The sequence below is a fragment of the Massilia agri genome (assembly GCF_024753255.1).
GTDB lineage: Bacteria > Pseudomonadota > Gammaproteobacteria > Burkholderiales > Burkholderiaceae_D > Telluria > Telluria agri.
Map to the genome: position 1 here is coordinate 171679 of NZ_JANUHA010000007.1, position 57671 is coordinate 229349.

Genomic DNA, 57671 nt, shown 5'->3' on the forward strand with positions numbered 1-57671 from the left:
CATTGCGGTGCAACATGCCCGCGAATGATGCAAGCGAGCGCACCGCTTCAGGCCGTGCTCCCGAATGAGGCGAGGTAGGCCGCGGCGTCGCTACCGTCCCACACGCGGCCGTCGAGCAGGGTCGAGCTGCGCATGTCGGCAGCCGGGACGTCGACACCCGCCTGGCTGGCGGCATCGCGGTAGAGGTCGATGCGGTTGAGCTCCGCGGCCACCGCGCGCCAGTGCGGATCGGTGCGCAGCAGGCCCCAGCGCCGCTGCTGGGTCAGGAACCACATGCTGTCGGACAGCCAGGGAAAAGTGGCCTCGCCGCCGCCGAAGAAGCGCAGGCCGTTGTGGCCGCGGATCTTCACGGGGTTACTTCCGCGTCCCGCCAGGCAGACCTGGAGCAGCTCGCGGTCCGCGTTCACGTAGCCGGGACTGGACAGCACCTCGGCCGCCGCTTCGCGGTTCAGGCGCGACGCATCCAGCCAGCGCACCGTGTCCAGCAGGGCCGCGATCATCGCGCGGCAGGTGTGCGGATGCGCGGCCGCGAAATCCGCGCTCGTGCCGAGCACCTTGCCCGGATGGTCCGGCCAGATGGCGTCGCTGGAGGCCGCCAGCGCGCCCAGGCCCTCGCGCACGGCGCGCTGACCCCAGGGTTCGCCCGCGCAGAAGCCGTCGATGTGGCCCGCCGCCAGGCTGGCCGCCATTTGGCCTGGGGGCACCGTCACCATGTCGCAGTCCGCCAGCGGGTCGATGCCCTGCGCCGCCAGCCAGTAATACAGGAACATCGCATGGTTCCCCGTGGGGAAGGTATGGGCGAAGCGCAGGCGCCGCTCCTGACGCTTCAAGCCCTGCTGGGAAAGCAGGCGCGAGAGCGTGATGCCCTGTCCGTTCTGGTTCAGGTTCATCAGGACCGCCATCCGGCGCTGCCGGGTGCCGATCCCCATCTGCAGTCCGACAAGCAGGCCAAGCAGCACGTGGGCCGCATCGAGCTCTCCCGCGAGCAGGCGGTCGCGCATGCCGGTCCAGGACAGTTCGCGGCTGAGTTGAAAGCGCAAGCCGTGCTTCTCGTCGAAGCCGAGCACCGACGCCATCACCAGGGGCGCGCAGTCCGCGAGCGGCATGAAGCCGATCCGCACCTCGCGAACTTCCGGTTTGTCCGAGCCGGCGATCCATGCGCCGCTGTCCTGAAAGACTGCCATAGTGATCCTTTATACGTCCGCCGGCGCTAGCCGAGCAGGTCTTCCACGTCGATCAGCCGCTGCGCGATCTCGGCCAGCTTCATGTTCTTGTTCATCGCCATGCTGCGCAGGCGTTGGTAGGCCTGGTCTTCGCTCAGCCGGTAGCGCGTCATCAGGAGTCCCTTGGCGCGGTCGACCAGCTTGCGATCAAGCAGCTTCTGGCGCGTGCCCTCCAGTTCCTCCAGCAGCTTCTGCTCGCGCCGGAAGCGCGCCAGCGCCACGTCGAGCACGGGCTTGACCCGCTCGGCCTGCAGGCCGGCCACGATATACGCCGAGACGCCGGCATCCAGGGCCGCGTCCATGCTGCTTGGCGCGTCGTCTTCGGTGAACAGCACGATCGGGCGGCGCGCATCCATGGTCGCGATGACGATGTGCTCGAGGATGTCGCGGGCGCTGGAGGCGCTGTCGACGATGATCATGTCCGGCTGCAGCTGGCCGATGCGCTCCGCGAGCCAGGCGTCGGCCGGCAGCGAGGCCACCAGGTCGTAGCCGCATTCAAGGAGGCCGATGCGCAGGGCGGCGCTGCGGCGCGCCTGTTCGGCGCCGGCGCCGTCCTGCTCCCCCGTCACGAGCGCGGGATTGACGACAACGATGCGTAAGGAGGGTGAGGCACTGCCTGGCGAGTTCATGACGGAAGAACATGCAAGATTCGCACCACCCTGAACACTGGCCTTTCCTGCCAGCCCTTTTCATTCACAGTGGCGGCAATGAGACATTCGCGTCGTAAATATCTGGGATCGAGAGAAGTCGACAATTATTCGCCGCATCTATCGCGGAGATCACAAACCGAAAGTTTATTTATGACGCGGATGTTCTTATACTGCAACGCAACATCGCATCACCTCTTACCGTATTCAAGGAGAACACCATGGCCGCATCCACCCGCCGTCTTGTCGCCAGCGCCATCGCCGCCGTGCGCAGCTTTTCGATCGAACTCTACGCCGCCCACGGCGGCTGGGCGCCGGCCGTCCGCGGCTGATACGACGCCCGCACGCTGCGCCGCAGCAGTGCCCCATATATGCATGCGCCGCCTGTACGTACGTACGGCGGCGCTGTTTTTTTGGGCGTTTTTCAGGCCTGTTTCGCTTCACCGCAACATTGTCTGCTGAGCTAGAATGCAAGCGCGTTTTTCTGGCAAGAAAGTCCCATCCACTCAGCTCTTTATGACAATGCGCACACCTTCCCTGTCCCTCTTCGCGGCGGCTCTCGCCCTGGCGCTGCCGGCGGCGGCATCCACGCCCATCACCCTCGACCAGGCCATGTCCCACCCTGACTGGATCGGCACCCCGGTGGAGACCGCCTGGTTCAGCTGGGACGGCAAGCAGGTGTACTACAAGCAGAAGCGCACCGGTTCGCCGATCCGCGACACCTGGGTGGTCACCCAGGGCGCCAAGCCGAAGCAGGTGGCGGATGCCGACCTGGCGAAGATCGACGGCGCCGACGTCGTCTACAACCGTGACCACAGCCGCGCCCTGATGCTGCGTAACGGCGACCTGTTCGAACGCGACCTCAAGAGCGGCGCCCTGCTGCAGATCACGCGCGGCGCCAGCAAGCTGGACGCCATGCAGTTCACCGCCGACGAGCGGGGCGTGCACTACCGCATCGGCAACGACTGGTATCTGTGGGAGCGCTCCAGCAAGATCGTCGGCCCGGCCGCCCTGCCGCGCGCGGCGAAGGACCCGGCAGCCGCCGAAGACGACCCGCTGCGCGAGCAGCAACTGCAACTGAGCGCGCACCTGAAGCGCCAGAAGGACGATCGCGACGCCATGCGCGAGCGCATGAACGAGCAGCGTCGCAGCGACCCGACCCTGCCCCCGAGCCCGGTCTACTTGGGCGACAAGGTGAGCATCGAGAGCACCGTGCTGTCGCCCGACGGCCGCTGGCTGCTGGTGGTGACCGAGCCGAAGGGCGCGGACAAGGGGAAGGCCGGCAAGATGCCGCGCTACGTGACGGAATCGGGCTACGAGGAATTCGAGGACGTGCGCACCCGCGTCGGCCGCGCCATGCCGCCGGCGCATGCCCTGAAACTGGTCGACCTGCGCACCAACCGGGTGCAGGACCTGTCCTTCGACGTGCTGCCGGGCGTCGCCACCGACCCGCTGGCCGAGCTGCGCGCCGCCGCCAAGAAAGATCCGCTGAAAGGCAACCGCGCGGTGCGCGTGATCGACGGCGCCGACGCCATCGAATGGACCGCGAACGGCGCCAGCGCCGCCGTGATGCTGCGCGCGGTCGACAACAAGGACCGCTGGATCGCCACCGTCGACCTGCAGGCCGCCAGACTCAAGCCGGTACACCGCCTCACCGACGGGGCCTGGATCAACTACGACAACAACGAATTCGGCTGGCTGCCGGACAACCGCACCCTGTGGTACCTGTCCGAGGAAAGCGGCTATTCGCACCTGTACACCCAGGATGCCAATGGTGGAGCGCCACGCGCCCTCACCAGCGGCAAGTGGGAAGCCTCGGACGTGCGCTGGTCGCAGGACGGCAGCATGGCCTGGGTGATGTGCAACCGCGCCAACCCGGGCGACTACGAGGTCTGCGCCGTCGGCGCCAAAGGTGGCGTGAAGGAAGTCACCAGCCTGGACGGCGTCGAGCGCTTCCGCCTGTCGCCGGACGAGCGCAAGCTGCTGGTCCACTACTCCGCCAGCTACACCCCGGTGCAGGTGGCCACCGTACCCGCCAATGGCGGCGCGGCCGTGAAGCTGACCGATACCCGCAGCGAGGCCTACAAGGCGCGCAGCTGGATCGAGCCGCAGTACGTGGCGGTGCCTTCGAGCGCCGGCGGCGACCCGGTCTGGGCCAAGCTGTATCGCCCGGCCCAGCTCGATCCGGGCAAGAAGTACCCGGTGGTGACGTTCGTGCACGGTGCCGGCTACCTGCAGAACGTCAGCAAGCGCTATCCGAACTACTTCCGCGAGCAGATGTTCCACAACCTGCTGGTCCAGAACGGCTACATCGTGCTCGACATGGACTACCGCGCCTCCAAGGGTTATGGCGCCAAGTGGCGCACCGCGATCTACCGCCAGATGGGCCACCCGGAACTGGTCGACTACATCGACGGCGTGAACTACATGGTCGCGCAGCACCAGGGCGATGCGAAGAACGTGGGCGTCTACGGCGGCAGCTACGGCGGCTTCATGACTTTCATGGCCCTGCTGCGCGCGCCGGAAACCTTCAAGGCCGGCGCCGCCCTGCGTCCGGTGACCGACTGGGTGACCTACAACCACGAGTACACGGCCAACATCCTGAATACGCCGGACATCGACCCGGTGGCCTATAAAATCTCGTCGCCGATCGAGTACGCCGACAAGCTGCAAGGCCATCTCCTGATCGCCCACGGCATGATCGACGATAACGTGTTCTACCAGGACTCCGTGCGCATGGCCCAGCGCTTGATCGAGCTCAAAAAGGACCACTGGGAGCTGGCCAGCTATCCGCTGGAGCGCCACGGCTACGTACAGCCGGAAGCCTGGTACGACCAGTACCGCCGCATTTGGCAGTTGTTCGAGCGCACGCTCAAGCCGGCGAAGTGATCGCAGAATAAGGTGTAACATGCCGGGCGCCCCAGGGCGCCTCGGCTTGCCCTTTTTCATTAGACGGTTTTCTTCCCCCTCATGCTGATCTCCCGCCTGATTCTCTTCCTCCTGTCCGCTGTCCTCGTGTGCGAGGCCCATGCCCAGTCCTCGACCGACACGCCCAGGGGCCTGCCGGCCGGCGGGGGCCTCGATGCCGGGCGCGTGATCGAACTGCGTTACGGGACCACACCAGCAGCGAAACCGGACAAGCCGCGTACGTCCGATCGTCCCCCGCCCGCGCCGCCGGCGGCGATCCCCGGCGCGCTGGCCACGCTCTCCTTCGAGAACAACGGCAAGCGCGACCAGGCCGATGTTCCGGTCACCTTCGGACAGGTCTTCGGCGTCGGCGAGTTCAGGCCGGGCCAGCAGCTGCAGGCGAAGCTCGCCGACGGCAGCATCCTGCCGGTGCAAACCGACGTCAAGGCGCACCATCCCGACGGCTCGGTGCGGCATGCCGTCGTCTCGCTGGTGCTCGAACGCCTGGCGCCTGCGCGTCCCGTCGTCATTGGGCTGGTGACTGGGGCTTCGAAGGGCGCGATGGCCGGTAGCGCGCTGCCCGCCAAGGAGCTGGACGCCAGGGTCGAGGCGCGTTTCAAGGGCAAGGCCTGGACCGCCACCCTGCGCCCGCTGCTGGAACAGAACAAGGCCGCCCTCTGGCTCGACGGCCCGCTGGTGCGCGAATGGCTGGTGTCCACGCCCCTGCTCGACGCCGGCGGCCGCCCCCATCCGCACCTGGCCGCGCGCTTCGCCCTGCGCTGGTATCCGCAGGCCGGCCGGGCGCGCATCGACGTCACCGTGGAGAACAACTGGGCCTGGGAGCCGGCTCCGCAGAACTTCGTCTACGACGCCCGCATCACCGTCGGCAAGGACGAGGTCTACCGCCGGGAGGGGCTGAACCACTACCACCACGCGCGCTGGCGCAAGCAGTTCTGGTGGGGCGGCGACGCCGACGTCCACGTGCGCCACGACACCCGCCAGCTGATCGCCTCGCGGGCCCTGCCGAATTATGACCAGTCGGTGCGCATCGATGAAAGCAAGATGGCCGGCGCATTCGCGTCCTGGCATGGTCCGAAGACCGAACCGATGGGCGTTGGCGCGGCCTTGCGCGCGATGCCGACCACGGGAGGCCGCGGCGACATTGGACTGCTGCCGGCCTGGGCTGCGTCCTACCTGCTGGGGATGGGCCCGGAGGCCCGTGCGATCACGCTCGGCACCGCCGATCTTGCCGGCAGCTGGTCGATACACTACCGCGACGAAGGCACCGGCCTTCCCGTCAGTTTGCTCGACTATCCCTACATGACCGTCGTCGGCAACGCGAGCGATACGCTCAACCCCGCGACCGGCAGGCGCGAGCAGTTTCCCGCCTGCGCCGCCAGGGGGGCCTGCGCCACGCCGAACCAGCATGACGTCTCGCACCAACCGGCCTTCGCCTACCTTCCCTACCTGCTCACGGGCGACCATTACTACCTTGAAGAACTGCAGTTCTGGGCCATGTACAATGTGTTCGCATCAAATCCGGGCTACCGCGAAAACCGGAAGGGGCTGCTCGTGCCGGAACAGGTGCGCGGCCAGGCCTGGGGCTTGCGCACGCTCGGCGAGGCGGCCTACATCACGCCGGACGCACATCCGCTCAAGCGCCATTTCCTGGAAATCCTCGAAAGCAACCTGGACTGGTACAACGCCAATTACACGCACAATCGGAAAGCGAATGCCCTTGGCGTGCTCGTCAACGGTTATGCCATCGTCTATGCGGGCAAGCGCGGCCTCGCTCCGTGGCAAGACGATTTCTTCACGTCCGCCGTCGGCCATGTCGCCGAACTCGGCTTCGGCAAGGCGCGCGAACTCTTGCGCTGGAAAGCGACATTCCCTGTACAGCGCATGATCGGCGACGGCGCCTGCTGGCTCGATGCGGCGATGTACAGCATGATGGTGCGGGACAGCGCCACTTCCCCCCTCTACGCCACCATCGGACAGGCATTCCGCGCCAGCCTGCCGGAAGAAGCGCGCAACCTGCCCTGCGACAGTCCCTGGATGGCCGCGGCGCTCAAGGTGAAGCCCGGCCAGATGACCGGCTATTCGGACGCCCCTACCGGCTATCCCTCGAACATGCAGCCAGCGCTTGCCTATGCCGCCGACGTGCTGGGCGAACCAGGCAGGAAAGCCTGGCGCCAGTTCATGGCGCGCAGCGTCAAGCCGGATTACAGCGGCGCGCCGCAGTTCGCCATCGTCCCGCGTGGGGACTCAGGCGGGAGCGAGGAAGTCGAGCAGCGTTAGCGCCACCACCTTGGTGGCCTTGCGCAGGTCCTCGAGCTCCAGGCGCTCGTCGGCCTTCTTGGCGTTCGCCTCCAGCACCGTACGCGGGCCGGCGCCGTACAGCACCGCCGGGATGCCGTGCTCGCCGTAGAGGCGCGCATCCGCATACAGCGGCGTGCCCTGGGCCGGGATTTCCTCCCCCAGGATCGCACGGCCGTGGCGCTGCAGGCACTCCACCAGGCGTTCCGCCCCTTGCAGCGGCCGCAGCGCATGCGAGAGCAGCAGGCGCCGGATCTCGAGGCGGATGCCGGGCATCCCGGCCACCGCCTCCTCGATCAGCCTGCACACCTGCGCCTCCACCGCCACCGGATCTTCCTCGGGAATCATGCGGCGGTCCAGCTTCATGACCACCTTGCCCGGCACCACATTGGTATTGGTGCCGCCGTCGATGCGACCGACCAGCATGGTGGGGGAATCGATGCCCGCCACCGTCGACTTGATCTTCTTCAGTTCCGGCAGCTGGCCGTAGATGGCGTTCAGGATGCGGGTCGCGGCCTGCAGCGCATCGACCGCCGTCTCGGGCATGGCGCCATGGCCGGCCTTGCCGTGCACCGTGATCTCCAGCTGCAGGCAGGCGTTGTGGGCGGTGACGATCTGATAGCTGAAGCCGGCCGCGATCACGTAGTCGGGCCGGGTCAGCTTCTGTTCCAGCAGCCAGCCCGGGCCGAGCAGGCCTCCGAACTCCTCGTCGTAGGTGAAGTGCAGCTCGAGCGCGCCCCTGAGCGGCACGCCGAGGTTTTCCAAGGCCCGCGCCGCGAACACATAGGTGGCGAAGTCGCTCTTCGAGACGGCGGCCGCGCGGCCGTACATGGCGCCCTCAATGATCTCGGCGCCGTAGGGTGCTTTGGTCCAGCCCTCGCCCGGCGGCACCACGTCGCCATGGGCATTGAGCGCGACGGTCGGCCCGCCCGCGCCGTAGGGCCGGCGCACGATCAGGTTGGTGATGCTTTCCATGCCGTAGTCGCGCACCGCCTGGGCAGGCACGGCGTGCCGCTCGGCCGTCCAGCCGTATTGCTCCAGCATGCCTGCCACGGCCTCGGCATGCGGCGCATTGTTCCCCGGCGGGGTGTCGGTCGGGATCCGGATGACCTGCTGCAGGAAGCCGACCTCCTCGTCGAAGTGGGCGTCGATCCAGGCCAGCAGGCGTTCTTGCGGTGAGGTGTTCATTCACTGTTTTCCTGTTTTTGCGCCGGCTTCGAACCAGGCGCCGACCTGCGCCCGTTCGGCATCGGTCATGTTGGTGAGGTTCGCCAGCGGCATCGCCTTCATCTGCACGGTCTGCTGGTAGATGCGCGCGGCGTTCTGGCTCACGTGTTCCGCCGTGTCCAGCATCACGCCCGCGGGCGCCGTGGCGAAGCCGGGCTGGGTCGGGTGGGCGGCATGGCAGGACACGCAGCGCTGCTCGATGATGGTGCGCACCCGGGCGAAGCGCGCCGTCTCGTCGACGCCGGGCGCCGCCGCCGCGATCGAAGCAGGCGCTTTTGGTGCGATCGCCACCGCGACACAAGCCAGGATCGCCACGCCGGCAAGCGGATAGCGCCACTCGACGCGGCCCTTGTGGCGCAGATTGAAGAAGTGGCGGATCAGCACGCCCGCCGCCATGATCGCACCCAGCACCGCCCAGGAATATGGGTGGCGGTAGGTCATCGCATAGTGGTTGCTGATCATGATGAACAGCACCGGCAGGGTGAAGTAGTTGTTGTGGACGCTGCGCTGCTTGGCCTTGATGCCGTGGACGGGATCGGGCTTCTCGCCCGCCAGCATGGCGTTCACCATCTTGCGCTGGCCCGGGATGATCAGCATGGCGACGTTCGCCACCATCATGGTGCCGATCATCGCGCCCACGTGCAGGAAGGCGGCGCGGCCGCTGAGCAGGTGGGTGAGCACATAGCTGCTCGCGACCAGGAAGGCGAAGATCGTGAGCCCGAAGGCCAGGTCGTGCCGGCCCAGGGGCGAGCGGCACAGCAGGTCGTAGACGATCCAGCCGGCCACCAGGCTGCCCAGGCCGATGCCGATCGCCTGCCAGCTGCTCAAGTCCGCGACGCCGCGGTCGACCATCATGGCCTGGGCGTTCAGGTAGTAGACGATGACGAGCAGCGCGAAGCCCGACAGCCAGGTCGAATAGGCTTCCCACTTGAACCAGTGGAGTTCCGTGGGCAGCTCGGCGGGCGCCACCAGGTATTTCTGCGGGTTGTAGAAGCCTCCCCCGTGCACCGCCCACAGCTCGCCCGACACGCCCTTCTTCGCCAGCTCCGAGCCCGGCGCGGGCGGGCGGATGGTGTTGTCGAGCCAGACGAAATAGAAGGAAGCGCCGATCCAGGCGATGCCGGTGATGATGTGCAGCCAGCGTACGAGCAGGTTGAACCATTCGAGGGCATAGGGGCCCAGGTATCCAAGGTTGACAACGGCGTCCATAAGGCTTCCTTGATGGGTATCCCTCGACGATAACGTGATTTCAATTTCTGCAACATGAAAACTAGCGTATATTCGACATAACCAGATTGATATACGCAAAGCGAAGCCAGCACGATGTCCAGCCTGCCCCAGCACCTCGACCTGCACCTGATCCGCATTCTCTACCTGCTGCTGGTGGAGAAGAACGTTTCGCGCGTCGCGCTCAAGCTGAACCAGCCGCAGCCCTCGATCTCGGCTTCGCTGAGAAAACTGCGTGAACTGACCGGCGACCCGCTGCTGGTGCGCGGTGCGCGCGGCATGGTGCCGACCCAGCACGGCGAGACCCTCCTGAAACCGGCCAAGCGCATCCTCGACGAGGCCGAGGGCCTGTTCGTGAAGAAGTCGCCCTTCGTGCCGGAGGAGGCGACGCGCACCTTCCACATCGCCGCGCCCGACTACCTCGACACCCAGTTCCTGCCGAACGTCGTCGCGGCGCTGCGCCGCGGCTCGCCCGGCAGCAAGGTCGTGTTCCACAGCCTGGGGCCGGGCCTGGACTACCTGCGCATGCTGTCCGACGGCGAGATGGACCTCGTGATCGCCAACTGGGACGAACCGCCGGCCCACCTGCACATGTCCAAGCTCTTCGAGGACCCGATCATCTGCACCATGCGCGCCGACAGCCCCTACGCGCGACGGACGGCCGTCGATGCCATGACGGTCGAGGACTATCTCTCGCTGCCGCACGTGGCGCCGTCGCAGATGCTGCCGGGCTACCACGGCGTGATCGACGCCTGGCTGGACCGCCAGGGAATGCAGCGCAAGGTGGCCGTGGAGTCGCCCTACTTCGGGGTGATTCCCTATATGCTGACCCAGAGCGACCTGGTACTCACCACCGGGCGCCAGTTCATCCGCTTCTACGAACGCACCCTGCCCCTGAAAAGCTTCACGGTGCCGATCAAGTTCCCGCCGATGCGCTTCTACCAGCTGTGGCACCAGCGCGTGCACCAGTCGTCCGAGCACAAATGGCTGCGCGACCAGGTGAGCAGCGCCGCGCGCGCCCTGGTGGCCAAGTAGGCGCAATACCCGCTATGCGCACCAGCGTATAAGCTGGGAGGGTTGCAGGATCTATCATCCCCGGACGCCACGGAGGCAATCTTGAACACGACCACCCTGCCGGACCTGAACAGCTGCCCGCCCGCCGCCTTTATCGACGCCCTGCGCGGCATCTACGAGCACTCGCCCTGGATCGCCGAGCGCGCGGCCGCTCATCGCCCCTTCCCCAGCCTCGCCGCCCTCAAGCAAGCCTTGCAGGCCGTGGTGGCGCACGCCTCGCATGACGAGCAGCTGGCGCTGCTGCGCGCCCACCCGGAACTGGCCGGCAAGGCCGCCATCGCGGGCCAACTCACGGCGGAGTCGACCGGCGAGCAGGCGGCGTCGGGACTGGACCGCTGCAGTCCCGAGGAATATGCGCGGCTGCAGGAACTGAACGCGCAGTATGGAGAGAAGTTCGGCTTTCCCTTCATCCTCGCGGTCAAGGGGCCGACCGGGCGCGGCCTGTCCCGCGCCGCCATCATCGCCACTTTCGCGCGGCGCCTGGAAAACGGGATCGAGGACGAAATGCAGGAATGCCTGCGCCAGGTGCACCGCATCGCCGAGATCCGCCTGAACGCCCTGCTCGCCGTGCAACTGCGCTTCGGTCCGCAGGTGATGGACCGGGCCGAAGCCCTGGGCGCCATCAGCGACGCCGACGAGGGCCTGACCTGCGCCTACATGACACCGGCGCACCAGCGCACCGCCATCCAATTGGCCGAGTGGATGCGCGCGGCCGGCATGGACACCCATATCGACGCGGTGGGCAACGTGGTCGGGCGCTACGCGGCGGCGCAGGCCGACGCCAGGGTCCTGATGACCGGTTCGCACTACGACACCGTGCGCAACGGCGGCAAGTACGACGGCCGGCTCGGCATCCTGCTGCCGATCGCGCTGGTGCAGTACCTCAACGAACGCGGCGAGCGCCTGCCCTTCCACCTGGAAGTCGTCGGCTTCGCGGAAGAGGAAGGGGTGCGGTATCGCGGCACCTTCCTGGGCAGCAGCGCCATCACCGGGCATTTTGACGCCGCCCTGCTGGAGCAGCGCGACGCCGACGGCGTGTCGATGCGCGATGCACTCACGGCCGCCGGCCACGATCCATCCGCGATTTCCGCCATTGCCCGCTCCCCGGATTCCCTCCTCGGCTTCGTCGAACTCCACATCGAGCAGGGACCGGTGCTGCTGCAGCGCGGCCTGCCGGTCGGCGTGGTCACGGCGATCGCGGGCAGCTCGCGCTACCTGGTCGAGTTGGGCGGCGTCGCCAGCCATGCCGGCACCACGCCCATGGACATGCGGCGCGACGCGGCGGCCGCCGCCGCCGAAATCGTGCTGCTGGTGGAACAGCGCTGCAGCGGACGCGGGTCGCTCGTCGGCACGGTGGGCCAGCTCGAGGTGCCTTCCGGTTCGGTCAACGTGATTCCCGGACAGTGCCGGCTGTCGCTCGACATCCGCGCGGCCAGCGACGAAGAACGTCTCGCCGCGGTGGATGACATCTTGGCCGGCATCTCCGCCATCTGCGCGCGCCGTGGCATTGGAGAAAAGCTGTGGAAGCTGGTGGAGGCGGACGCCGCCCCCTGCTCGCCGCGCCTGATGGACATGCTGGGCGCCGCCATCGAAGACAGCGGGCTGCCGCGCTTCGACCTGCTGTCCGGCGCCGGCCACGACGCGATGGAGATGGCGAAGATCACCGAAGTGGCCATGCTGTTCACCCGCTGCGGGAATGGCGGCATCAGCCACAATCCGCTGGAGACGATGACGGCGGACGACGCCGAGGTGGCGGGCGAGGTGCTGCTCGGCTTTCTCCGACACCTTGACGACTCCCGAGGGAAATAAGTAACTGTCGGTAGATCTTACATACCAACACGGTTTCGGAAAATTACTGCGCAAATTCAATTAGTTGCAATTTGGCACGGTAATTGCTTCTTAACATCGTGCTCATCTGCCGGTACAGGTGCGCCGGCGTCGTGCATTCCATCGCGTCGAACCCACCAGACCAACGCGGTATGCTCAAGATATTGACTTTCTCCACCCTCTTCCCGAACATGGTCGAGCCGCAGCATGGCATCTTCACCGAAACCAGCCTGCGCCATCAGTTGGCCGGCAGAACGATGGAGTCAGTCGTGATCGCGCCGGTTCCTTGGTTCCCGTTCACCGCCGGGTATTTCGGGCGCTATGGCCGCTATGCACGCGTGCCGCGCGAGGAGACCCGAAATGGAGTGCGCGTGCTGCACCCACGTTATCTGCAGCTGCCACGCATCGGCATGCACGCTGCGCCGTTTGCGCTGGCTAAAGCCGCGCGGTCCGTCATTGAAGAGCTGATCGCAGACGGCTACGACTTCGACCTCATTGATGCTCATTACTTCTACCCCGACGGCGTGGCCGCTGCGCTGCTGGGCCGGCACTTCGACAAGCCGGTCGTGATCAGCGCGCTGGGGAGCGACATCAATGTACTGCCAGACTACGCTTGGCCGCGCTGGCTGATCCGCTGGGCCGCAAACCGTGCAGCTGCCGTGATCAGCGTAAGCGCGGCCTTGAAGGCACGACTGATGGCACTAGGCATCGCCGCGGATCGCATCCACGTATTGCGCAACGGCGTCGATCTCAGCCTGTTCCATCCTTCGTCGCGCGATACCGCTCGCGCCGCGCTGGGGATCGACGGCTACACGCTGCTCTCAGTGGGTCACCTGATCGCCAGCAAGGGCCATCACCGGGTTATCGGCGCACTCGCCGAGCTTCCCGACGTGCAGCTGATCATCGTAGGTGGTGGTCCGGAGCGAACACGCCTGGCGCAGCTGGCGCTCAGCTTGGGGGTGGAAACCCGGGTTCGCTTTGCCGGTGTCCTTAGCCAGGATGCACTGCGCGGCTACTATGCGGCCGCCGATGCCCTCGTCCTCGCCTCAGACCGAGAAGGCTGGGCCAATGTACTGCTCGAATCGATGGCCTGCGGCACCCCGGTGCTGGCTAGCGCGGTTGGCGGTACACCCGAGTTCATTACCAAGCATGCGGCGGGCCGGCTGCTACCGTCCTTGTGCGCGCGCGGCGTTGCCGAGGCCGTCCGTGCCTTGCGCGCGCACCCGCCGCTACGCACCGACACCCGGGCCTATGCCGAGCAATTCTCATGGACCGACACCACCAGGGCGCAACTGGGATTGTTTGCCCAGGCTACCTACGACCACACCATCCAGAGCCAACCCTATGTACACTGCCGATGAGCTGCTCGACCTGAAGCTTCAATATGACACTCAGGGCTTCGTTCACCTGAAAAATCTCCTCCCGCGTGCGATAGTGGCACACGTCAGCGCCGCTTTCGATGCCGCCGCCAGGCGCGCGGGGCTCAACGCAGATGCGGAGCCTGCGCAGGGCAAGCGCTACGTCGATTTGCCCGCCATCCTCGACGCAGACCCGGTGTTCATCGAGTTGGCCGACCTTCCCTCGCTGTTTCCCCTGTTGCGCGCGGTGGTCGGCGAAGACATCGCACTGAACCAAACCGCGGCGCGCCTGTTCTACCCAGGTCCCACATTTACCAGTCCTTTCCACTCGGACGTCGCCGACGTGGTAGGCGTAGATCCTTCGCATGCGCCGACTTTCCTCGCCAAGGTCCACTTCTACTTCGAGGATCTCAGCCCAGAACAGGGCTGTCTCGCCTTCATCCCGGGGAGTCAGCACTTTCCGCAGAAGCACGTCAATCCACACCGCGCCACGCTGGCCGGCTCGTCCGCAGTCGTTCGCGTCGTGCCGCGCGCGGGTGATGTCGTCTTGTTCAACACACATGTCCTACACATGGCGGAAGCAAACCGAACCAACAGAGTGCGCAAGTCGATCATTTATACCTATGGGCACTTCTGGATGAAGGCCTATCCCAGTGCCAGCCCGGCCGATCTTGCGCAGTTCAACACCAACCCACAGCGCCAGCAACTCTTCGGAGTACCACTAACCGGCGTGGCCCACTTCGCACGCCGCCTCGACCGGCTGGCGCCTCCAACCGCTGCGCAACGGCTGACGGCGGGTTGCGTACAAGTTGTGCACCGGCTGCTGCCGCTGCATAGCCTGCCGCCGCGGGCCTGACGACGCCACGGCCTGCGTAGCGACCGACCATGACGAATGGCACATGCGGCGGACGCGCCGCACGCCGACAATCCAGGTACACGCTGCATCTCGGTGACGCAGCGGACAACCTGAATCGGAAAGCCAACCATGCTCAAACACGTCATCGCAAGCTCGCTTGCACTATCCGCCCTTGCAGTTCCTGCCGTCCACGCTGCTGAAAACGACACCTCCCCGCGCTTCTATGTTGGCGCAGCGACGGGCCAGTCGAAATCGACGCTGGAAAACAGCGCCGGTGAGCGTTTCAGCAGCAAGAATCATCCCCTACCCGTCAAACTCTACGGCGGCATCGACCTGAACGACTACTTCGCGGTGGAAGCCGGCTTCTCCGGAACGACCGGCAAGCATGAATTCGACAAGCGCCTGTACGGCACCGCCACCGAACCGCGCCTGCAAGCGCGGGCGCTTTACCTGGCTGCGAAAGGCACGGTGGCGGTGAGCGACAGGGTCGACCTGCACGCCAAGCTGGGCGTGGCGCACAGCCGCTTCGAGATATCAAACGCCGGCATTCACGACCGCAAGATCGACGGCACCAAGCCGATGTTCGGCATCGGCGCGGCGTACAAGTTCACCGAGCAGCTCGCGGGGACGCTCGAATTCGAGCATTACGGCACCGTACGCGAGGAGGGCTACAAGCTGCGCCGGCAGCAGCTGCAGGCCGGCCTGAAATTGAGCTTCTGATTGCCGTCGGCCGGGCCGCGCCCGGCCTTCCGCTAGAATGCGACACCCCCACGATCCGCGACGCCCATGACGCACGAACCGACCGCCAGCAAACTGTCCGCCATCCCGCCCTGGATGTTCGCCGTCGCGGCAGCGCTGCTGTTCGGCGGGCTCGATGTCGCGGCGGCGCTCGGCGGTCGCATCTCCCTGCACAATCCGCTCGGCCTCCTGTCGGTTGCCATGACCGGCGACTGGCGCGGGAGCCTCGATCCGCGCGACGTGCCGCAAGCCGTCCAGCTCTTCGCGGCATGCAAGGCTGTGGGGTGCTGCGTGTTTGCGCTGGTATCAAGCATGGCCTGCCTGGCGAAGACGCTGGAGCGCCGCACCGTCCTGCTGGCGCTGCTGGTCGCCTGCGCGGTGGTGCTCGACTCGCTGCCGCTGCACGTGCTCGCCAGCGCCCACCTGGGCATGCTGCTGCCCTGGCGCCGTGGCTTGTGGATGCTGGCGCTGCAATACCTGGCCGGTGTGGCCGTGGACACCCTGCTGGTACTGGACCTCGTCACGCGCCTGAACCAGCCGCCGCGCTGGTCGCTGCTCGCCTACGTGTCGGCCGAGCGGCTGATCAAGGCGACCGGTTTCATCGCCGGCCGCCTGGTCCTGCGCGAGCACCGGATGCGGCAATCGCTCGCCACGGCGCACGCGCAGATGCTCGCCACCCAGTCGCTGCTGGCCGAGACGGTGCGCGGCGCCGAGCGCCTGCGCATCGCGCGCGACCTGCACGACGCCGTCGGCCACCACCTCACGGCGCTCAACCTGCACCTCGACCTGGCGCTGCGCCAGGCCAGGGACGCCACGCCGCCCGCCCTGCATACGGCGCGCGACGCCAGCGGCGCGCTGCTGGCGCAGGTGCGCAACGTCGTCTCCAGCACCCGGCAGGACCAGACCATCGACCTGGCCGAGGCCATCCGCCTGCTGGGTGACGGTATCCCGGGCATCTCTGTCAGCGTGCGCATCGACCCGGCCGCCAGCCGCTACCCCGCGCCGGTGGCGCACGTCCTGTTCCGCTGCATCCAGGAAGGGATCACCAATGCCCTGCGCCATGCGCATGCGCGCCGCCTGGATATCGTGCTGCAAGAGGCAGATGGCATGACGGTCGCGCGGGTGCTCGACGACGGCTGCGGCGAGTCCGGCCTCGTCGAAGGCAATGGCCTGCGCGGCATCCGTGAACGGCTGGCCGAACTGGACGGCGAGCTGCGCTACGGGGCGCAGCCAGGGGGCGGCTTCGCACTGGAACTGCGCCTCCCGCAGCAGGCGGTGCCGGCATGATCCGCGTCGCCCTGGTCGACGACCAGACCCTGGTGCGCAGCGGCATCCGCGGCCTGCTCGACCTGACCGAGGACATCCGCGTGGTGGCGGAAGCCGCCGACGGCATCGAGGCGCGGCGCGTGCTGGCCCAGGCCAGCGTGGACGTCCTGCTCCTTGACGTGCGCATGCCAGGTTCAAGCGGCATCGACCTGCTGCGCGATTCGGGCGGGCCACTGCCGCCAACGATCATGCTCACCACTTTCGACGACGAGGATGCGCTGCTGGAGGCCATGCGTTTAGGGGCGCGCGGCTTCGTGCTCAAGGATATCTCGCTGGAGCGGCTGGCCGAGGGCATCCGGGCGGTGGCCGGCGGCGCCACCCTGTTCCGCCCCGCGCTGACGGAGCGCATCCGCGAATCGTTCGAGCGCAGTCACGCGGCTCCCGGTAACGTGCTCACGGAGCGCGAAACCGAGGTGCTGGCGCTCGTGGCGGCAGGCCTGAGCAACGGCGAAATCGCCGCCCACCTTGGCGCGAGCGAAGGCACGGTGAAGAACCACGTTTCCAGCATCCTGTCGAAGCTGGGCGTGCGCGACCGGGTACGCGCGGTCCTGCGCGGAATCGAGCTGGCGCTGATCTAGGCGCCGGCGGGATTCACTTCTTTGTTTCGAGCCGCAGGATCGCCAGGATCGCCAGCGCGAACAGGGCGCTGAGCACCGCCGTCGCCTCGCGTCCCATGCCGGCCGCGATGCCGATCGCCGCAGTCAGCCACACGCTCGCGGCCGTGGTGACACCCTTGATGTCGTCCTTCTGGGTATGCTTGAGGATGGCGCCGGCGCCGATGAAGCCGATGCCTGCGGTGACGCCCTGCAGCACGCGCGAGAGGTCGCCGATCTCCATCCCCGCCTGCAGGGGAATGAGGACGAAGAGGGCCGAGCCGAGCGAGACCAGCATGTGGGTGCGCAGGCCGGCCGAGGCGCCGACCGATTCGCGTTCATAGCCAAGCATGCCGCCCAGCGCTACCGCCACCAGCAGGCGCAGCACGATGCGGGTGATGTCCTCGACACTGCCCACGTCGGCAAATTCCTGCTGTATCGTCAACCAGCTCCTCTCGATCCACACCTTTCGCACCCTCCCGATGGTTTTTCGGGATGATGCCATTTCGACAGGATTGGCGTCGCCACGCTCGACAGTTCAGGCTACGATACCTGGCCGCTCCAGCATCGCATGCAGCAGCACGTTGCAGCCGGCCTCCAGGTGATCCGGCCGCGCGTCCTCGATCTCGTTGTGGCTGATGCCGTCCTTGCAGGGCACGAAGATCATGCCCGCAGGGGCAACACGCGCCGCGTAGATGGCGTCGTGGCCGGCGCCGGACACCACGTCCATGCTCGAATAGCCCAGCTTCTCGGTGGCGGCGCGCACCGCGTTCACGCAGTCCGGATGGAAGGGGCAAGGCGGGTAGTAGGACACGCGCTCCACCTCGATGGCCAGGCCGCTTTTCTCACGCGCCTGCGCGACGAAGGCCAGCATCTCTTCGTGCATCGTGTTCAGGAGCGCGTCGCTCACATTGCGCAGGTCGATGCTGAACTTGACCTGGCCCGGGATCACGTTGCGGCTGTTCGGGAACACCTGCACCATGCCCACCGTCCCGCGCCCGTAAGGCGGGTAACGGTTCGCGATCCGGACGACTTCCTGCATGATGGTGGTGGCCACCTGCAGCGCATCGCGGCGCAGGCCCATCGGGGTCGGGCCGGCATGCGCTTCCATGCCGCTGACGACGCAGTCGTACCAGGACAGGCCCATCACGGCCGGCACCACGCCGATCACCTTGTCCGCATCTTCCAGCACCGGGCCCTGCTCGATGTGGGTTTCGAAGTAGGCGCCGATCGGGTGGCGGCCCGGCACCTCGTCGCCGAGGTAGCCGATGCGTTCCAGTTCCTCGCGCACGCTCTTGCCCTCGACGTCGCGGGCATCGTAGGCCGTCTCCAGGCTGAAGGCGCCGCAGAACACGCCGGAGCCCATCATCACCGGCACGAAGCGCGAACCCTCTTCATTGGTCCAGAAAGCGACCTCGATCGGCGCCTCGGTCTGGATGCCCCTGTCGTTCAGTGTCCGAATCACCTCCAGGCCGGCCAGCACACCGTAGTTGCCGTCGAACTTGCCGCCGGTCGGCTGGGTGTCGACGTGGCTGCCGGTGACGATGGGGAACAAGTCCGGGTTCCGCCCCTCGCGGCGCATGAAGACGTTGCCGATCTGGTCGACCGTGACCTCCAGCCCCGCCTCGCGTCCCCAGCGCACCACCAGGTCACGGCCCTGGCGGTCGAGGTCCGTCAGGGCCAGGCGCTTGACGCCGCCCTTCTCGGTGGCGCCGATGGCAGCCAGGTCCATCAGCGACTTCCACAGGCGTTCGCCATTGATACGCAGGTCGTTCATGCTCGCTCTCCTCAGGCAACGGTGGCGGTGAAGGCGGGACGCTCGACGTAGCGCCCTGCCCCGGCTTCGGCGCGCAGCTCGCCGCGTTCGAACACCAGCTTGCCGGCGGCGACCGTATGGGTCGGGATGCCCCGCACGGTGCGTCCCTCGAAGACGTTGAAGCCCCCCTTCGAGAACTGGGTCTTGGCGGAGATGGTGCGGCTGCCGCTCGGATCCCAGACCACGAGGTCGGCGTCCGCCCCCACCGCGACGATTCCCTTGCGCGGGTAGATGTTGAAGATCTGCGCCGCATTGGTCGAGGTGACGCGCACAAATTCCGAGGGCGTGAGCAGGCCCGTGTTCACGCCGGCGTCCCAGACCACCGCCATGCGCTCTTCCACGCCGCCGCAGCCGTTCGGGATCTTCGTGAAATCGTCCTTGCCGGCCGCTTTCTGCTCGGCGCAGAAGGTGCAGTGGTCGGTGGCCGTGGTGTGCAGGTTTCCGCCCTGCAGGCCCTGCCACAGCGCCTGCTGGTGGTGGCTGCTGCGAAACGGCGGGCTCATGACGTGGCCGCGCGCGAAATCCGGGTCCGGGTGGCGGTAGACGCTGTCGTCGATGACGAGGTGGCCGGCCAGCGCCTCGCCGTACACGCGCTGGCCCTTGGCGCGCGCGCGCGTGATGGCCTCGAGCGACTCGGCGCAGGACACGTGCACGATGTAGACCGGGGTGCCCAGCACGTTGGCAATTGCAATCGCGCGGTTGGCCGCTTCCGCCTCGACCTCCGGCGGGCGCGAGAGCGGATGCGCCTCGGCGCCGCGGATGCCCTTCCTCAGGAGTTCCTGCTGCAGCTGGTAAACCAGCTCCCCGTTCTCCGCGTGCACGGTCGGGATGGCGCCCAGTTCGAGCGCGCGGCGGAAACTCTTCACCAGCGTCTCGTCGTCGGCCATGATGGCGTTTTTATAGGCCATGAAGTGCTTGAAGCTGTTGACGCCGTGTTCGCGCACCAGCACGCCCATCTCCTCGTGCACCGAAGGGTCCCACCAGGTGACCGCGACGTGGAAGGTGTAGTCGCTGGCGGACTTCTTCGCCCAGCCGCGCCAGGTGTGGAAAGCATCCAGCAGCGACTGTTTCGGGTCGGGGATGACGAAGTCCATGATGGTGGTGGTGCCGCCCGCCAGGCCGGCCGCCGTTCCGGTGTAGAAGTCGTCCATCGTGACCGTGCCCATGAAGGGCAGCTGCATGTGGGTGTGGGTGTCGATCCCGCCCGGCATCACATACTGCCCGCCCGCATCGATGATCGTGGCGTTGGCGGGGGCGTCGAGATTTTCCCCGACCGCCACCACCTTGTCGCCGAAGCAGAGGACGTCGGCGCGAAATGCTCGGTCGGCGTTCACCACGGTGCCGCCACGGATCATCGTTGTCATGGACACTCCTTCAGGTTGAGTAGTGGTTTGCTGTCTGCAGCGCCGGCGCCGTGCGGCCCTTCATCATCAGGCCGTACACGATGGCGGCGATCACCACGCCGACGAACCAGGCGTAGGTATAGATGGTCTTGAAAGCCTCGCCGACGTCCGGGAACGCGTTCGGCAAGGCTGCGTTGAGGAAGCCCGGCAGGTTCGGCAGCACGCCGGCCGCGAAGGCCACGATGGCGGCGATGTTCCAGCCGCCCTTGTACGAGTACTCCCCGCCCTCGCGGTAGAGCTGTTCGACGTCGAGCCGCGTCTTCCGCACGAAGTAGTAGTCGACGATCATGATCCCGGCGATCGGCCCGAGCAGCGCCGAGTAGCCGGTCAGCCAGATGAAGATGTAGTTCTGGGTGCTCTCCAGGATCTTCCAGGGCATCATGGCCAGCGCGATGCCGGCCGTGATGTAGCCGCCGACGCGGTAGCTGATGCGCTTGGGCGAGAGCGCGGAAAAGTCATAGGCCGGGCCCACCAGGTTGGCGGCCAGGTTGACGCTGGCGGTGTCGATCAGGAGGATCAGGAGGGCCACCAGCACCGCCACGCCGGTCATGCGGCTGGCCACGTCGACCGGGTCCCACAGGGCCTTGCCATACAGGACGATGGTGGCCGAGGTGACGGTGACGGCCAGTGCCGCGAGCAGGCCCATGGGCAGCGGCAGGCCCAGGGTCTGGCCCACCACCTGGTCGCGCTGGGTGGTGGCGAAACGGGTGAAGTCGGGGATGTTGAGCGCCAGCGTGGCCCAGTAGCCGATCATGGCGGTGAGCGAAGGCCAGAACACGGCCCAGAACAGGCCGGCCTTGGGTCCGCCTTCGACGAAGGCGGAGGGCTGCCCGAGCAGCGGACCGAAGCCGCCGACCTTGTCGTACACCCACCAGAGCAGCAGGAAGCAGATCGCGATTTTCAACGGTGCGGTATAGGTCTCCAGCTTCCGGATCGATTCCATGCCATGCACGATGAAGTACATCTGGATCGCCCAGAAGCCCAGGAAGCAGGCCAGCTGGCCGAGATTGATGCCCAGGCCCGGCAACTTGTCGCCGCCGATCGGAGCCCCGAGCAGGACGCCCAGCAGCGTGTAGATCATGCTGCCGCCGAACCAGGTCTGGATGCCGTACCAGCCGCAGGCGACGACGGCGCGCATCAGGGCGGGCAGCCGCGCGCCGCGGGTGCCGAAGGAAGCGCGCGCCAGCACCGCGTAGGGAATGCCGTACTTGGTGCCCGCGTGGCCGATCAGGAGCATGGGCAGCAGCACGATCACGTTCGCCAGGAACACCGTGAGCACCGCCTGCCAGGCCGACATCCCGCTCTCGATCAGGCTGGCCGCCAGCATGTAGGCGGGAATGCTGATCACCATGCCGACCCAGAGGGCGGCGAAGTGGTACCAGCGCCAGGTGCGCTGCGCGGCCGTGGTCGGGGCCAGGTCGTGGTTCCAGAGTTCAGGGCTGGCGTTGTTATTGGTGGTCACGGTCGGACTCTCCTCGTCGGTGGCAAGATGTGCGACCGAGTGTAGCGCAATCGTATGGACAAATGTGCCCGCCTCAAGCGCCGGCCTGTTCGACCACGGCCGCCGCCGGAGCCGGCTCGGCCCGCGGATTGCGCGGATCCTGTGTCCAGTTCATGTAGGGCTTGCCGCTCTCCTGCGGCACCATGGTGATGCAGCTATCGACCGGACAGGTGATCTCGCACAGGTTGCAGCCCACGCATTCCTCGCGGATCACCTCGAAGCGCCGGGTTCCCGCCTCGTCGACGGCGCGCGCGATCGCCTGGTGGGAGGTATCTTCGCAGGCCACGTAGCACTTGCCGCATTTGATGCACTTGTCCTGGTCGATGTGGGCAATCACCTGGTAATTCATGTCCAGGTACTTCCAGTCGGTGGTGTTGCGCACGGCCTTGCGGGAAAAGGCGGCGATATCGGCGTAACCCTGCGTGTCCATCCAGCGCGACAGGCCGTCCTTCATCTCTTCGACAATGCGGAAGCCATGCAGCATGGCGGCCGTGCACACCTGCACGCAGCCGGCGCCCAGCGCGATGAACTCGGCCGCGTCGCGCCAGTTGCCAATGCCGCCGATGCCGGAGATCGGCAGACTGGCCGTCATGGGATCGCGCGCGATCTCGGCCACCATGTTCAGGGCGATCGGCTTGACCGCCGAGCCGCAGTAGCCGCCGTGGGTGCTGGCCTCTCCCACGATGGGATAGGCCACCATGCGGTCCAGGTCCAGGTGGGTGATCGAGTTCACCGTGTTGATGAGCGAGACCGCGTCCGCCCCGCCGGCGAGCGCGGCGCGGGCCGGGTGGCGCACATCGGTGATGTTCGGGGTCAGCTTGACGATGACAGGCAATCTGGTGTGCTTCTTGCACCAGGCGGTCACCATCTGCACGTACTCCGGCACCTGCCCCACCGCAGCCCCCATGCCGCGCTCGGGCATGCCGTGCGGGCAGCCGAAATTCAGTTCGATACCGTCGGCGCCAGTGGCCTCGACCAGCGGCAGGATCGCCGCCCAGGGCGCTTCTTCGCAGGGCAGCATCAGGGACACGATCATGGCGCGGTCCGGCCAGTCCTTCTTGACCTGGGTGATCTCGCGCAGGTTGATCTCGAGGCTGCGGTCGGTGATCAGCTCGATGTTGTTGAAACCGATGACCTCGCGGTTCTTGCCGTAGTGGGCCGAGTAGCGCGAGGAGACGTTCACCGCCGGGGGGTCTTCGCCCAGGGTCTTCCACACCACCCCGCCCCACCCCGCCTCGAAGGCGCGCACCACGTTATAGGCCTTGTCGGTCGGCGGCGCGGAGGCCAGCCAGAAGGGGTTCGGGCTCTTGATGCCGCAGAAATCGATGCTCAGGTCGGCCATGCTGCCTCCGTGCTTGCCTGGATGTCTTCGTGGATGGCGAGGGCCGCCAGCTTGCCGTGCTGGACGGCCTGCACCGTGAGGTCCTGCCCCGGCGCGACACAGTCGCCGCCCGCATAGATGCCGGGGATCGCCGTGCGGAAGTGTGCGTCGATGCGGATCCGGTCGCCCTCGCGGACCAGAGCGTCACCGAGGCCGTCCTCGCACATGCCCTGGCCGATGGCCTTGAACACGGCGTCGGCCGCGATTTCGACGTAGCCGCCGGTGCGCACCAGGCGCCCCTCTTCCATGCGGGTCTGCTCGAAGCGCATGCCGGCCACCCTGCCTTCCCCGTCGAGCAATACCTCGAGCGGCGCGGCCCAGGTGCGGATGCGCACGAAATTGGCCTTGGCGATCTCGATCTCGTGGCCCGTCGCGCTCATCGATTCCAGGCCGCGCCGGTAGACCAGGGTGACGTCTTCCGCCCCCAGGCGCTTGATCTGCACCGCCATGTCGACCGCCGTGTTGCCGGCGCCAATGACGATCGCGCGGCGCGGCACCGGCAGCCGGGACAGGTCGCTGGCCTGGCGCAGCGCGGCGATGTAGTCGATGGCGGCCACCAGGCCCGGCGCGTCCTCGCCCGTCAGGCCCAGCGCCCGGCTGGCGGCCAGGCCGATGCCCAGGAAGACCGCGTCGAAGCGGGTGTGCAGGTCGGCCAGGCTGAGGTTCTCGCCAAGCCGGCGGCCATATTCGATGTGGATTCCGCCGATGGCCATCAGGAAGTCGACTTCCTGCTGCGCGAAGTCGCCCGGCAGCTTGTATCTGGCGATGCCGTATTCGTTCAGGCCACCGGCCTTTTCACGCGCCTCGTAGACGACCACATCGTTGCCCAGCATGGCCAGGCGGTGGGCACAGGACAGGCCGGCGGGGCCGGCGCCGACCACGGCGATGGTCCGGCCGGTGGAAGGTGCGCGTGCGAAAGGGTGGCCGTCGAAGCGCGCATTGTCGATCGCGTAGCGCTGCAGCAGGCCGATGCGCACGGGCTCGCGCTCGGTCGGGTTGTTGCGCACGCAGGATTGCTCGCACAGGATCTCGGTGGGACAGACGCGGGCGCAGCTGCCGCCGAAGATGTTCGCCTTCAGGATGCCGTAGGCGGCGCCATCGATGTTCTGGTCCTGGATGTTGCGGATGAAGCCGGCGACGTCGATGCCGGTCGGGCAGGCGTTCATGCAGGGCGCGTCATAACAATAGAGGCAGCGCGCCGCCTCGAGCGCGGCCTGGCGCGCCGTCAAGGGCGGCGCCAGGTCGGTGAATTGCGCGGCCAGTTCGCCGTTCGAACCTGCCGCCGGCGGCAGGTGCTGGAGTGATTCGATCATGTGCATCCCTTCTTGTTGTCAAGCGGCGAACATGCTGCGCAAGGCTACTTCATCTGGGGGAAGGCGAACTGCGGCCCGCTGCTGGCGCTGTCCGGCCAGCGCTCCATCACCGCCTTGTGGCGGGTGTAGAAGCGCACGCCTTCCGGCCCGTAGGCGTGATGGTCGCCGAACAGGCTGCGCTTCCAGCCGCCGAAGCTGTTGAAGGCCATCGGCACCGGCAACGGCACGTTCACGCCCACCATGCCGACTTCGATCTGGCGCACGAACTCGCGCGCCACGCCGCCGTCGCGGGTGAAGATGGCGACGCCGTTGCCGTATTCGTTGGCGTTGATGAGTTCCACCGCGCGTCCCACGTCCGGCAGGCGCACCACGCACAGCACCGGACCGAAGATCTCTTCCTGGTAGATCGCCATGTCGGGGGTGACGTGGTCGAACAGGGTGCCGCCGACGAAGAAGCCATTCGGGCTCTCGTCCACGCGATAGTCGCGCCCGTCCACGACGAGCGTGGCGCCCTGCTCCACCCCCTGGCCGATCAGGCGCTCGATGCGTTCCTTGGCGGCGCGCGTGACCACCGGGCCCATCTCCATGCCGGCCGCCATGCCGTCGCCAATCCTGAGCTTCGCGGTGCGTTCGGCCAGGCTTGCAACCAGCTTGTCGCCGGCATCGCCGATGGCCACCGCCACCGAGATCGCCATGCAGCGCTCGCCGGCCGAGCCGTAGGCGGCGCCAATCAGGGCGTCGACCGCCATGCCCATGTCGGCGTCCGGCATCACGACCATATGGTTCTTCGCGCCACCCAGGGCCTGCACGCGCTTGCCCGCGGCCGAACCCTTGGCGTAGATGTACTCCGCAATCGGGGTGGAGCCGACGAAGCTGATGGCCTGGATGTCGCGGTGCTCGAGCAGCGCGTCGACCGCCACCTTGTCGCCCTGGACGACGTTGAACACGCCGTCCGGCAGGCCGGCTTGCTGCAGCAGGCGCGCATGCAGGAGCGAGGCCGATGGGTCGCGCTCGGAGGGTTTGAGCACGATGGTGTTCCCGCAGGCGATCGCAACGGGGAACATCCACATCGGCACCATCACCGGGAAGTTGAAGGGCGTGATGCCGGCCACCACGCCCAGCGGCTGGCGCATCGACCAGGCGTCGATGCCGCGCGCGATCTGGTCGGTGAATTCGCCCTTGAGCATCTGCGGGATGCCGACCGCGAACTCGACCACCTCGATGCCGCGCGCCACTTCGCCCTGCGCATCCGCGAAGGTCTTGCCGTGCTCGCGCACCACCATGGCCGCGAATTCGTCGACGTGCTGCTGGCACAGCTGCAAGTACTTGAACATGACTCGGGCGCGCGCCAGCGGCGGCGTCGCGGCCCAGGCCGGGAAGGCGGCCAGCGCTGCCTGCACCGCGGCGTCGACGTCGCGCGGCTCGGCCAGGGCAACTTTCGCGCAAGGCTCGCCGCGTGCGGGGTTGTAGACATCCGCCAGGCGCGTGCCTTGCGCGTGCGCCAGTTGGCCGTTGATGAAGTGCGAGATGAGTTCCATGTACTTAATCCAGGTTGTTCAATACGTTGGCGAGTTTGCCGAACAGTTCGTCGATGTGCTGCCGGTCGAGGATGAGCGGCGGCGACAGGGCGATGATGTCGCCCGTCACGCGGATCAGGATACCGTCGGCGAAGGCCTGCTTGAAGGCGGCGTAGGCGCGCGCGCCCGGTTTGCCCGCGATGGGTTCGAGTTCGATGCCGGCCACCAGGCCGATCGAGCGCAGGTCGATCACGTGCGGCAGGCCGCGCAGCGAATGCAGCGCATCCTCGAAGTAGGCCTGCATCGCCCTGGCGTTCTCGATGACGCCCTGCTCGCGGAAGACCTGCAAGGTGGCTATGCCGGCGGCGCAGGCCAGCGGGTGGCCGGAATAGGTGTAGCCGTGGAACAGCTCGATGCCCGGCGGCGCGTCCATGAAGGCGTCGTGGATGAAGCGCTTGGAGAACACGGCGCCCATCGGGACCACGCCATTGGTCAGGCCCTTCGCGGTGGTCATCATGTCGGGCTCGACGCCGAAATAGTCGCTGGCGAAAGGCGTGGTCAGCCTGCCGAAGCCGGTGATGACTTCGTCGAAGATCAAGAGGATGCCGTGCTTGTCGCAGATCTCGCGCAGGCGCTTGAGGTAGCCCTTGGGCGGCACCAGCACGCCGGTGGAGCCGGACACCGGCTCGATGATCACCGCCGCGATCGTCGATGCGTCGTGCAGGGTGACGAGGCGTTCCAGCTCGTCGGCGAGTTCGGCGCCGAAGTCGGGTTCGCCGCGCGAGAAGGCGTTCTTCTGCAGGTTGTGCGTGTGCGGCAGGTGGTCGACGCCCGGCAGCAGCGGGCCGAAGCTCTTGCGGTTGTTGCCGATGCCGCCCACCGACAGGCCGCCGAAACCGACGCCGTGGTAGCCGCGCTCGCGGCCGATCAGCCGGGTACGCCCGCCCTCGCCGCGCGCCTTGTGGTAGGCCAGCGCCATCTTGAGGGCCGTGTCCACCGCTTCCGAGCCGGAGTTGGTATAGAAGACGTGGCCGAACTTGTGGCCGGTGTAGTCCATCAGCTGCTCGGCCAGGTCGAATGCGGCCGGATGCCCCATCTGGAAGGTGGGCGCGAAATCCAGCTGGCCGACCATCTCGCTGACCGCCTGGGTGATGCGCGGCTGGGCATGGCCGCAGGGAACACACCAGAGGCCGGCCGTGCCGTCGAGGATGCGGTTGCCGTCGACGTCCTTGTAGTACATCCCCTCGGCGGACACGAGCAGGCGCGGACTGGCCTTGAAATCCCGATTATTGGTGAAAGGCATCCAGAATGCGGACATCGAGCTGGGCCTGGATTCGTTCATGCGTCTCTCCTTGCCATGGTGGCGAAATTTTTTACCAGTTGGCAAAATATTGATCAATAATAGACAGCAAGGCAACACCGGCACAGATACACCAAGGTAAAAACAGGCCAACCGTACAGGCAGCCCGACCTGCACAGTTGCAGCCCTTTGGCGCGGAGCGGTGATGATGGAACAAGCTGTTTTGACAGAAGAGTTTCCTTGCGAAATGCCGTCGACGGCGCTAGATACGATGGCGCCCTTGCGATGGCCTGCCTTGTCCATCGACAGGAGCAAACGCGGCAGCCTGGTCGACCAGATCGTCGGGGCCATCTCGACGATGGTAAACGAGCGCCAGCTCGGTACCGGCACGAAAATGCCTTCAGTTAGACAATTCGCAAAGTGCAATGGCGTCAGCACATTCACGGTCGTCGAGGCCTACGAGCGCCTGCACCAGCTGGGATTGCTCTCCTCGCGGCGCGGCGCCGGCTTCTTCGTCGCCCGCAGCCTGCCCCGGGCCGCCTGTCCGACCCTGGCGGCGCCCAGCCTGCAATCCGAGATCGACGCCCTGGCGCCGGACCTGTATTCCGGGCAGTCGGACGCCCTGCCGGTCGGCGCCGGCTGGTTGCCGCCGGAGTGGTATGGTGACAACACCTTATTGGACGCGGTACGCCACGCCATGAAGATCCCGGCCGGCCGCCTGCGCGGTTACGGCCACCCGCTCGGCCTGCCCGCCCTGCGCCAGCACCTCGCCACCACCCTGGGCGCGGAGCTGTTCCCCGTCGATCCCGACCAGGTGCTGCTGACCCACGGCGCGACCCACGCCTTCGACCTGATCCTGCGCACCCTGGCGCGGCCGGGCGACGTGGTACTGGTCGAAGACCCCGGCTACAGCAACCTGCTGTCCCTGATCCGCCACCACGGCTGCGTCCCGGTCGGCATCCGCCGCGGCGAAGCGGGCCTGGACATGGACGAACTGGCGCGCCAGGCCGCCGTGCTGCAGCCAAAGCTCATGTTCGTCAACACCGTGCTGCAGAATCCCCTCGGCACGTCGCTCAGCCAGGCCCAGGCCCACCGCCTGCTCGCGCTGGCCGAGCAGTTCGACTTCTGGCTGGTGGAGGACGACATCTACCGCGAACTGGCCGCGCCCGGCGAAGCCTCGCTGGCCGCGATGGACGGCCTGCGCCGGGTGATCCGGGTCGGCAGCTTTTCCAAGACCCTGTCGCCGGTGCTGCGCGTCGGCTCCCTGTGCGCATCCCGCTCGCTGGTGCCGGAACTGCTGCGCGTGAAGATGCTCGCGGGCCTGACGACCTCGGAGATCAACGAGCGCGCCGTGTTCGAGGCGACCAGCACCCGCTCCTACCGGCGCATGATGGCGCGCCTCGCGGCCCGCTTGGATGCCGCGCGCGAAGAATCCCTGGACGCCCTGCGCGACGCCGGCCTGCGTCCACTGGCCCAGCCGCGCGGCGGCATGTTCGTCAGCGCCGGCTGGGATGGGCGGGCTGCGCCAGGCCGCAGCGCCCGCACCATCGCCGACGCCGCGCTCAAGGCCGGCATCCTGCTGGCACCGGGGGAATTCTTCACCCAGCGTACGCCGGAGGGCATCTGGTTCCGCTTCAACGTGGCCTATGCCGCCGATCCGCAACTGCTGGCCTTCCTGCGCGCGCAGCGCTAGGGGACGGTCATGGACATCCACGCCGCCCCGAGCAAGCGCGACAAGGTCGAGACCGCGATCCTGCAGGCCGCCACGCGCCTGTTCGCCGAATGCGGCTTCGAGGGCACCACCATCGCCGCGGTGGCGCAAGCGGCCGGCATCTCGAAGCAGAACCTGCTCTACTACTTCCCGACCAAGCCCAGCCTGTACCAGCGCGTGCTCGACGACGTGCTGGACGACTGGCTCGCCCGCATGGCACACCTGGCCGACAGCGCGGGCGAACCTGGCGAGGTGCTGCGCGCCTACGTCCGGGCCAAGCTGCGCTTTTCACGCGAGCAGCCCTGGGCCTCGCGCGTGTATGCGATGGAGGTGATCGGCGGCGCCAAGTTCTACGGGGAGCAGATCCGCGCCCGCGTCGTGCCGCTGCTGCGCCGGGACATCGCGGTGTTCGAGCGCTGGATGGCGGACGGGCGCATTGCGCGCGTGAACGCGACCCACCTGCTGTTCGCGCTCTGGGCGATGACCCAGTCCTACGCCGACTTCGCGGCACAGATGGCCCTGGTGCTGGGCCGGCCGGAACTGACGGGCGCGGACTTCGAGGATGCCGAGCAGTTGGTCGGCGAACTGGTGGTCCGGGCTGTCACTTCCGTGGCATAGGACAGTCTGGCAGCAAGGTGTTACCATGCTTTTATAACAACAGGTCTCGCCATGTCCAGCCCATGTCCAATTACGCAACTCCTATCCTGACGACCGACCGCCTCACCCTGCGCCCGTTCACCCTGGACGATGCGCCGGACCTGCTGGCCGTGTTCTCCGACCCCGCCGTGATGCATTACTGGAGCTCCGAGCCCTGGACCTCGGTGCGCGACGCCGAGGCCATGATCGAACAGGCGCTTGCCGGCTACCGCGAGCAGTCCGAGGTACGCTTCGGCATCGAGCTGGCCGCGACCGGCCAGCTGATCGGCGCCCTCAACCTGCACCGCTTCTTCCCGAGGAACCGCCGTTGCGAAATCGGCTACGCCCTCGGCAGCGCGCACTGGGGCAAGGGCTACGCCAGCGAGGCGTTGGCCACCGGCATCGACTACGCCTTCCACGAGCTGCGCCTGAACCGCATCGAGGCCGACATCGACCCGCGCAATACCGCCTCAGGCGCCCTGCTGGAGCGGCTGGGCTTTCGCAAGGAAGGCTATATGCCCGAGCGCTGGTTCGTGCACGGCGAGATGGCCGACACGGTCAATTACGGCCTGCTGCGCCGCTACTGGGACGAGCGCAAGTAAGGGCAGCGCCACCTCGCTCTTCCCGCCTATCCGTCCTCATGACCGCTAAACCCGGGAATCCGACCATTCGTCGGATGACCGTGGCGCGCGCGGCGCCCCCGTCCTACAGTAGCGCCATCACCTCTACCAAAGGACATACCGCATGAAAACCGCCACCCGCTCCGCTTTCCGCTCCTTCGTCGCCGACATGGAAGACATCGGCCGCAAGTGCAACCGTGCCGTGCGCTCGGGCGCCCGCACCCTGGCCGCCCTGCCCTGGCCGGCCCTGCTGGCCGTGTCGATCGTGCTGGCCTGCCTGATGACCATCGTGCCGCTGGCGCTGACCCTCTTCGTCGGCTTCCTGCTGCTGAAATTCGTGGCCGCCGCCCTGTTCGGCCGCCGTCCGCAACAGATCGCGGAGTAAATCATGGCCGCCGCTCCGATCAACCGCGCAATCGACTTCGTGCGCGAAGCCGTCAACGAAGCCAGCGTCCTGTGGTGGCGCTTCTTCGACTGGCTGGCCCTGGTCGAGTGGCGCCAGCTGTACGTGACCTGGTTCCTGGTCTTCGTGTCCGGCATCCTGCTCAACCTGACCGAACCGGCCGTCTGGTTCATCCTGATTTCCTTCGGCGTGAAGGTCCTGGCCGGCGGCAAGCGCCGCGCCGAACTCACCGCCCAGGAAGCCGCGGACAAGGCCAACGTCGCCACGCTCGAGCGGCGCCTGATGGAAGCGCAGATGGCGACCCTGCAGGCCCAGGTCGAGCCGCACTTCCTGTTCAACACCCTGGCCCTGATCGGCCAGCTGATCGAGACCGACCCGAAGGAGGCGGCGCGCGTGCACGCCCACCTGATCGAGTACCTGCGCTCCTCATTGCCGCAGATGCGCGCAGGTGGCGGCGGCACCCTCGGCAAGCAGGTCGAGCTGTCGCGCGCCTACCTGGCGATCATGCAGGCGCGCATGAAGGAACGCCTGGCGGTGCGCTTCGAGGTGCCGGACTTCCTCGGCAGCGCGCCCTTCCCGCCGATGATGCTGCAGACCCTGATCGAGAACGCGATCAAGCACGGCCTGGAGCCGAAGGTGGCGGGCGGCACCATTACCGTGCGCGGCCACGTGGTCGGCGCCACCCTGCACGTCGACGTCTGCGACGACGGCGTCGGCATCGACCTGCACGCCGACGAGGGCGTGGGCCTGGCCAACATCCGCGAACGCCTGGCCCTGCTGTACGGGAAGGATGCCGAGCTGGTGATCGAAATGCCACCCGGGGGCGGCGCCTGCGCCTCGATCCGCCTGCCCTACCGGATGACGGAGTTCGACTGATGCCTTTGACCGCACTGATCGCCGACGACGAGGCGCCCCTGCGCGAACAGCTGCGCACGCGCCTCGCGCAAGCATGGCCCGAGCTGCGCATCGTGGCCGAAGCGGCCAACGGCGCCGAAGCGGTGGCCCTGGCCGCCGAGCACAAGCCCGACATCGTCTTCCTGGATATCCGCATGCCCGGCATGGGCGGCATCGACGCCGCGCGCCAGCTCTACGACCGCTGTCACATCGTGTTCGCCACCGCCTACGACCAGTACGCGCTGGACGCCTTCGAGCAGGGCGCGATCGACTACCTGTTGAAACCGGTGACGCCGGCGCGCCTGCAGACCACCTGCGAACGCCTGCGCAAGCGCCTCGCCGGCAACGCGGCCGCGCCCCAGGATATCGGCGCGCAGCTGGCCGAGCTGGGGGCGCTGCTCAAGGGAGGAAGCGCCGCCGCCAAACCGAACTACCTGCGCTGGATCCAGGCCCAGGTGGGTGGCAGCCTGCGCATGGTCAGCACCCGCGAAATCCTGTTCTTCCAGGCCGACGACAAGTACACCTGCGTACAGACGGCCAGCACCCAGCTCCTGATCCGCAAGACGCTCAAGGAGCTGGCGGACGAGCTGGATCCGGACGAGTTCTGGCGCATCCACCGCTCGACCCTGGTGCGCGTTGACGCCATCCTTGAAGTCACGCGCGACCTGCGCGGACGGCAGATGGTCAGGCTGCGCAACTACCCGGAACTGCTGGAGGTGAGCCGGAACCACGGCTACCTGTTCCAGCAGATGTGAGTTTCACTTAGCCGAACAGGCCCTCGTCGGAACCGTCGCCATCGAAGAAACCGCCGGGGCCGTCGAGGCCGCCCTCGTCACCGAGCAGATTGTCCGACTGGCCGATGTCGTTGATGCCGGCCTGGTCGGCCAACGCGCTGCCGGACTGGTCGTTATCTGACAGCAGGTGGCTGGCGTTTCCGCCGGCATCGTGGTCATGGAACAGGTTGTCGAGGCCATGGAAGAGGAAACTGCCTGCCGCCACCCCGGCCGCGGTTGCGGCAATCGAGCCAAGCAAGCCTCCGCCCCCACCGCCACGCAGGAAGCCGCCGCCGCTGCGGTTCGAGAAGCCGGGGAAGGCGTGCTGCCAGGACATGTGCTGGGATTGCTGGTGTTGCGGCGAATGGGAACGATGGCGGTTGCCCCAGCTGTGCGGATCGAGGAAGGCGCCGCCGCTGCGCTGCTGGTTGTCGAGCTGGCTTTCCAGCATGGCGATGCGCGACCTGGCAGCGTCGAGGGCCTGCTCCATCAGCAGGGCGCGCTGGACCAGCAGGTAGGCGGCATCGGGTTGCTGGGCGACGGCGCGCTGGATCAGGGAATCGGCTTCGGGGTCTTTCTGGACGCCGCGGGCCTGGACGAGCTGGCCCAGGAAGTCATGCAGTTTCTGGGTATCGGATGGGCTCATGGTGGTGCTCCTCATCGTGGATATGATTAAAACTGCATGTTGTGCGTCTGACCGCGATTTCAAGCGCCTGGACAGGGCTTGTGGTCGGCAATCACCATGGTGCGACCGCCCCGCGAGGCACTACCCGGCTCGCCGCCATGTTCGAAGAAGTAGAACAGGCCCTCCTCCTGCATCAGACGCTCCGCGAAAGCGAGGTCGCTCTCCCGGTATTGGGTGGTCAGGCTGCGCTTCGGATGGGCGCCTGGTTCGGCGATCTCGAAGCGCCAGCTGGGAGCGATCGCGCCTCGACCGGCACAGCTGCCCAGGATGACGTCGAGGATGTCAAAGACGTTCATGTCCTGGAAGACACGGCTTTCCCGTCCAGGCAAGGCCGACATGACGACGTCGTGGGCAAGGTTCGGCATCGCTTCCTCCGTTCAGTGAGTGCTTGCTTCCAGTAATTACATGCCTGGAATTTTCTGGCGCTTTGACCAGCGTCACTACACTTGAGTAAAGGAAAAACATGCGGAAAATTCCGAAGGTCGCCCGCGAAGAAGTCTGACGCGGCCGATCCCGCCGCCTTATACGTCAGGCTGCGTGGCGAGGCGTGAATCCCACCCCCAACGCCGCAAGCGGTGCCCCTTGAGCGCATAGAACAGGATCAGGCCATAGCACGGCAGCATCACCGCATAGGCTGTCTGCGGATGCGCGGCATCCGCGAAGTGACCATAGAGCATGGGCAGCAGCGCGCCTCCCGCCACGCCCATCACCAGCAGGGCCGATCCCGCTGCCGTGTACTTGCCCAGTCCCTCCAGCGCCAGCGGCCAGATCGCCGGCCACACCAGCGCATTGGCAAAGCCCAGCAGCGCCAGGTACAGCACCGTGTCCGGCACCACCGGCACGCCCAGCCATCCCAGCAGGACCCGGGCCAGGCCGGCATCAAGCGACGAGCCGGACAGCACGCCGCAAGTGAACAGGAGTCCGAGCAGGGCCGACAACATCAGGGCGGTCTTTTGCGCCAGCAGGCGCGGAATGGCGACAACGCCCACCAGGTAGCCAAGCACCATGAAGGCCATGGTGTAGGAAGTCAGCACGCCGAAGTTCTGCACATTCAGCTGCTGGCCGTACAGTCCGATGGTATCCCCCGCGATGACTTCCACGCCGACGTACGCGAAGAGAGACAGGGCGCCCAGCACCAGCTGGGGGAACTGCAGCACGCCGAAGCGGTGCACGGTGACGTCGCCGGCATCCTTTTCCGGCGTGATCTCGCGCAGCGTCGAGAAGTGCACGATCACCATGACCAGCAAGAGGCCGCCCGCCATGACCACATAGGGGAATACCAGCCGCTCGGCGAGCTGGGCGCGCAGGGCCTCCCTCTGGGCCGCGCCTATGGCCTCGAGCGCCATGTCCGAGACATTGCCGACGCCCGAGAGCATCAGCGAAGCGAACAGAAGCGGCACGACGACGCCGGCGCCCTTGTTGAACAGTCCCATGATGCTGATGCGCATGGCGGCGCTCTCGCGCGACCCGATGCAGACCAGGTAGGGATTCACGGCGGTCTGCATGAGCGTGGCGCCGGTCGCCAGGGTGAACAGGGCCAGCAGGAACAGCGGATAGGCGGCGCTGCGGGCCGCCGGAATGAAGAGCAAGGCGCCGGTGGCCATGACGCCCAGGCCGATGGTCATGCCGTGCTTGTAGCCGACCTTGTCCAGCACCGCAGCCGACGGCAAGGCCATCACGGTGTAGGCAATGTAGAAGGCAAAGGTGACGAACAGGGCGTGGAAATTGCTGAGGTCGCAGACGATCTTCAGGTAGGGGATCAGGGAGCCATTGAGCCAGGTAACGAAGCCCAGGATGAAGAACAGCATGCCGACGAAGAGCATCGCGACGACGACCTCTCTCGTCGAAGCGCCGGCCGAATCTGTATCGCGTCGTTTCATGGACACCTCAACAATGAATTCAATGCACGTAAAAAAACCCCGGGTCCCGGTGAAGGGACTCGGGGGAACTCACAGAGGAGAGACTGTGAGCGTTCGAACCGTCGTCGCCGGCAGGCAGACTGAAGCCGGCAATTCATGGTATCAGAACAAAAAGTTATAAACCACTGGTAATTACCAATTTACTCATCAGTGCCCCCTGCACGCCTCCTTCCGCACCGTTCCATCCGCATCCAGGGCGCGTACTTCCGCTCTACGTCGCATCGCATGCACGCGGGGAGATTATCAATACCAATCAAATACCGATTGACTTAGTGGTACGGCCCGACCTATATTTACCGAACTTTATTGCAAGAAAGGCCACGATGACCCAGCATCTTCCCTGTGCAGACGCTTGCGGCGCCCACGCCACCTGACCCGCAATGGACGAAGAACTGCAGGCCTTCCGGCCCGATCCCGCGGACGTGACGCCCCTGTACATCCAGCTGGCGAACAAGCTGTCGAACGCGATCGGCAAGGGCCGCTGGCGCCCCAACGAAGCCCTGCCCTCCGAGCGCACCTTGTCCGGCATGCTGAGCATCTCGCGCGTCACCGCGCGCAAGGCGATCGACCTCCTGTGCGAGCGCGGCGTCCTGACCCGCGTGCGCGGTTCCGGCACCTACATCACGCCCAAGCTCGAGCAACCCCTGTCGCGGCTGTCCAGCTTTTCCGAGGAACTCAGCCAGCGCGGCGCGAAGGCCGGCTCGATCTGGCTGTCGCGCGAACTTGGCGCCGCCACGCCGCTCGAGATGCTGTCGCTGGGCCTGTCGCCGAACACGCCGGTGGTCCGGCTCAAGCGCCTGCGCACCGCCGACGAGATCGTGATGGCGATCGAGACCTCCACCATCCCGGCCGTCTACATGCCAGACCCGCAGGCGGTCGGCGATTCGCTCTACGACTACCTGGAAGAGCGCGGCATCCACCCGGTGCGCGCCCTGCAGCACATCCGCGCGGTCAACGCCAGCGCCGCGCAGGCGCGCCTGACCGACCTGGCGCCGAACACCGCCATGCTGCACATCACACGGGTGAGCTATCTCGGCTCCGGCGCCGCCGTCGAGCTGACCCATTCCTGGTTCCGCAGCGACTACTACGGCTACGTGACCGAGTCGCAGCGATAAACCCTTTGAACAAGCCCCCCTTCAAGCACGGAGCACCGATGAGCCAGACAAGCCTGGACCCGCAGTACAGGAAAATCGCCGGACAGCTGATGATGATCCGCTTCCCCGGCACCGAACTCGATGCCGCAACGGGCGCTTTCCTGCGCGAGAACAGCATCGGCGGCGTCTGCCTCTTCAGAGGCAATATGCGCGACGCCGAACAGGTCCGCGCGCTCACGGCCGCCCTGCGCGACGCAATGGGGCCCGAGGCCCTGATCGCGATCGACCAGGAAGGCGGCGCCGTGGTGCGCTCGACCTGGCTGCCGCCGCCGCCCGCGGCGATGGGACTGGGCGCCGCCGGCGACCTGGAGCTCGCGCGCCAGACCGGCGCGGCCGTCGCGCGCGCGGTCAGGTCGCTCGGCTTCAACTGGAACTTCGCACCGGTGCTCGACCTGAACACCAATCCCGTCAATCCCGTGATCGCCGAACGCTCCTTCGGCGCCGAGCCCGTACGCGCGACCGAACTGGCCCTGGCCTGGATGGAAGGCAGCCAGGCGCAGGGCGTGGCCTGCTGCGTCAAGCACTTCCCGGGCCACGGCGACACCCATGTCGACTCGCACCGCGAGCTGCCCGTCGTGGACAAGCCGCTGGCAGAACTGGAACGCTTCGAGTTCCTCCCTTTCCGCATGGCCGCGCCCCACGCGCCCGCCATCATGAGCGCCCACATCGTCTACCCCAGCCTCGATCCCGACTATCCCGCCACCATGTCCCGTCCCATCCTCGGCGGCCTGCTGCGCGAGGCCTGGGACTACCGCGGCGTCATCATCACCGACGGCATGGACATGCATGCGATCGCCGGGCGCTACGGCGCCGGCCAGGCGGCGGTGCAGGCGCTCCAGGCGGGGGCCGACATGGTGATGGCGCTCGGCACCCGCGAGACCCAGGAAGAGACGCTGGCCGCGATCGCGCATGCCCTCGCTTCCAGCGCCGTTCCGCCTAGGGAAGCGGCGCAGCGGCGCGCCAGGCTGACCGCGCTCGCCGCGCGCTATCCCTGCCTCCAGGCGCCCTACGACGAGGAAGCCGCCGACCGGCAGCGCATGGTCGAGGGCTGGCGCCGCGGCCTCACCGCCTATCGCGCACCACGACGCCCGCCACCGGGCGCCCCGCTGCGCTTGGTCGCGCGCCGCGACGTGGTGAGCGATGGCGTGTCGGAGGCGGGCGTGCCGGCCGACGTGATCGCCGCCTGCCTGAGCGGACTGGGCGCGCTCGATCTGGTGACCTTCGTCGACGAGGACGGCTTCGACTGGGATGCGCTGCCGGACGACGGCAGCTACACCATCCTCGCCTCCACCTCGCGCCTGCGCTATGGAGAGCATGCACGGCGCAACTGGCGGCCGGACCTGCACCTGGCCCTGTGGAACCCCTATCACGCGCTGGACATCGACGCGCCGGCCCTGATCACCTACGGCTTCGCGATGCCGGCCCTCGAGGCGGTCCGGGACTGGCTGGACGGCCGCCTCGATGCAGAGGGCGTCATTCCCGTTCCGGGATTCGCCCCCTGAACGACGCCCTTACTTCAGGCCAAAGGCGCGGGCATACTCGCCCGCCGCCACATCGAGTCCGCTGCACACGGGGCTGGCCGCGGTCACGGGTTCGGTGCACGGCGTATCGCGGTCGAGCGACCAGTAGTGCAGGCCGGCCAGCCCCATGCGCTCGGCCGCTTCCGTCATCACGCGCGCGTCCTCGATCGTGGTCTGGTTGTCCGGCCTGTCGTTCTCGCCGATCATGGCCGTGATCGCGAGCTGCGACAGCGGCACCTTGTAGCGTTCGTTCACATTGCGCACCGCCTGGATCGCCGAGCGCCCCATGTCGCACTTGCCGCTATCGCCCACCACGCAGTTGGCGGGCTTGCCGGTGTCGTGGTTCATCACCATCAGGTTGATGACGTAGTCCTCGATGCCGCTCTTGCGCAGCTGGCGCAGCACCATCTGCCCGGTCTCGTTGAGGCTGCGGCGGCTGCCGTCCGAGGCGGCGACGGTCGCGATGGTGAAGCTGTAGCGCAGCTTCGGATGCTTCTGCTGGGCGTAGCGCACCTGCTTGAGCAGGCTCGCCACCTGCTTCTCGGTCTGCCCGGTCTCGATGTCGAAGTCGAAACCGGCCAGCATCGGCGACATATAGCGCGCCACGAAGCGGTCCATGCCGGCGCGCGTGGTGCAGGTGAAGATGCCTTCGGCGCCGCCGGTCGAGATCACATAGGGCACGCCCGCCTTCACGAAGGCCGGAACATTGGCCCGCATGAGCGCGTCCGCATCCGGCCTGCCCCAGGTCTCCTTGCCGCATTCGCCGGTCGCGAAGGCCAGCGAAACGGTCGCGTTGCCGTACATGGCTTTGCCATCGTTGACGTAGGGCGCGCGCACGCCACCATGTGCGGCGGCGAGCACCAGGTCCTCGCCCAGGTGCTGGGGCACGTGCTTGTAGGGCCCGCGCATCAGGGGCGCCGCCTGGACGCTGGTCGCAAGCGCCAGCAGGATGCAAACAGCTTTCAGCTTCATCGTCATTCCTCATGCATGCCGGCGCCACATAGAGCGGTCCGGCGGGTTAGCGCCCCTGCGGGCGTCGGATCGGAACATGGCCGCATTTCGCGAATGCGGCGTGCATGTTTTTTGGTATGATCATCAGCTGCCCAAGCAAGAATTTACCTAAGGAAACATCTGATGAGTCCGCTCCTGGGGATCATGCAAACCGTCGCCGCGGGCGGAAACCTGCCTCTTTACCAGCAGCTCGAGATCGCGCTGCGGCAGGCGATCGAGCAGCACCTCTTCGGCCCCAATCGGGCCTTGCCGGCCGAGCGGCAGCTGGCCACCGAGCTGGGCATCTCGCGCATTACCGTGCGCAAGGCCATCGACGGCCTGGTGGCGGACGGGATCCTGGCGCGTACGCCGGGCTCCGGCACCTATATCAATGTGCATCCGCGGGTCGAAAAGAACTTCGCCAAGCTGACCTCGTTTTCGGAAGACATCCGCGCGCGCGGACAGGTCCCGAGCAGCCGCTGGCTCAAGCGCCAGGAAGGTTCGGTCACGCCGGAAGAAGCGCTGCGCTTCCGCCTTTCGCCCGGCGCGCCCGTCTACCGTTTCAATCGCATCCGCTGCGCCGACGGCATCCCCATGTGCATCGAATACGCGACCCTGGTCAAGAGCGCCCTGGCCAGCATCGACGACGTCGACGCCTCGATGTACGAGGCGCTCGGCAAGACCGGCCACCGGCCGGTGCGCGCCCTGCAGCGCCTGTCCGCGATCGTCCTGAACCAGGAACAGGCCGAGCTGCTGGAATCCAAACCCGGCGCGGCGGGCCTGTGCGTGGAGCGGCTCGGTTTTCTCGCGGACGGGCGCGCCGTCGAGTTCTGCCGCTCCTTCTTCCGCGGCGACATGTACGACTTCGTCGCCGAACTCAACGCGCTGTAGATCGCGGCGCGGCTTCACGCGGCCCTTGCCTGCTCGCCGGCCGCGCGGTCGTACTCGCGCAAGACCTCCATGTGATTGCGGAAATTCAGCGTGCAGCGGCGCAGGAATTCCTGCATCTCGCGCGCCTGCTGCTGGTAGGCCGGATTGGCCTGCGCGGGCGTCGGCGGCGGGAACACGCCCATGCCGGCCAGCAGCGCATACCATGAGCCGATCGGGTAGTACTTGTCGAGGCCCTGGCGCGTGATCTCGGCGGCCAGGTCCCTGCCCCCGAGCCAGGTGTCGAAGACCTGGCGCAGCGAATCCGATACCGCGCCGGGGTCCCTGGCACGGTCGCGCCAGTAGGCGGTATCGGGGCGGCTGTTGGTCTTGTAGTGGGCGACGATGTAGTCGCGGTGCCCGTCGAAGTAGCCGTTCACCTCGCGGTTGTAGGCCTGGCGCGCGCGCTCGCCGTAGTCGCCCGCTGTAAGAATAGCCGCGAAGATCGCCGCCGCCGTCTGGGTCAGGAACAGCGCGGTCGCTTCCAGCGGCTCGAGGAATCCCTGCGACAGGCCGATCGCTACGCAGTTGCGGTTCCAATGCTGCTCCACCCGCCCCACCTTCATCGCCAGGTGGCGCGCCGGCACATCCGACTCCAGCAGGCCCAGTCGTTCGCGCAGCTCGTATTCCGCCTGGTCGGCGCTGCAGTATGCCTTGCTGTAGACGTAGCCGTTGCCGTAGCGCGTAGTGAGCGGAATCTGCCACGCCCAGCCGTGCTTCAGGGCCGTGGACACCGTATGCGGCGCAATCTCGCCGTCGTGCGGGGTCGGCATGGCCACGGCCGCATCGTTGGCCAGGTCATTGGCATAGCTGTGGAAGGGTGTTTTCAGGGCCTTGTCGATGAGCAGGCCCGTAAAGCCCGAGCAGTCGATGAACAGGTCGGCCGCGAACTCCTCCCCTTCTTGCGAGCGCACGCTGGCGATGTCGCCACGCGCATCGAGGTTCGACGCGACGATGTGGCACTGGCGGTGGCGCACGCCGCGCTCCAGCGCCTTCTTGCGCAGGAAGCGCGCCAGCAGGGTGGCGTCGAAATGGAAGCCGTAGTTCACCGTGAAGGGGAAGTGCTCGGGGGTGACCGGGGCCAGCTTGTTCCTGACCAGATGCGCGGACAGGAAGTAGTCGTTCGGCCAGCCTGGTGCATCCACGCCGCGCAGGCGGGAGTGAACATTGTTCATGAAGACCGGCTGGGTGAGGTTGTCCACCATGGTCGAGAACTGGTGGAAGTAACTGGTGAATCCGGGCCGTGTCGACCAGCCGTCGAACGTGATGCCGCATTTGTAGGTCGCGTGGCAGGCCGGCATCCACTCGGATTCCGCGATGCGCAGCGTGTCGAAGAAGCGCTTGAGGGCGTGGGTCGAGCCTTCGCCGACGCCGATGGTCCCGACGACGGGCGACTCCAGCAGGGTGATGCCCACGCCCTGCATGGCGGTCGACTGCGCCAGGGTATCGGCCAGGATCAGGGCGCTCATCCAGCCCGCTGTTCCTCCGCCGACGATCACGATCTGCTTGATTTCCGAAGCGCTTTTCATGGTGCGGCACTCCCAAAGTTATAGTCAAGCCCCGTAGGGTGGGCCTGGGCGGCCCCGCGGTCCTCCGCCCACGCGTTCAACTCACGCGTGCACCGTGGCGACGCCTGCTCTTGCTGAACGCATGGGCAAAGGATTGCCCACCCTACGAACCCATTAACCCGACAACATCGGACTCAGAGCTTGCCGTTCAGGGTCAGGAACCACTGCCGGCCGTTGCGGTAGATCGATCCCGGCAGGTCCTGCGCGCCCGGGTTCTTGACGATCGAACGGTGCGTCGGGTTGTTCAGGTCCTTGCCGTCCAGGGACAGGCTGAGGTTCTCGCTGATCCGGTAGGAGAAGGTCGCCGACAGCGTGCCCACGGAATCCTGGAACTGGGCCGTGTTGCGGCTGAAGCCGTTCAGGAAGCCCGAGCGCCAGCTGTAGTTCACCCGCGCGCTGAACTGGTCGTTCTCGAAGTAGGCGCCGACGTTGGCCGCATTCTTCGACGCGCCGATCATCGTGCAGTCCGCATACTGTACGGCGCCGCAGGCCGAACCCGGCTTGCGTCCGGTCTCTTCGGCATCGGTGTAGGTGTAGTTCACGTTGTAGCCGAAGCCGAGCGGCAGGGTCTGGATATAGTTCAGCTCCACGCCCTTGACCTTGGCCGTCGAGTTGATCGGCGAACTGGTCTGGTACTCGGTATTGGCCTGGGCCTGCTGGTTGTAGTAGATGCCCGAGCTGGCGCCGTAGGAGACATAGCCGTCGATGTCGGCGTAGAACACGTTCGCGGCCAGCAGCGAGCGCGGTGCGAAGTACCAGTCGACGCCGACGTCGAAGTTGTCCGAGGTGATCGGCGCCAGGATCGGGTTGCCGGTGGTGCCGGTGCGCTGCTGGTCGCGCAGGTCGATGCCGGCCATGGCGCCCAGTTCCGGACGCGCCAGGGTACGCGAGAGGCCCGAACGCAGGACCATGTCGCGCGAGATCTCGTAGCGGATGTTCAGGCTGGGCAGCACGTCCTTGTAGGTGTTCTCGTACTTGCGCGGTTCAAACGTGCCCGAAGGACCCATCTCGTACTTCAGCACGTCCTCCTTGGTGCGGGCGTAACGCACGCCGACATTGCCGGACAGGCCGGCGCCGTTGCCGAAGTCGGCCTGCACATAGGCCGAGGCGGTCGGCTCCTTGATGTCGAATTCGGCCTGGCGGCGACGCACCAGGAAGCCGGTGTACTTGCGCACCCAGTCGTTCACGCTCGCCTGGCTGAAGGTCCAGTAGTTCGAGCCGATCCCGGCCACGTCCTTGAGATGCTCGGGGAAGGTGGTCAGGCCGTACAGGGGCAGGTTCTTCGGATCGGTCAGTCCCGGCAGCGGGCCGTTGTCGATCACCGAGAGGCTGCGTTCGTGCCTGGCACCGCGCACGCCGAACTTGACGGTGCGGAAGAAGGAGTGGTCCAGGCTGCGCTCGAGGTCGAGCTGGGCATAGGTCTCCTCGTCCTTCGAGGTGACGTGGGAACCGAAGGTCCCCGGCACGCCGCCGTAGCCGCCGCCGATGGCGTGCTGGGCGCTGCCGGCGGTCACGTAGTTGATCGCCTTGTCCGGGCCATTGAGGGTGTAGCTGATGGCGCCGAAGGGAATCGGGTTGCTCAGGGCCCCGCTCTCGGTATTGCCCTTGCCCTTGGTGGTGCCGACCTTGCCGCTGACGGTCCACAGCTCGTTGATGCGGTACTTGCCGTCGAGGTTGACGAACTGCGACTGGCTCTCGGCGACCGGACGCGCGAAGATCTCCTGGATCGAGCCCGACATCTCGGCGCACACGGTGCAGTTGGCCGGTACGGTGGCCGACACCGAGGTGATCACGCCATTGCTGACGGTGCCCGTGATGTTCGACGCGGGGAAGGATGGCGCGGCCCAGGCATTGCCCAGGAAGCGGCCCATGGTCTGCATGAAGTTATGGTTGACGTTCGGCGCGTCCATCTTCGAATGGAAGACCGTCAGGTCGAGGTTCAGGTCCTTGTTCGGGCGGATCTGCAGGTCGACCAGGCCGCCGGTGCGGGTGCGCTCCTGCTCGAACCAGGCGGTGCCGCCCAGGTAGTTGACGATCGCGCCGACCGAGCCGGGGATCGCGTTCGCGATCGGCGAGCCGGCTTCGACCTTGTCCCACCAGATCGAGTTTTCCTGGGCCACGCGGCTCAGGTGGCGCTTCTGGTGGAAAGCCTGGAACAGCACGCCGACGGTGGCCGCATCGTTGCGCCAGGCGACCATGCCGCTCAGCTGCGGGTCGGTCTTCTTGGCGTACTCGGAATGCATGGCGCCGACGCTGGCCTGGGCCGTGATGGTCTGCTTGCGCAGCAGGTCGAGGGGCTTGCGGGTCTCGATGTCGATCAGGCCCATGGCGCCGCCGTCGATCAGGCTGGCCTGCGAACCCTTGTAGACCGTCACGCGGCCGATCAGCTCGGACGGGAACAGGGTGAAGCTGACGCTGCGGCCGCCGGCGATGATGTTGTCCGAGAACCAGTCGCCGCTCGAGACCGAGTGGCCATTCAGGGTGGTCAGGGTCAGGGACGACGGAGTACCGCGCAGGGCCACGCGGTCGTTCTCGCCGAAGCTGCCTTCCGAGCCGCCGGCCGCGGCCACGCTCACGCCCGACAGGCGCTGCAGCGAGTCGGCGACGTTCTTGTCGGCCAGCTTGCCCACGTCTTCGGCGGTGATCACTTCAACATAGGAGTCGGCATTGCGGCGCTGGTTGATCGACTCCTGGACGGACGCCCGGATGCCCTGCACCACCACCGTGGTCGGTGCGTCGGTAGTGTCCTGCTGGGCGTTGGCGTTCAGGCTCAGCACCATCAGCGCCGCTGCGGCCGCGAATGGAGTGAGGTTGATTGTTTTTGTTTCACGCTGCATGTGAGTCCCCTAAAAATGGATTGGCCGTCCACTAAACAGCCAGTTTGTCGAACCTGCTCCTTGCGCCTCTACAGAAAACCAGTGTGTGACCAATATACAACTCTTCTAATACCAAATCACTACCAATTTTCATAGGCATATGCGTTTTTGGTATGGACTGGTAGAGCTAGGCAAGCATGGGTGGGCAAGTGGTATCAGGGGAAATGCAGGCTCAGCAGTGCTTGGCTATTCGGCAAGCCGGGAAGACCACATGCAAAGTGGTATTAGCTAAACAGGATGGAAAGCGGCGCTAAACAATGTCGCAAAATGGAAACATTGCTGTGCTAGGCGCATGCTGGGGAGAGTCGGACCAGGGAGAGGCCCGGGAAGGATGCGAGGGCCGGAGCCCTCGCGGATGCAGGGTTGACTAGCCCAGGTCGCGGCCGCCGAAGGCGTTCGGCAGCTGCTCGGCAGCCGTGGTCTCGAACACGTCGCCTTTCAGATTGGTCAAGACCACCGGCAGCGCATTGCCGCCCAGTTCCAGGATCACCTGGCGGCAGGCGCCGCAGGGTGCGATCGGGCCGTCGGTCTGGCCGATCACGGCCAGCGCCGCGAAGTCGCCCGGCTTGTAGCCTGCGGCGATGGCGCTGAAGAAGGCGGTGCGCTCGGCGCAGTTGCACAGGCCGTAGGAGGCGTTTTCCACGTTACAGCCGCGGAAGATACGTCCATCCTTGCATTCCAGGGCGGCGCCGACCTGGAACTTCGAGTACGGCGTATAGGCCAGTTCGCGCGCGGCGCGGGCTTCGTCGATGAGTTTCGCGTATTTCATGATCAAGGACGGATGGTCTTGTAGATCATCGGCTCGGCCGCGGGCATCGAAGCACCGATCCGGTAGGCGGCCTGCACCTGGCGCACTGCCTGCTCGGCAGCCTCCTGGGTACGCGCATGGACCATGGCCAGCGGCTGGCCGACGGCGATGCTGTCGCCCAGTTCCACCAAACCGGTGAGACCGACGGCGAAGTCGATTGTGTCCTGCGGACGCACGCGGCCGCCGCCCAGCGCCACGACGGCCAGGCCCAGGCCGCGGGTGTCGACCGAGGTGGCAAAGCCGGCCTGCAGCGCCGGCGCCGGTACGATGACCGGTGCGGTTTCCAGGTGCGCATCCGGCTTGTCCATCAGGTCGGCCGGGCCGCCCAGCGCGGTCACCATGCGTGCGAAACGCTCGGCCGCTTCGCCGGAATCGAGCGCTGCCTGCAGCCTGGCGCGCGCTTCTTCGTCGCTCGCGACGATGCCGGAGATGACCAGCATCTCCGCGCACAGCGCCATCGTCACTTCATGCAGGCGCGCCGGGCGCGATTTGCCGGTCAGGTAGTCGATCGCGACGCGCACTTCGACGGCATTGCCGGCGGCGTGGCAGAGCGACTCGTTCATGCCGGTCAGGATGGCCGAGGTGCGGGTGCCGGCGCCATTGCCCACCTGGACGATGCTCTCGGCCAGCTCCACCGATTTCTCGTAGCTCGGCATGAAGGCGCCGCTGCCGACCTTCACGTCCATCACGAGCGCGTCCAGGCCGGCGGCCAGCTTCTTGGAGAGGATCGAGCCGGTGATCATGGCCACCGATTCCACGGTCGCCGTGGTGTCGCGGATGCTGTAGAAACGCTTGTCGGCCGGCGCCAGCTGGGCGGTCTGGCCGATGATGGCCACGCCGACATCCTTGACGACCTGGCGGAATTTTTCCGGTTCCGGCACGGTGCTGTAGCCGGGGATCGAGTCGAACTTGTCGAGGGTGCCGCCGGTGTGACCCAGGCCGCGGCCCGAGATCATCGGCACGAAGCCGCCGCAGGCCGCGATCATGGGTCCGAGCATCAGCGAGACCACGTCGCCGACGCCGCCGGTCGAGTGCTTGTCGACCACGGGGCCCGGCAGGTCCAGCGACTTCCACTCCAAGACCTGCCCCGAATCGCGCATCGCCAGCGTGAAGGCGACGCGCTCAATCATGGTCATGTCGTTGAAGTAGACAGCCATCGCGAGCGCCGCGATCTGGCCTTCGGTGGTGCTGCCATCCGGGATGCCGCGCACGAAGAACTGGATCTCTTCGGCGCTCAGGACGCCGCCGTCACGCTTTTTGCGGACGATTTCTTGGGGGAGGAACATACAAAACCCTTTTTCTATAACGTAGGGTGGGCGGCTTCGCCGCCCGCGCGTTCAACCATCCCATGAACAGCCACTCAGCAGGCCGGGGATACGTGGTTTGAACGCGCGGGCGGGAGACCCGCCCACCCTACAACTGCGTCCATCGACGCAAACAATGCTTTAGACGCCGTACGGAATCCAGACGTTCTTGACCTGGCTCGCGTGCTGCAGCACGGTGCGGCCGCAAGCCTGCTTCGCATCGAACCAGTCACGGCCCTTGGCGCCGCCGACCCAGGTGCGCTTGAGCGAATCGCTCGATAAACGTTCCACTTCCGCGCAACCCTCGGCAGAACCATCGTGACGCCACACCGCATCCACGTCCGCGTGCGACGCCAGCGTACGGGCCAGTTCCGATGCCGAACCGGTGACGATGTTCAGCGCGCCGCCCGGCAGGTCCGAGGTATCCAGCACCTGGTACAGGTCGGTGGCCGACAGCGGATGCGCTTCCGACGGCACCGCCACCACGCGGTTGCCCAGGGCCAGTGCCGGAGCCACCAGCGAGATGAAGCCCAGCAGCGGGTTCTCGTTCGGGCAGACGATGCCGATCACGCCGACCGGTTCGTTCAGCGCCACGGTGATGCCGTGCATCGGCGGCTGGTGGGCCGCGCCGTCGTACTTGTCGCACCATGCTGCCCAGTAGAACAGGCGCTCGATCGAGGCCTGGACTTCGCGGGCGGCATCCTTGGCGCCGGTCTGGGCGGCGATGCGCTGGGCGAATTCGTCGGCGCGGATCGCCAGGTTCTCGGCGATGTAGTACAGGACTTGCGCGCGGTTGTGCGCGGTGGCCTTGGACCAGCCCGAGGCCTTGTGGGCCGCTTCCACGGCATTGCGGATGTCCTTGCGGTTGCCCTCGCCGACGTCGGCCAGGAAGGCGCCATTGGCGCCGCTGATCGCGCGGCTGTAGGCGCCGTCCGGGCGCGCCTGCTTGCCGCCGATGTAGAGCTTGGCCGTGCGGTCGATGGCGAAGGGACTGCCCTCTTCCGATACCTTCACGCGGCCTTTTTCCGGCGCCACGGGCGCCGCAGGACGCGCATCTTCCGACAGCGGCGTCAGGTACTCGTACATGCCTTCCTTGCCGCCTTCGCGGCCGAAGCCCGATTCCTTGTAGCCGCCGAAGCCGCAGGCCGCGTCGAACTGGTTGGCGGTATTGATCCACACCACGCCGGCCTTGATCTGCGGCGCCACATCCAGCGCCAGCGAGATCGATTCCGACCACACGCAGGCGGCCAGGCCGTAGACGGTGTTATTCGCCAGCTGCACGGCCTCCGACGGGGTGCGGAAGCTCATCGCCACCAGCACCGGGCCGAAGATCTCGGCCTGCGCGACGGCGGCCGACGTCGATGCGCCCGTGATCAGGGTCGGCAGGTACCAGGAGCCGGCGGAAGGTAGCCCGCAGGCCGGCTGCCACACTTCGCAGCCTTCAGCACGGGCCGATTCCACCAGGCCGTGAATGCGCTGCTGCTGGATCGGGTCGACCAGCGCGCCGATGTCGTTCGACTTGTCGAGCGGCGAACCGACGCGCAGGTTCTGCATGCGCGCCTTCACCTTGCCGATGAAGCGATCGTAGACCGATTCCTGCACCAGCAAGCGCGAACCGGCGCAGCAGACCTGGCCCTGGTTGAACCAGATCGAATCGACCAGGCCTTCGACGGCCGCGTCGAGATCGGCGTCGTCGAACACGATGAAGGGCGACTTGCCGCCCAGTTCCAGCGACAGCTTCTTGCCCGTGCCGGCGGTGGCTTTACGGATGATGCGGCCGACTTCGGTCGAACCGGTGAAGGCCAGCTTGTCGATGCCGGGGTGATTCACGATGGCTTCGCCCACGGCGCCGTCGCCGGTGACGATGTTGACCACGCCCGCCGGCACGCCGGCCTGCTGGCAGATCTCGGCGAACAGCAGCGCGCTCAAGGGAGTGAACTCGGCCGGCTTGAACACGACCGTGTTACCGGCGGCCAGCGCAGGCGCGATCTTCCATGCCAGCATGAGCAGCGGGAAGTTCCACGGCACGATCTGGCCGACCACGCCCACGGCGCGGTAGTCCGCGAATTCTTCCGCCTGCAGCGCGGCCCAGCCGGCGTGGTGGTAGAAGTGACGTGCGGCCAGCGGCAGGTCGGCGTCGCGGGTTTCGCGGATGGTCTTGCCGTTGTCCAGGGTCTCAAGCACCGCGAACAGGCGCGCATGCTTTTGCAGCAGGCGCGCCAGCGAATACATGACGCGTGCGCGGCCTTGCCCGCCCAGCGCCACCCAGCCCGGCTGGGCGCGGCGCGCGGCCTGCACGGCGCGCTCGACATCGTCACCGGTGGCTTGCGTCACCTGGGCCAACTCGCTGCCGTCGGCAGGATTGCTGGTGGCGAAGGTCGTCGCGGCCTCGCTCCACGCGCCATCGATGAACAAACCAAAACGGCGCCCATGCTGGTCCAGCCACGCGTTCGCTTCCTTGGTGCTTTCTGGTGCGGGACCGTAATCCATAGTCTGAAGAATCTCTTTAATAGTTGGCATGACGAATCCGTTGCTGTTTATGGTTGCGCGTGGCGATGGGCGGCCGAGTAGTTGCCGGTCACGTAGTGCTCGAGCTGGCGTTCGATGTCGGTCATCAGGCTCGAGGCGCCGATGCGGAACAGGTGCGGCTGCAGCCAGTCGTTGCCGAGTTCTTCCTTCATGACGGTCAGGTACTGCAGCGCGGCCTTGGCGGTGGACACGCCACCGGCCGGCTTGTAGCCGACCTGGAAGCCGGTCTGCTCGTAGTAATCGCGGATCGCGCGGACCATCACCAGCGACACGGGAATCGTCGCGTTGACGCCTTCCTTGCCGGTCGAGGTCTTGATGAAATCGGCGCCGGCCATCATGCAGACCATCGAGGCCTTGGCCACGTTGTCCAGGGTGACGATGTCGCCGGTGGCGAGGATCGCCTTCACGTGCGCTTCGCCGCAGGCCTGGCGGTAGGCGACCATTTCGTCGTACAGGGCCTGCCAGTTGCCGGTCAGGACGTGCTGGCGGGTGATCACGATGTCGATCTCGGTCGCGCCGGCGGCCACCGACAGCTCGATCTCGCGCAGCTTGGTCTCCAGGCTCGACAGGCCGGCCGGGAAGGCGGTCGACACCGCGGCGATCGGCAGGCGGCCCTGCAGGACCTTGACGGCCGGCTGGATCATCTCGTGGTAGACGCAGACGGCGCCGGTGGTGAGCGACTCCAGGCCCAGTGCCTGCATCAGGTCCGCGCGCAGCGGGCGCATGGCCTTCATGCACAGGCGCTCGACGCGGCCCGGGGTGTCGTCGCCGCCCAGGGTGGTCAGGTCCATGCACTCGACGGCGCGGACCAGCCAGGCGGCCTGGTATTCCTTCTTGACGGTGCGGCGGTTCGCCAGGCTGGCGGCGCGGCGGTCGGCCGCGTTGCGGTTCACCTTGACGTGCTTGACCAGGCCGAGGTCGAGGCCGACGGCGGTATTACGTTTGAAATCCAGGGGCTGGGTCATAGCAGTGCGGTTCCGTTCGAAAGTGGTTTGACGCCAAGGTGCTTGGCGAGCGTGGCGCCGATGTCGGAGAAGGTGGAGGCGGTCGGCAGTTCCTGCGCGGCGACGTTCGGGCCGAAGAAGATCATCGGGATGTGCTCGCGGGTGTGGTCGGAGCCCGGCGCGGTCGGGTCGCAGCCGTGGTCGGCGGTGATGACGACCAAGTCGCCGTCCTTCAGCTTGGCCATGAATTCCGGCAGGCGCGCGTCCAATTCGTGCAGCGCGTTCGAATAGCCGGCGACGTCGCGGCGGTGGCCGAAGTGCATGTCGAAGTCGACGAAGTTGACGAAGGTGAGCGACTTCGAAGGCGCGGTATCGGCCACTTCGACCAGGCGGTCGAACAGGGCCATATTGTCCGGGCCCTTGATCAGCTGGGTCACGCCCTGGGCCGCGAAGATGTCGCTGATTTTACCCAGTGCGATGACTTCGCCGCCCTCGTTCTTCACGTGGTCCAGCAGGGTCGGCGCGGTTGGAGGCACGGCGTAGTCGTGGCGGTTGCTCGTCCTCTTGTACTTGCCGTTCTCGCCCAGGAAGGGGCGCGCGATCACGCGGCCGATGTTGTAGGGCTTGACCAGTTCATAGGCCGCTTCGCAGACGGCGTACAGGCGCTCCAGGCCGAAGTGCTCTTCGTGCGCGGCGATCTGCAGCACCGAGTCGGCCGAGGTGTAGAGGATCGGTTTGCCGCTCGCGACGTGTTCGTCGCCCAGCTCGTCGATGATGGTGGTGCCCGAGGCGTGGCAGTTGCCCAGCCAGCCCGGCACCTTGGTGATCTCTTGCAGCTTGTCGGTCAGCTCTTTCGGGAAGGACGGCACGGTCTTCGGGAAGTAGCCCCAGTCGAACAGCACCGGCACGCCGGCGATCTCCCAGTGGCCGCTCTGCGTGTCCTTGCCGGTCGACTGCTCGCGTGCGACGCCCCATGCGCCGGCAAAGCCGTCGCGAAGCGTGAAACCCGGCGCCCACTCGCCGCTCGCCTTGTGCGCGGCGGCGGCCAGGCCCAGGCGTTCCAGGTTGGGCAGCGACATCGGCTTGCCCTCTTTCGCGGCCCACTCGGCGATGTGGCCGAAGGTGTTGGCGCCCGCATCGCCGTATTTGTCGGCGTCGGGCAGCGCGCCCAGGCCGAAGGAGTCCAGCAGGAGGATGAATGCGCGTGACATGGTCTCTACCTCGCGTGTCTTAAACCGCCGCCTCTGCGCGCGGGATCGCGCCCAGGCGCTCGATGAAGGAATGGATCAGGGTGACCAGGTCCTTGGCGGCGACGGCCGCGTACTTCAGGGTCTGTTCGTGCGACAGCGGGAACGGGGTCAGGCCTTCGGCCAGGTTGGTGATGGCCGAGACGCCGGCGACCTTCAGGCCGCAGTGGCGCGCGGCGATCACTTCCGGCACCACCGACATGCCGACCACGTCGGCGCCCAGCGCCTTGAAGGCGCGGATTTCGGCGGCGGTTTCGAAGTTCGGTCCCGGGCAGGCCAGGTAGACGCCTTCGTTCAGGGTAATACCCTTGCTGGCCGCGGTTTCCTTGATCAGTGCGCGGATGTCGGCATCGTAGGCATTGGCCATGCTGAAGAAGCGCGGGCCGAAGCGCTCGTCGTTCGGGCCGGCCATCGGGCTGCCCGGCAGCAGGTTGATGTGGTCGCTCAGGACCACGACGCTGCCCGCATCCACTTCAGGACGCAGCGAGCCGGCCGCATTAGTCACGAACAGCATCTCGCAGCCGATCAGCTTGAAGGTGCGCACGGCGGAGGTCATCACGCTGGCGCCATAGCCTTCATAGAAGTGGCCGCGGCCCTTCATGCACACCACCGGCACGCCGGAAAGAAGGCCCAGCACCAGCTCGCCCGCGTGGCCGTGCACGGTGCTGATCGGGAAGCCCGGCAGGTCGGCGTAGCTGATCGAGACGGCATCGGTCATCTGCTCGGCCAGCACGCCCAGGCCGGAACCCAGGATGAGGGCGACGCGCGGCGCGAAACCGGGTTTGCGCGCCTTGATGACTTCTGCTGCTTCGAATGGAGTGTTGCTGAACATGATTGTCCTTGTGGTATGCAGTACGGGAGAGATGAGGAGGGGCTGGCACCGATCTTGCTGCTGAGCTTTCTGATGGGCAGCTGTTTCGGCACATGTGAGCCTGAATATTATAACTATGCATGAGGGGCGATATGTATGGCAAATACCATTTTTCTTGTCGATTTATTGGTTTAAAAAATAAATCAGGCGGTGTATTGTTGGCATACCGACACATCAATCCAAGAGTATTTGACTCTTGCGAAACATTTATCTAGTATCGATAAACACTTGTTTATAACCCAGGAACGACCGTGAGCGAGCAGCCGAAAAAAGAACAGCTGTATGAACTGATCCGCGCGAATCCCTTCATTTCGCAACAGGACCTCGCAAGCCAGTTGGGGCTTTCGCGCTCGGCCGTGGCCAACTACATCGCCACCCTGGTGCGCGAACGCCGCATCCTGGGGCGTGCCTATGTGCTGCCGGACCGCCGGCCCATCCTGTGCATCGGCGCCGCCGTGCTGGATCGTAAGCTGCGCACGCTCGACAAGCTGGCCCTCGCGACCTCGAACCCGGCCACGCAAAGCGAATCCTTCGGCGGCGTGGCCCGCAACATCGCGGAGAACCTCGCGCGCCTGGGCGCGCCCAGCGCCCTGATCACGGCGGTGGGCAACGACGCCTCCGGCCGCGCCCTCCTCGCCCAGGCCGAGGACCTCGGGATCGACACCCGCGGCACCCTGCCCCTCGACAACATCGGCAGCGGCACCTACACGGCGGTGCTGGACCGCGATGGCGAAATGGTGGTGGCATTGGCCGACATGGCCTGCAACGAACACCTGACGCCGGGCTTCATCGCCAGCCGCCAGCAGCAGCGCCTGGGCGCGGCCCTGGTGGTGGCCGACCTGAACCTTCCGCTCGAGACGGTCGACGCCCTGGTCGAGGATTCAGCCCGCGAAGGCATCCCGCTGGTGCTGGTGGCGGTGTCGGAACCGAAGATGGCGCGCCTGCCTGCCCGGCTCCCCGGCCTGCGCCTCCTGATCCTCAACGAAGGCGAGCTGGCGGTGCGCGTGGGCCGTCCGCTCGGCAGCCTGGACGCGATCGCTGGCGCCTGCGCCGAGGTGCAGCGCCAGGGCGTGCAGGACCTCATCGTCACGCGCGGCGCCGGCGGCGTGCTGTACACGAGCCCCGCCGGCCTGCAAAGCCTGGAAGCGCCGGTTGCCGAGGTGGTCGATGTCACCGGCGCCGGCGACGCCTTTGCCGCCGCCGTGTGCTGGTCGCTGCATGCGGGCGAAACCGATCTCGGTGTGGCGTGCCGCCGCGGCCTGCAGCTGTCCGCCATGACGGTGGCCTGCGCGCAGACCGTCTGCCTCGACATCGAACCCGGCCTGCTCGACGGGCCCGTGAACCAACTCAACGAAACCGTACTGGACTAAGCATGCAATCCTTCCTCCTGTTCTCGCCCGAAGTGGCGGCCGCGCGCGCCAGCGGCAAGCCTGTCGTGGCGCTGGAATCGACCATCATCTCGCACGGCATGCCCTACCCGCAGAACGTGCAGACCGCGCGCGAAGTGGAGAAAATCATCCGCGACGCCGGCGCCGTGCCGGCCACCATCGCCATCATTGGCGGCAAGATCTGCGTCGGCCTCTCCGACGAGCAGCTGGAACTGCTCGGTTCTTCCCCCGACGCGATGAAGGTCAGCCGCCGCGACCTGGCCTATGTGCTCTCCACCGGCAAGCTGGGCGCGACGACGGTCGCCGCCACCATGATCTGCGCCCGGCTGGCCGGCATCGAGGTCTTCGTCACCGGCGGCATCGGCGGCGTGCACCGCGGCGCCGAGACCAGCTTCGACATCTCGGCCGACCTGCAGGAACTCGCGCACACCAGCGTGGCGGTGGTCTGCGCCGGCGTGAAGTCCATCCTCGACATCGGCCTCACCCTCGAATACCTGGAAACCCATGGCGTGCCGGTGCTGAGCGTCGGCCGGCCGGGCTTCCCCGCCTTCTTCACGCGCGAATCCGGCTTCAAGGCCGACTTCCAGCTCGACACGCCCGAAGAACAGGCGTCCTTCATCCGCACCAAGTGGCAGCTGGGCCTTGCGGGCGGCGTGGTGGTCAGCAATCCGGTGCCGGCGGAATCCGCGATGCCGGCCGCGGAAATCGATGCGATCATCGGGCAGGCCCTGGGCGAAGCGGAAAGCCAGGGCGTGAAAGGAAAGGCGGTCACGCCCTTCCTGCTGGCCCGCATCAAGGAACTCACGGGGGGCCGCAGCCTGGCGACCAATATCGCACTGGTCAAGCACAACGCCGTGGTCGGCGCGCGGCTGGCCGTGGCCCTGAACGCGTAAGCAACCTCGCACGAGCGCCATGTCGATCGACCTGAAACAGTTGCGCTACTTTCTCGCGGTAGCGGAAGAAAAAAGCTTCTCGCGCGCGGCCGAGCGCCTGCACATCTCGCAGCCGCCGCTGAGCCAGCAGATCATGAAGCTGGAAAGCGAACTCGGGGTGCGCCTGTTCACCCGCACCACGCGCAGCTTCGAGCTGACGGTGGCCGGCAAGGCGCTGATGGTGGAGGCGGCCGAGCTGCTGGCCAAGATGCGCATGACGATCGACACCATCCGCCAGATCGACCGCGGCGAAGTGGGACGGCTGCGCGTGGGCATCGTCGGCTCCGCGATGTGGGGGCCGATCCCGGGCCTGCTGGAGCAGTTCCAGAGCCAGTACCCGCGCGTGACCTGGACCATCCACGAGTTGGGCCCCAACGACCAGTGGGAAGCGCTGCGCGCGCGCCAGATCGACGTCGGCTTCTGGCGCGAACCGAAGATCGAGGCGGACGTGCTGAAGCAGGCGAACATGCGCCAGGACCTGTGCTTCCGCGAGAACGTGTGTGTGGCGATCAGCGAGAAACACCCGCTGGCCCGCGAGGCGTCCATCGAACTGGCCGACATCGCGAACGAGCCGATGCTGACCTTGCACCTGGACCAGTCGGCCGAGCCGCGCTACCTGATCCAGTGCTGCGTGAACGCGGGCTTCCAGCCGACCATCTTCCAGGAAGCGGCCGAGCCCCAGACCCTGCTCGCCATGGTCGGCGCCGGCCTGGGGGTGGCCCTGCTGCCCGAGACCACCAGCCGCATCGGCTGGCCCGGCGTGCGCTTCCTCCCGGTGAAGACCAATCCGCCTTCGGCCAACCTGTACATCAGCTATCCGCTGCTGGACGACGCGCCGGTGGTGCGCGCCTTCCTGAACATCCTGTTTCCCGACAAGGCCACTACCGCCGCTTGATCTCCACCGCCACCGTACTGAGCGAGGCGATCTGGTGGCGGCGCTCGCCCGGACGGGTCAGCACCCGCATGGTCACTTCCATCGGCACGCCGATCCGGGCCAGTTCGGTCGCGGCGCGCGGCCGCCCCTCGCTGGCGGCCTCGTGGATGGCGGCATCGATGAGCAAGGCGGTCTTGTAGTCGTTTCGTCGGTCCATATGACAATCGTAACATTGTCGCCACTACAACAGGCCTTTGGAAAAATTGATTGATAAAAGTGTGTCGATTTAACTTCTTGCAAGACACACATTTTCTTTATTCTGCGTTACTTCGCGCACCGTCCGCATGCATGAGCTGGTGCAAACTCTTGTCAAAACATGAATAACCAGACCCACCTTGACAAGGAGCACATCATGAAAACCACCGCTACCCTCTCCGCCCTGATGCTGGCTGTTGCCGTGATGGCCACCGGCTGCAAGAAAGCCGACGACAACCCGAACATGGGCCCTGCCCAGGAAGCCGGCGCCGCCGTCGACGCAGCAGCTGCCAATGCTGCCCAGGAAACCCGCGAAGCCGCGCAGAACGTGGAGAACGCAACCGAGAACGCCGCCGCGCGCGTCGATGCCGCTGCCGACCGCGCAGGCGAGAACATCGAGCAAGCCGCCGACAAGGCCGGCGAGAACATGCGCGAAGCCGGCGCCGAGATCAAGCAGGAATCGAAAGAAGCCGCTGCCGAAGTCAAGGCCGCTTCGGACAAGGTCGGCGACAAGACCGGCGCCGCCCTGGAGCGCGCCGGCGAGAAGCTGCAAGAGAAGCGTTAATCGCTTGCAGTGGAGCCCTGCTCCGCTTGCCTCATCGCCACGCGGGCGCCGCGCACACCTAGTGTGTCGCGCCGCCCGCGTGCGCCTCGTCGCGCTCCACGCGCACGGCGGTTTCGACCGCGATCCTGATCCCCGCAACGATCTCTTCCAGCGCCATCGACGGCGGCGTTTCCAGCCTGCCCTCGGCCTGCTCGGGCAAGAACGGCACGTGGATGAAGCCCGCCTTCATAGTGCGCCCGCTCGCGGCCGCATGGTGCATCAGGCCGTAGAACACGTGGTTGCACACGAAGGTGCCCGCCGTCTGCGACACACCCGCCCGCAATCCCTGTTTCCGCATCGCCGCCACCATGGCCTTGATCGGCAGGGTCGTGAAATAGGCCGCCGGTCCGTCGTCGTGGATGGGCTGGTCCACCGGCTGCCGGCCGGCATTGTCGAGGATGGACGCGTCGTCCACATTGATCGCCACCCGCTCGGCCGAGATCTCCGCCCGGCCGCCTGCCTGGCCGACGGCGATCACCACGTCGGGATGCAGGGCATCGACCATGCCGGCCAGCGCCCTGTTGGCTTCTCCGAACACGCAGGGCAGCTGGCGCACCTCGACGCGGAAATCCTCGCCGCTCCAGCCCTCCAGCGCACGGACGGCTTCCCACGCCGGGTTCACGGTGGCCCCGTTGAAGGGTTCGAAGCCGGTCAGTAAAACGGTCTTGATCATCACTGGTTCATCAAAAAGTAGAGCAGGAAGACGTTCGCACCCAGCAGCGGCAGCGCGGTCGGGACCTGGGCGCGGATCACCGCGTTCTTGTCCGGCAGCTCGAGCAGCGCGGCCGGCACGATATTGAAGTTGGCCGCCATCGGCGTCATCAATGTACCGCAATAAGCGCTGAACATGCCGATCGCCGCCATCACGGCGGGATTCGCGCCATAGACGCCGACCAGCACCGGTATGCCGACGCCGCCCGCCATCACCGGAAAGGCGGCGAAGCCGTTGCCCATCACGATGGTGAACAGCGCCATGCCGACGCAGAAGACCAGCACCGCGATGAAGCGCGAATCCATATTGATCCAGGACGTCGTCAGGTGGGCCACCGCCTTGCCCACGCCCACCTCGGTGAATAGCAGGCCGAGCACCGCCAGCATGTGCGGCAGCACCACGGCCCAGCTCATCGCATCGACCAGGCGGCGCGCCTCGCGCATGCTCTGCAGGGGCGTCGAGCGGGTCAGCCAGCAGGCCGCCGCCACCGCTACGACGGACGCGCAACCCAGGCTCACCAGGGTCAGGTGCTTGTCCTCCAGCAGCGGCAGGCCGCCCAGCCGGACATCCTTGAACACGGTCGCGCCCAGCATGGTCACGAGGGGCAGCAGCAGCGCGGGGATGAAGAGGCGGTTGCCGAGGCGTTCGCTACTGGCGCGGCGCTCGGCCTCCGGCGGCAGCCGGGCCTTGCCGGCAGCGACACCCTTGAAGCCGGCAACCAGCGCCATCACGATCATCAGCGCGCCGGCGATCGCCGGGGGCAGCCGTTCGCCCGCCAGGTAAAGCAGCGCGTACAGGCCCCAGAACAGCGCGGACGTAGAACGGCGCGGATTGCTGTGGTCTCGCAGGTTCATCACGGCGACGAAGGCGAACAGCAGGCCGACCAGCAGGTAGAAGTGGTCAAGGGTGATCATGCCTTTGCCACCTCGCGCAGGATGTGCGCATCCAGGCGCCGCAGGTTCCAGGCATGGATGATG

Annotated in this window: 50 protein-coding genes (1 of these 50 running past the window's edge); 22 read left to right on the forward strand and 28 right to left on the reverse strand. The window is 66.6% G+C overall.

What is annotated here, in order from left to right:
• Positions 1–47: 47 nt before the first annotated feature.
• Together NX780_RS12335 and NX780_RS12340 are read right to left on the reverse strand one after the other, a co-directional pair.
• Entirely contained in the window at positions 48–1184 is a 1137-nt protein-coding gene (locus NX780_RS12335; protein WP_258828152.1) for a CmpA/NrtA family ABC transporter substrate-binding protein, read from the reverse strand.
• A gap of 26 nt (positions 1185–1210) precedes the next feature.
• Positions 1211–1852 (reverse strand): ANTAR domain-containing response regulator, encoded by a 642-nt coding sequence (locus NX780_RS12340; protein WP_258828153.1) that lies wholly within the window; start codon positions 1850–1852, stop codon positions 1211–1213.
• A 540-nt stretch (positions 1853–2392) separates the two neighbouring features.
• Between NX780_RS12340 and NX780_RS12345 the strand changes: the two genes are divergently transcribed.
• Together NX780_RS12345 and NX780_RS12350 are read left to right on the forward strand one after the other, a co-directional pair.
• Positions 2393–4759 (forward strand): S9 family peptidase, encoded by a 2367-nt coding sequence (locus tag NX780_RS12345; protein WP_258828229.1) that lies wholly within the window; start codon positions 2393–2395, stop codon positions 4757–4759.
• Positions 4760–4840: 81 nt separating this feature from the next.
• A complete protein-coding gene (locus tag NX780_RS12350; RefSeq protein WP_258828154.1) occupies positions 4841–7075 on the forward strand; it encodes an RIFT barrel domain-containing protein in 2235 nt (744 codons plus the stop codon).
• On the opposite strand, the gene NX780_RS12355 is transcribed toward NX780_RS12350, so the two are convergent.
• Together NX780_RS12355 and NX780_RS12360 are read right to left on the reverse strand one after the other, a co-directional pair.
• Positions 7043–8281, reverse strand: a complete 1239-nt coding sequence (locus NX780_RS12355; RefSeq protein WP_258828155.1) for a M20/M25/M40 family metallo-hydrolase — start codon at positions 8279–8281, stop codon at positions 7043–7045. The genes NX780_RS12350 and NX780_RS12355 overlap by 33 nt on opposite strands.
• The gene (locus NX780_RS12360) at positions 8282–9529 is read right to left on the reverse strand and encodes a urate hydroxylase PuuD (RefSeq protein ID WP_258828156.1); all 1248 of its coding nucleotides are present in this window, start codon (positions 9527–9529) and stop codon (positions 8282–8284) included.
• A 114-nt stretch (positions 9530–9643) separates the two neighbouring features.
• Between NX780_RS12360 and NX780_RS12365 the strand changes: the two genes are divergently transcribed.
• The 7 genes from NX780_RS12365 (at position 9644) to NX780_RS12395 (ending at position 17304) form a co-directional block, all read left to right on the forward strand.
• On the forward strand, positions 9644–10582 hold the full coding sequence (locus NX780_RS12365; RefSeq protein WP_258828157.1) for a LysR substrate-binding domain-containing protein: 939 nt from the start codon (positions 9644–9646) through the stop codon (positions 10580–10582).
• Positions 10583–10663: 81 nt separating this feature from the next.
• Entirely contained in the window at positions 10664–12430 is a 1767-nt protein-coding gene (locus NX780_RS12370) for an allantoate amidohydrolase (RefSeq protein ID WP_258828158.1), read from the forward strand.
• A gap of 170 nt (positions 12431–12600) precedes the next feature.
• Positions 12601–13809, forward strand: a complete 1209-nt coding sequence (locus NX780_RS12375) for a glycosyltransferase (protein WP_258828159.1) — start codon at positions 12601–12603, stop codon at positions 13807–13809.
• On the forward strand, positions 13793–14662 hold the full coding sequence (locus NX780_RS12380; protein WP_258828160.1) for a phytanoyl-CoA dioxygenase family protein: 870 nt from the start codon (positions 13793–13795) through the stop codon (positions 14660–14662). The genes NX780_RS12375 and NX780_RS12380 overlap by 17 nt, the downstream gene beginning before the upstream one ends.
• Before the next feature lie 129 nt (positions 14663–14791).
• Positions 14792–15382: a porin family protein gene (locus NX780_RS12385; protein WP_258828161.1), complete on the forward strand. Its 591-nt coding sequence runs from the start codon at positions 14792–14794 to the stop codon at positions 15380–15382.
• A gap of 66 nt (positions 15383–15448) precedes the next feature.
• The gene (locus NX780_RS12390) at positions 15449–16687 is read left to right on the forward strand and encodes a sensor histidine kinase (RefSeq protein WP_258828162.1); all 1239 of its coding nucleotides are present in this window, start codon (positions 15449–15451) and stop codon (positions 16685–16687) included.
• The gene (locus NX780_RS12395; RefSeq protein WP_258828163.1) at positions 16684–17304 is read left to right on the forward strand and encodes a response regulator; all 621 of its coding nucleotides are present in this window, start codon (positions 16684–16686) and stop codon (positions 17302–17304) included. Before NX780_RS12390 ends, NX780_RS12395 begins: the two co-directional genes overlap by 4 nt.
• 13 nt (positions 17305–17317) lie before the next feature.
• On the opposite strand, the gene NX780_RS12400 is transcribed toward NX780_RS12395, so the two are convergent.
• The 8 genes from NX780_RS12400 to aptA form a co-directional block, all read right to left on the reverse strand.
• Positions 17318–17794: an MgtC/SapB family protein gene (locus tag NX780_RS12400; protein ID WP_258828164.1), complete on the reverse strand. Its 477-nt coding sequence runs from the start codon at positions 17792–17794 to the stop codon at positions 17318–17320.
• Between the two features lie 63 nt (positions 17795–17857).
• On the reverse strand, positions 17858–19096 hold the full coding sequence (locus NX780_RS12405) for a Zn-dependent hydrolase (RefSeq protein ID WP_258828165.1): 1239 nt from the start codon (positions 19094–19096) through the stop codon (positions 17858–17860).
• A gap of 11 nt (positions 19097–19107) precedes the next feature.
• Complete coding sequence (gene hydA, locus NX780_RS12410) at positions 19108–20499, reverse strand: dihydropyrimidinase (RefSeq protein WP_258828166.1); 1392 nt, start codon at positions 20497–20499, stop codon at positions 19108–19110.
• 10 nt (positions 20500–20509) lie between these two features.
• A complete protein-coding gene (locus NX780_RS12415; RefSeq protein WP_258828167.1) occupies positions 20510–22000 on the reverse strand; it encodes an NCS1 family nucleobase:cation symporter-1 in 1491 nt (496 codons plus the stop codon).
• A gap of 73 nt (positions 22001–22073) precedes the next feature.
• On the reverse strand, positions 22074–23381 hold the full coding sequence (preA, locus tag NX780_RS12420; protein WP_258828168.1) for an NAD-dependent dihydropyrimidine dehydrogenase subunit PreA: 1308 nt from the start codon (positions 23379–23381) through the stop codon (positions 22074–22076).
• Positions 23369–24733, reverse strand: a complete 1365-nt coding sequence (locus NX780_RS12425) for an NAD(P)-dependent oxidoreductase (RefSeq protein WP_258828169.1) — start codon at positions 24731–24733, stop codon at positions 23369–23371. Before NX780_RS12425 ends, preA begins: the two co-directional genes overlap by 13 nt.
• A 44-nt stretch (positions 24734–24777) precedes the next feature.
• Positions 24778–26271 (reverse strand): CoA-acylating methylmalonate-semialdehyde dehydrogenase, encoded by a 1494-nt coding sequence (locus NX780_RS12430; protein WP_258828170.1) that lies wholly within the window; start codon positions 26269–26271, stop codon positions 24778–24780.
• 4 nt (positions 26272–26275) lie between these two features.
• Positions 26276–27592: an omega-aminotransferase AptA gene (gene aptA, locus NX780_RS12435; RefSeq protein WP_258828171.1), complete on the reverse strand. Its 1317-nt coding sequence runs from the start codon at positions 27590–27592 to the stop codon at positions 26276–26278.
• Between the two features lie 253 nt (positions 27593–27845).
• On the opposite strand from aptA, the gene NX780_RS12440 reads away from it, so the two are divergent.
• The 6 genes from NX780_RS12440 (at position 27846) to NX780_RS12465 (ending at position 32569) form a co-directional block, all read left to right on the forward strand.
• Entirely contained in the window at positions 27846–29243 is a 1398-nt protein-coding gene (locus NX780_RS12440; protein ID WP_370663607.1) for an aminotransferase-like domain-containing protein, read from the forward strand.
• A gap of 9 nt (positions 29244–29252) precedes the next feature.
• The gene (locus NX780_RS12445) at positions 29253–29879 is read left to right on the forward strand and encodes a TetR/AcrR family transcriptional regulator (RefSeq protein ID WP_258828173.1); all 627 of its coding nucleotides are present in this window, start codon (positions 29253–29255) and stop codon (positions 29877–29879) included.
• Positions 29880–29941: 62 nt separating this feature from the next.
• Complete coding sequence (locus tag NX780_RS12450; RefSeq protein WP_258828174.1) at positions 29942–30499, forward strand: GNAT family N-acetyltransferase; 558 nt, start codon at positions 29942–29944, stop codon at positions 30497–30499.
• A 142-nt stretch (positions 30500–30641) separates the two neighbouring features.
• Positions 30642–30902 (forward strand): hypothetical protein, encoded by a 261-nt coding sequence (locus NX780_RS12455; RefSeq protein ID WP_258828175.1) that lies wholly within the window; start codon positions 30642–30644, stop codon positions 30900–30902.
• 3 nt (positions 30903–30905) lie between these two features.
• Complete coding sequence (locus tag NX780_RS12460; protein ID WP_258828176.1) at positions 30906–31796, forward strand: sensor histidine kinase; 891 nt, start codon at positions 30906–30908, stop codon at positions 31794–31796.
• Positions 31796–32569 carry a LytR/AlgR family response regulator transcription factor gene (locus NX780_RS12465; protein ID WP_258828177.1) on the forward strand — a complete coding sequence of 258 codons (774 nt, stop codon included), beginning with the start codon at positions 31796–31798 and terminating at the stop codon, positions 32567–32569. The genes NX780_RS12460 and NX780_RS12465 overlap by 1 nt, the downstream gene beginning before the upstream one ends.
• 7 nt (positions 32570–32576) lie before the next feature.
• Here the strand turns inward: NX780_RS12465 and NX780_RS12470 are convergent, their stop codons facing one another.
• From NX780_RS12470 to NX780_RS12480, 3 genes are all read right to left on the reverse strand, one after another.
• Entirely contained in the window at positions 32577–33233 is a 657-nt protein-coding gene (locus NX780_RS12470; protein ID WP_258828178.1) for a DUF2076 family protein, read from the reverse strand.
• Positions 33234–33292: 59 nt separating this feature from the next.
• Positions 33293–33637, reverse strand: coding sequence for a contractile injection system protein, VgrG/Pvc8 family (locus NX780_RS12475; RefSeq protein WP_258828179.1), 345 nt, complete (start codon positions 33635–33637; stop codon positions 33293–33295).
• Positions 33638–33793: 156 nt separating this feature from the next.
• A complete protein-coding gene (locus tag NX780_RS12480) occupies positions 33794–35152 on the reverse strand; it encodes a sugar MFS transporter (RefSeq protein WP_258828180.1) in 1359 nt (452 codons plus the stop codon).
• 419 nt (positions 35153–35571) lie between these two features.
• Here NX780_RS12480 and NX780_RS12485 point away from each other — a divergent pair, with 419 nt between their 5' ends.
• Entirely contained in the window at positions 35572–36306 is a 735-nt protein-coding gene (locus NX780_RS12485) for a GntR family transcriptional regulator (RefSeq protein ID WP_258828181.1), read from the forward strand.
• A gap of 38 nt (positions 36307–36344) precedes the next feature.
• Complete coding sequence (gene nagZ / locus NX780_RS12490; RefSeq protein WP_258828182.1) at positions 36345–37847, forward strand: beta-N-acetylhexosaminidase; 1503 nt, start codon at positions 36345–36347, stop codon at positions 37845–37847.
• Between the two features lie 9 nt (positions 37848–37856).
• Here nagZ and NX780_RS12495 read toward each other — a convergent pair whose 3' ends face one another.
• On the reverse strand, positions 37857–38837 hold the full coding sequence (locus NX780_RS12495) for a glycoside hydrolase family 18 protein (protein WP_258828183.1): 981 nt from the start codon (positions 38835–38837) through the stop codon (positions 37857–37859).
• A 162-nt stretch (positions 38838–38999) separates the two neighbouring features.
• Between NX780_RS12495 and NX780_RS12500 the strand changes: the two genes are divergently transcribed.
• Positions 39000–39746, forward strand: a complete 747-nt coding sequence (locus NX780_RS12500; RefSeq protein WP_258828184.1) for a GntR family transcriptional regulator — start codon at positions 39000–39002, stop codon at positions 39744–39746.
• A 14-nt stretch (positions 39747–39760) separates the two neighbouring features.
• Here NX780_RS12500 and NX780_RS12505 read toward each other — a convergent pair whose 3' ends face one another.
• The 8 genes from NX780_RS12505 to xapA all read right to left on the reverse strand — a co-directional run bounded on the left by NX780_RS12505 (position 39761) and on the right by xapA (position 51890).
• Positions 39761–41311, reverse strand: a complete 1551-nt coding sequence (locus NX780_RS12505) for a tryptophan halogenase family protein (protein ID WP_258828185.1) — start codon at positions 41309–41311, stop codon at positions 39761–39763.
• A gap of 173 nt (positions 41312–41484) precedes the next feature.
• Positions 41485–44187, reverse strand: a complete 2703-nt coding sequence (locus NX780_RS12510; protein ID WP_258828186.1) for a TonB-dependent receptor — start codon at positions 44185–44187, stop codon at positions 41485–41487.
• Positions 44188–44593: 406 nt separating this feature from the next.
• Complete coding sequence (locus NX780_RS12515) at positions 44594–44995, reverse strand: cytidine deaminase (RefSeq protein WP_258828187.1); 402 nt, start codon at positions 44993–44995, stop codon at positions 44594–44596.
• Positions 44996–44997: 2 nt separating this feature from the next.
• Positions 44998–46320, reverse strand: coding sequence for a thymidine phosphorylase (gene deoA / locus NX780_RS12520; RefSeq protein ID WP_258828188.1), 1323 nt, complete (start codon positions 46318–46320; stop codon positions 44998–45000).
• A gap of 159 nt (positions 46321–46479) precedes the next feature.
• Complete coding sequence (locus NX780_RS12525; protein WP_370663608.1) at positions 46480–48858, reverse strand: aldehyde dehydrogenase family protein; 2379 nt, start codon at positions 48856–48858, stop codon at positions 46480–46482.
• Positions 48859–48875: 17 nt separating this feature from the next.
• Positions 48876–49832: a deoxyribose-phosphate aldolase gene (deoC, locus tag NX780_RS12530; protein WP_258828189.1), complete on the reverse strand. Its 957-nt coding sequence runs from the start codon at positions 49830–49832 to the stop codon at positions 48876–48878.
• Positions 49829–51022, reverse strand: a complete 1194-nt coding sequence (locus NX780_RS12535) for a phosphopentomutase (RefSeq protein WP_258828190.1) — start codon at positions 51020–51022, stop codon at positions 49829–49831. The genes deoC and NX780_RS12535 overlap by 4 nt, the downstream gene beginning before the upstream one ends.
• Positions 51023–51041: 19 nt before the next feature.
• Positions 51042–51890 carry a xanthosine phosphorylase gene (xapA, locus tag NX780_RS12540; protein WP_258828191.1) on the reverse strand — a complete coding sequence of 283 codons (849 nt, stop codon included), beginning with the start codon at positions 51888–51890 and terminating at the stop codon, positions 51042–51044.
• Positions 51891–52180: 290 nt separating this feature from the next.
• Here xapA and NX780_RS12545 point away from each other — a divergent pair, with 290 nt between their 5' ends.
• Genes NX780_RS12545 through NX780_RS12555 form a run of 3 tightly spaced genes read left to right on the forward strand, consistent with a single transcriptional unit; the run spans position 52181 to position 55144 of the window.
• Entirely contained in the window at positions 52181–53299 is a 1119-nt protein-coding gene (locus tag NX780_RS12545) for a carbohydrate kinase (protein ID WP_258828192.1), read from the forward strand.
• Positions 53300–53301: 2 nt separating this feature from the next.
• Positions 53302–54210, forward strand: a complete 909-nt coding sequence (locus NX780_RS12550) for a pseudouridine-5'-phosphate glycosidase (protein ID WP_258828193.1) — start codon at positions 53302–53304, stop codon at positions 54208–54210.
• A gap of 19 nt (positions 54211–54229) precedes the next feature.
• Positions 54230–55144: a LysR family transcriptional regulator gene (locus tag NX780_RS12555; protein ID WP_258828194.1), complete on the forward strand. Its 915-nt coding sequence runs from the start codon at positions 54230–54232 to the stop codon at positions 55142–55144.
• Here the strand turns inward: NX780_RS12555 and NX780_RS12560 are convergent.
• Entirely contained in the window at positions 55131–55340 is a 210-nt protein-coding gene (locus tag NX780_RS12560; RefSeq protein WP_258828195.1) for a hypothetical protein, read from the reverse strand. The genes NX780_RS12555 and NX780_RS12560 overlap by 14 nt on opposite strands.
• A 195-nt stretch (positions 55341–55535) precedes the next feature.
• Between NX780_RS12560 and NX780_RS12565 the strand changes: the two genes are divergently transcribed.
• Positions 55536–55943, forward strand: a complete 408-nt coding sequence (locus NX780_RS12565; RefSeq protein ID WP_258828196.1) for a hypothetical protein — start codon at positions 55536–55538, stop codon at positions 55941–55943.
• Positions 55944–56001: 58 nt separating this feature from the next.
• Here the strand turns inward: NX780_RS12565 and pcp are convergent, their stop codons facing one another.
• The 3 genes in view from pcp to NX780_RS12580 are tightly spaced (at most 2 nt apart) and all read right to left on the reverse strand, a layout consistent with a single transcriptional unit that may run on beyond the window.
• Positions 56002–56652, reverse strand: coding sequence for a pyroglutamyl-peptidase I (pcp, locus tag NX780_RS12570; RefSeq protein WP_441294996.1), 651 nt, complete (start codon positions 56650–56652; stop codon positions 56002–56004).
• Between the two features lie 2 nt (positions 56653–56654).
• On the reverse strand, positions 56655–57608 hold the full coding sequence (locus tag NX780_RS12575; RefSeq protein ID WP_258828198.1) for a DUF979 domain-containing protein: 954 nt from the start codon (positions 57606–57608) through the stop codon (positions 56655–56657).
• On the reverse strand, positions 57605–57671 hold the 3' portion of the coding sequence (locus NX780_RS12580; RefSeq protein ID WP_258828199.1) for a DUF969 domain-containing protein. 626 nt of this gene lie beyond the right edge of the window; 67 of the gene's 693 nt are visible here — the last part of the coding sequence; the start codon falls outside the window, past its right edge; it ends in the stop codon at positions 57605–57607. The genes NX780_RS12575 and NX780_RS12580 overlap by 4 nt, the downstream gene beginning before the upstream one ends.

Bases quoted from the DNA above. Each gene is read 5' to 3' on its own strand.
- NX780_RS12335 (WP_258828152.1), bottom strand. From the start codon at position 1,184: ATGGCAGTCTTTCAGGACAGCGGCGCATGGATCGCCGGCTCGGACAAA.
- NX780_RS12340 (WP_258828153.1), bottom strand. From the start codon at position 1,852: ATGAACTCGCCAGGCAGTGCCTCACCCTCCTTACGCATCGTTGTCGTC.
- NX780_RS12345 (WP_258828229.1), top strand. From the start codon at position 2,393: ATGCGCACACCTTCCCTGTCCCTCTTCGCGGCGGCTCTCGCCCTGGCG.
- NX780_RS12350 (WP_258828154.1), top strand. From the start codon at position 4,841: ATGCTGATCTCCCGCCTGATTCTCTTCCTCCTGTCCGCTGTCCTCGTG.
- NX780_RS12355 (WP_258828155.1), bottom strand. From the start codon at position 8,281: ATGAACACCTCACCGCAAGAACGCCTGCTGGCCTGGATCGACGCCCAC.
- NX780_RS12360 (WP_258828156.1), bottom strand. From the start codon at position 9,529: ATGGACGCCGTTGTCAACCTTGGATACCTGGGCCCCTATGCCCTCGAA.
- NX780_RS12365 (WP_258828157.1), top strand. From the start codon at position 9,644: ATGTCCAGCCTGCCCCAGCACCTCGACCTGCACCTGATCCGCATTCTC.
- NX780_RS12375 (WP_258828159.1), top strand. From the start codon at position 12,601: ATGCTCAAGATATTGACTTTCTCCACCCTCTTCCCGAACATGGTCGAG.
- NX780_RS12380 (WP_258828160.1), top strand. From the start codon at position 13,793: ATGTACACTGCCGATGAGCTGCTCGACCTGAAGCTTCAATATGACACT.
- NX780_RS12385 (WP_258828161.1), top strand. From the start codon at position 14,792: ATGCTCAAACACGTCATCGCAAGCTCGCTTGCACTATCCGCCCTTGCA.
- NX780_RS12390 (WP_258828162.1), top strand. From the start codon at position 15,449: ATGACGCACGAACCGACCGCCAGCAAACTGTCCGCCATCCCGCCCTGG.
- NX780_RS12395 (WP_258828163.1), top strand. From the start codon at position 16,684: ATGATCCGCGTCGCCCTGGTCGACGACCAGACCCTGGTGCGCAGCGGC.
- NX780_RS12405 (WP_258828165.1), bottom strand. From the start codon at position 19,096: ATGAACGACCTGCGTATCAATGGCGAACGCCTGTGGAAGTCGCTGATG.
- hydA (WP_258828166.1), bottom strand. From the start codon at position 20,499: ATGACAACGATGATCCGTGGCGGCACCGTGGTGAACGCCGACCGAGCA.
- preA (WP_258828168.1), bottom strand. From the start codon at position 23,381: ATGGCCGACCTGAGCATCGATTTCTGCGGCATCAAGAGCCCGAACCCC.
- NX780_RS12425 (WP_258828169.1), bottom strand. From the start codon at position 24,733: ATGATCGAATCACTCCAGCACCTGCCGCCGGCGGCAGGTTCGAACGGC.
- NX780_RS12430 (WP_258828170.1), bottom strand. From the start codon at position 26,271: ATGGAACTCATCTCGCACTTCATCAACGGCCAACTGGCGCACGCGCAA.
- aptA (WP_258828171.1), bottom strand. From the start codon at position 27,592: ATGAACGAATCCAGGCCCAGCTCGATGTCCGCATTCTGGATGCCTTTC.
- NX780_RS12445 (WP_258828173.1), top strand. From the start codon at position 29,253: ATGGACATCCACGCCGCCCCGAGCAAGCGCGACAAGGTCGAGACCGCG.
- NX780_RS12450 (WP_258828174.1), top strand. From the start codon at position 29,942: ATGTCCAATTACGCAACTCCTATCCTGACGACCGACCGCCTCACCCTG.
- NX780_RS12455 (WP_258828175.1), top strand. From the start codon at position 30,642: ATGAAAACCGCCACCCGCTCCGCTTTCCGCTCCTTCGTCGCCGACATG.
- NX780_RS12460 (WP_258828176.1), top strand. From the start codon at position 30,906: ATGGCCGCCGCTCCGATCAACCGCGCAATCGACTTCGTGCGCGAAGCC.
- NX780_RS12465 (WP_258828177.1), top strand. From the start codon at position 31,796: ATGCCTTTGACCGCACTGATCGCCGACGACGAGGCGCCCCTGCGCGAA.
- NX780_RS12470 (WP_258828178.1), bottom strand. From the start codon at position 33,233: ATGAGCCCATCCGATACCCAGAAACTGCATGACTTCCTGGGCCAGCTC.
- NX780_RS12475 (WP_258828179.1), bottom strand. From the start codon at position 33,637: ATGCCGAACCTTGCCCACGACGTCGTCATGTCGGCCTTGCCTGGACGG.
- NX780_RS12480 (WP_258828180.1), bottom strand. From the start codon at position 35,152: ATGAAACGACGCGATACAGATTCGGCCGGCGCTTCGACGAGAGAGGTC.
- NX780_RS12485 (WP_258828181.1), top strand. From the start codon at position 35,572: ATGGACGAAGAACTGCAGGCCTTCCGGCCCGATCCCGCGGACGTGACG.
- nagZ (WP_258828182.1), top strand. From the start codon at position 36,345: ATGAGCCAGACAAGCCTGGACCCGCAGTACAGGAAAATCGCCGGACAG.
- NX780_RS12495 (WP_258828183.1), bottom strand. From the start codon at position 38,837: ATGAAGCTGAAAGCTGTTTGCATCCTGCTGGCGCTTGCGACCAGCGTC.
- NX780_RS12500 (WP_258828184.1), top strand. From the start codon at position 39,000: ATGAGTCCGCTCCTGGGGATCATGCAAACCGTCGCCGCGGGCGGAAAC.
- NX780_RS12505 (WP_258828185.1), bottom strand. From the start codon at position 41,311: ATGAAAAGCGCTTCGGAAATCAAGCAGATCGTGATCGTCGGCGGAGGA.
- NX780_RS12510 (WP_258828186.1), bottom strand. From the start codon at position 44,187: ATGCAGCGTGAAACAAAAACAATCAACCTCACTCCATTCGCGGCCGCA.
- NX780_RS12515 (WP_258828187.1), bottom strand. From the start codon at position 44,995: ATGAAATACGCGAAACTCATCGACGAAGCCCGCGCCGCGCGCGAACTG.
- deoA (WP_258828188.1), bottom strand. From the start codon at position 46,320: ATGTTCCTCCCCCAAGAAATCGTCCGCAAAAAGCGTGACGGCGGCGTC.
- NX780_RS12525 (WP_370663608.1), bottom strand. From the start codon at position 48,858: ATGCCAACTATTAAAGAGATTCTTCAGACTATGGATTACGGTCCCGCA.
- deoC (WP_258828189.1), bottom strand. From the start codon at position 49,832: ATGACCCAGCCCCTGGATTTCAAACGTAATACCGCCGTCGGCCTCGAC.
- NX780_RS12535 (WP_258828190.1), bottom strand. From the start codon at position 51,022: ATGTCACGCGCATTCATCCTCCTGCTGGACTCCTTCGGCCTGGGCGCG.
- xapA (WP_258828191.1), bottom strand. From the start codon at position 51,890: ATGTTCAGCAACACTCCATTCGAAGCAGCAGAAGTCATCAAGGCGCGC.
- NX780_RS12550 (WP_258828193.1), top strand. From the start codon at position 53,302: ATGCAATCCTTCCTCCTGTTCTCGCCCGAAGTGGCGGCCGCGCGCGCC.
- NX780_RS12555 (WP_258828194.1), top strand. From the start codon at position 54,230: ATGTCGATCGACCTGAAACAGTTGCGCTACTTTCTCGCGGTAGCGGAA.
- NX780_RS12560 (WP_258828195.1), bottom strand. From the start codon at position 55,340: ATGGACCGACGAAACGACTACAAGACCGCCTTGCTCATCGATGCCGCC.
- NX780_RS12565 (WP_258828196.1), top strand. From the start codon at position 55,536: ATGAAAACCACCGCTACCCTCTCCGCCCTGATGCTGGCTGTTGCCGTG.
- NX780_RS12575 (WP_258828198.1), bottom strand. From the start codon at position 57,608: ATGATCACCCTTGACCACTTCTACCTGCTGGTCGGCCTGCTGTTCGCC.